This window comes from Corynebacterium sp. UMB10119B, from assembly GCF_030228125.1.
Lineage (GTDB): Bacteria > Actinomycetota > Actinomycetes > Mycobacteriales > Mycobacteriaceae > Corynebacterium > Corynebacterium pseudogenitalium.
The window spans coordinates 1-55,398 of record NZ_JASPBG010000008.1; the positions used below are offsets into that span (position 1 = coordinate 1).

Here is a 55,398-nt window from a genome sequence, read left to right on the forward strand (position 1 = left end):
AGCATAGACAGGCGCTGAGTGCATAACTACGAGACAAAGTCCCTCGTGATGCACTCCAACAAAACATCCGCAGCCCCTTTTCGGGGAATACTACAATCCTGTTACTACAGTTTGCGGCGCTGAGGTTTTCCTAGTCCTTGTTGTCCTCGATTTCCTTCGGGGCCTCGGAAGAGGACGAAGCCGACTTGCCGCCGGAAAGCTCGGCGCGGATCTGGTCGAGGCGGGCGCTGGCGGCGACGTCGCTGCCGGCCGACTCGATTTCGGTCATCCGGTCCGTCATGGAGGACTTAGCCAGCTCCTGCTCGCCGAGCGCCTGGGCGTAGCGGCGTTCGATCTTGTCCCGAACGCCGTCGAGGGTCGGGACGTTGTCGTCGCCGCCGAACTGGTTGAGGGAGTCCATGGTCTTGGTGGTCTGCTCTTGCATTTTCGCCTGGTCAAGCTGGGATTCCAGCTGGGAGACCTGGGCGAGCTGTTCCTGCAGGCGCGCCTCGGATTCCTTCTGCTTCGCTTGGGCTTCCTGTGCGGCTTGCTCGGCGGCGGCGTAGGCCTGCTTGGTTTGCTCGAGTTCCTGCTCGACGGACACCAGCTGGGTGGCGATGACCTCGGCGGCGGCGTCGTCGTTCGTTTGGAGGGCGGTCTTGGTCTTCGCCTCAAGGTCCTGTTGGGATTTGAGCAGGCGGTCCAGTTTCATGCTGAGCTGGTTGCGGTTGCCAATGATGGCGGCTGCGTGCTCAGTGATTTCTTGGTGCTGCTTCTTAGCGGCGGCGACGGCCTGCTGGATTTGCACCTTCGGGTCGGCGTTTTCGTCGATCTTGGTGTCGAAGGACTGCATCAGGTACTTCCAGCCCTTTACGAATGGGTTTGCCATTACTGTCCCTCCTGCGCGTTTTGGGCCTCGACCTGGCGGCGGACCTCGTCCATGTCGAGTGCTTTGACTTGCTCGACAAGGTCGTTGAATGCGGATTCCGGCAGGGCACCGGCTTCGCGGTAGACCATGATTCCGTCGCGGAACACCATGAGCGTCGGGATTGCCTGGATATCCAGGGCGACCGCTACTTGCTGGTATTCCTCGGTGTTGAGCTTCGCGAAGGTCACATCCGGGTGCTTCTCGGAGACCTTTTCGTAAACAGGCGCGAACTGGCGGCAGGGGCCGCACCAGGACGCCCAGCAGTCGACGATGACAATGCCCTCTCCGAGAACGGTTTCCTGGAATGTTTCCTCAGTGAGGTCGGTTGTGGCCATTAGGTAGCTCCTTTTCGTTTTTTGTTAGATTGGCAGCTATCAATGCAACACTAACAAGTGCGGGGCGATTCCCGCAGGAAGGAAGGAAATATTATGGCAACGCAAACATTCCAGGTTGAGGGCATGAGCTGCGGGCATTGCGAGCTCAGCATCCAGGAAGAGGTCGGGGAAATCCCGGGCGTGACCTCGGTGAACGCTGATCACACAACCGGCAAGGTTGTGGTTGAGGGCGCAGAGGTGAGCAGGGAGGACGTCGATAAGGCGGTTGAGGAAGCGGGGTTCAAGCTGCTCTAATGTCGAATGCACAGATAGAACTCGGCGTTTCGGGCATGACGTGTACGTCGTGCTCGTCGCGGGTGCAGCGAAAGCTGAACAAGATGGAGGGGGTCGAGGCGTCGGTGAACTTTTCGACGGAGACCGCCTCCGTCGAGTACGATCCGGCGCTCGCGGACCCTGATGCGTTGATCAAAACGATTCGGAACGCGGGCTACGATGCGTTCACGGTCACTGACGCCGACGAGCCGCTTGACGACGCCCCCTCCGAACCCGAGCGCGACACCCTCCTGTGGACCATCGTGTGGTCCGCTGCGGTATCGCTGCCGGTGATGTTGGTGTCGATGATTCCGGCACTGCAATTCCCGTACTGGCAGTGGGCCGCATTCGCCGCGACGACCCTGGTGTATTTCTCGGCAGGGTCGCTTTTCCACCGCGCGACATTGGTGAACTTGCGTCACGGCAGCATGACCATGGACACACTGATTTCCATGGGCACCACGGCCGCCTACGGGTGGTCTATCTATGCGCTGTTCTTCGGCAACGCGGGCGAACCGGGTATGAGAATGCGCATGAGCCTGGTGCCGAACTCGGCCGGGATGGACGAGGTCTATCTGGAGACGGTGTGCGTCGTCATCACGTTCTTGCTGCTTGGGCGCTGGTTCGAGAACCGCGCGAAGGGGCGTAGCTCCGAGGCGTTGCGCAACCTGCTGCACATGGGGGCGAAGGACGCGACGGTGCTGCGCGACGGCGTGGAGACGCGCGTGCCGATCGCCGACGTGAAGGTCGGCGACACGTTCGTGGTGCGCCCAGGCGAGAAGGTCGCGACGGACGGCACGGTGGTCGAGGGACGCTCGGCGATCGACGCCTCAATGCTCACCGGCGAGTCTGTTCCTGTCGACGTCAAGGAAGGCGACGACGTCACGGGCGCGACCCTGAACACGCACGGCCGACTGCTTGTGCAAGCAACACGCGTTGGTTCGGACACGACGCTCGCGCAGATGGGTCAACTGGTCAAGGACGCGCAGGCAGGCAAAGCGCCGGTAGAGCGGCTGGTAGACAGGATCGCGCAGATCTTCGTCCCGACCGTGATCGCTATCTCGGCGGTATCCCTGGTGGTGCACCTCCTGTTGGACTACAGCGTGGCTGCCGCGTTTACGGCGGCGGTGGCGGTGCTGATCATCGCGTGCCCGTGCGCGCTCGGCCTGGCCACCCCGACCGCCATCCTGGTGGGTACCGGGCGCGGCGCCGAGCTGGGCTTGCTGATCCGCGGCCCGGAGATCCTGGAATCTACCCGCCAGGTGGACACCATCGTGATGGACAAGACCGGGACCGTCACCACCGGCGAAATGACCGTGGTTGACGCGAATGGCAGCAGCGACGCCCTCGCACTCGCCGCCGCGGTGGAGGCACACTCGGAGCACCCGATCGCCCGTGCCATCACCGCTTACGTCCAGGACGCTCGCACCGAGTCCGTCACCGACTTCCGGAACGAGCCCGGCATCGGCGCCAGCGCGACCGTTGACGGCAAGCACGTCCGAGTCGGCAGGCCATCGGGTGACCTGGGCGAGTACCGTGGTGCCTTCGACGCCATGGAGGCGACGGGCGCGACCGTGGTCGCCGTCGAGGTCGACGGCGCGCTTGAAGGGGTTATTGCGGTGCGCGACGCCGTGAAGGAAGACTCCCGGGTGGGCGTCGAAAAGCTGAAGGAGCTGGGGCTCGAGCCGCACCTGCTCACGGGCGACAACCGCGCGACCGCGCTCGCCGTGGCGAAGGAAGTGGGTATCGACGCCGCCAACGTCACCGCCGGCGTACTCCCCGCCGACAAAGTCGAGCTCGTGCGCAGCCTGCAGGACGCGGGCAAGCGCGTAGCGATGATCGGCGACGGCGTGAACGACGCCGCAGCGCTCGCGCAGGCCGACCTTGGCATGGCGATGGGCGCCGGTACCGACGTGGCCATCGAGGCCTCCGACATCACCCTGATGAATAACTCGCTGGTCAGCGCCGCCGACGGCATCCGCCTGTCGCGCGCGACGCTGCGCACCATCAAAGGCAACCTGTTCTGGGCCTTTGCTTACAACGTGGTGCTCATCCCCGTGGCAGCCATCGGGCTGCTCAACCCCCTGCTCGCAGGCATAGCGATGGCATTTTCATCCGTGTTCGTGGTGACGAACTCGCTGCGGCTACGCCGCTTCCGCGCTACGCGCTAAACAGGCCGCGGAGGCGGTGCAGGACACCGCTCGGCTGGGAGGTGGCGGCCAGCTCGTCGATGCTGCGGGGGAGGTTCAGCAGCATCGTCGAATCCTGGTTCTTCGCGACGGTAATACGTTCCTCTAATTGGGCCACCGTGTGGGCGCACGCGGACGGTGCGTCGTGCATCATTCGGACAGACATTGTGACTTTTCCTTCGTTCGTAACTGTGTTAGGCCACAATGCTAGCCAGAAACGCGCAGCGTGTCATGCATGGCGAGCCAACCCTAAGCAAGGGCAGCCTTGGCTGTCCACCCCCGGACGGGTGCAGGATTAGCCGTGCGCCATGTTCACGAAGCGCGAGTAGTGCAGCTGGTGCGCAACCGGAATCGTGTCGATTGGCCCGCCGCGGTGCTTCGCCACGATGATGTCGGCTTCGCCGGCGCGCTCGTCGTCGCGGTCCTGCGAGTCCGGGCGGTAGAGCAGGAAGACCATATCGGCGTCCTGCTCCAGGGAGCCGGATTCGCGGAGGTCAGCGAGCTGCGGTTTCTTGTCCGTGCGGGCCTCGGGGCCACGGTTGAGCTGCGAAATCGCGATCACCGGTACCTCGAGTTCCTTCGCCAACAGCTTCAGGTTACGGGAGAACTCGGAGACCTCCTGCTGGCGCGACTCCACTCGCTTGCCGGAGCTCATCAGCTGCAGGTAGTCCAGCACGATCAGGTCGAGGCCCTGCTGCTGCTTCAACCGGCGCGCCTTCGAGCGGATCTCCATCATGGTGAGGTTGGGGGAGTCGTCGATAAAGAGTGGGGCGTCCTGGATCTCCTCGAGGCGACGGGTGAGCTTCTCCCAGTCCTGCTCCCCCATCTGGCCCGAGCGCATCGAGGACAGCTTGATCTCCGTTTCGGCGGAGAGCATGCGCATGATGATTTCGGACGCGCTCATTTCCAGCGAGAAAATCACTGAGGTCTTGCCCTGCTGGATCGAGCAGGAGCGCATGAAGTCCAGTGCCAGCGTCGACTTACCGACGCCCGGGCGCGCTGCGATGATGATCATCTGCCCTGCGTGCAGGCCGTTGGTGAGCTTGTCCAGGTCGATGAAGCCGGTGGGCACGCCCTGCTCCAGGCCACCGCCCTGCGCGATGGCCGCGAGCTCGTCGACGGTGTCCTGCAGCAGGTCGCCGAGCACCTTGTAGTCCTCGCCGGCATTCTTGCGGGAGATCTGGAAGAGCTCCTGCTGAGCGCGGTCCACGACGGCGTCGATCTCCATGCCGTCTTCGCCCTCGTAGCCGAGCTGCACCACGTGCGTACCTGCGTTAACCAGCTGGCGGAGGATCGACTTCTCCTCGACGATCTCCGCGTAGTAGCGGGCGTTGGCGGCCGTCGGCACCTCGGAGATGAGCGTATGCAGGTAGGGGGCGCCGCCGACACGCTCAAGCTCGTTGTTACGGTCCAGCTGGCCTGCGACGACCACCGCGTCAATGTCGGATCCGTGCGAGTACAGGTCCGTGATGGTCTTGTACACCAGCTGGTTCGCCGGGAAGTAGAAGTCCTCCGGGCGCAACGCGTCCGAAACATCAGTGATGACGTCCTGGTTGAGCAGCATGGCGCCAAGCACGGAACGCTCCGCGCGCTCGTCGTGCGGGGGCTGGCGGTACTCCTTCAGGTCCTTGCGGCCCCGGTTAAAGTTCGACGACCCGCCGTCCCACTGGCGTGGCTCCGGTGGCACCGAGGACTCCGGAGGCTCCGGTGGTGGAACGTAGTCGTCGTCAAAATCGTCGAAGCTCGCGGCACTCGAGTTCTCAGCCATGCAGCACCCTTTACCCTTTCGTGTTGCACAACAGCGTACCGGATACCCCAGACATTCACGTACCGCCAGTTGAGTTATCCACAGGGGCTGTGAATAGTTTTCCATTGCGCCTGGGATCTATCCACAGGGGGTGTGCACAACGTGTGGAGAGTGTGTGGAAAAGGCATCGAAAGGGCACGCTGCAGCGACCTCTTCGCAGTTCACACCACTTTTATTCAAGACGGTACCCATTGGTACCCCCAGTGGAAAACCCGCTACCAGCCGGTTTGACTAGGCGCTTGCAGTGCGCTAAACACACTGCCGCATGGGCGCCACACCACCTAGCTGTGGAGAGTTATCCACAAGCGCAGGTAGGCAAACGAAAACGGGCCCCGCTCCTCACAAGCGGGACCCGTTCTCAAGCTGTTGTCGTTGGACTACCTATCGGTAATCGTCGTTATTTGCTAACGACCTCGAAGTTCACTTTGCCTTCCACGCTGTCGTGGAGGTTCACCTTGACCTGGTATCCACCGGTCTTGGTAACAAGGCCCTTCGGTACATTGATGCGGCGCTTGTCCAGGGATGGACCGCCGGCTGCCTTGACAGCTGCTGCGATGTCGCCAGGCTTGACGGAGCCGAACAGCTTGCCCTTCTCGGAGGTACGCACTGGCACCTTCACGCCGGTGAGCTGGTCGAGCTGATCACGCAGCTCCTTTGCGTGGTCCAAGTCGCGGACCTCGCGCTCCTTCTGTACACGCTGAATATCACGGATCTGCTTCTCTGCACCGCGGGTGGCCGGGATAGCCAGGCCACGTGGGAGCAGGAAGTTACGGCCATAGCCGCCCTTGACCTCGACGATCTCGCCTGCCTCGCCAAGGTTATCAACGGCAGCGGTGAGGATCAGTTTCATGAATCCTAACCTTCCTTGAGTTGAAAATGCTTATGTGTGGGAAATGCTTAGAACGGGGGCTCGTCGTCCATCCCGCCGAATCCACCGGCAGGTGGAGCCGAATTCCACGGATCGTTTTGTGGCTGCGACTGCTGTGCCTGCTGCTGTTGCTGTGCAGGCTGCTGCGGTGCCTGACCAAACCCACCCATGTTCTGAGGCTGCTGCTGTTGCTGCTGTGGGCGACCGTAGCCCGAGTTGCCCTCGCGTGGCGTGCGCTGCACGTTCGCGGTGGCGTACTTCAGGGACGGGCCTACCTCATCAACTTCGACCTCAAACACGGTGCGGTTTTCGCCCTCGCGGGTCTGATAGGAGCGCTGCTTCAGGCGACCGTTGACGATAACGCGCATGCCCTTCGTGAGGGACTCCGCCACGTTCTCCGCCATCTGACGCCAGCAGTTACAGGTCAAAAACAGGGCCTCGCCGTCTTCCCACTGATTCGTGTCGCGGTTGAACTGGCGTGGCGTGGAAGCGATGCGGAAGTTCGCTACCGCTGCACCACTTGGAATAAACCGCAGTTCCGGGTCCGCAACCAGGTTGCCGACGACGGTGATCGGTGTATCGCCTTGTGCCATTGTTTTGACTCCTTCGTTTCCGTGGTTCCGAAAGCCGTTCTTTACTTGTCGGTTCGCAGAACCTTGGTGCGCAGCACTGATTCGCTCAGGCTCAGCACACGATCGAGCTCTTGGACGGTATCTGCTGCGCATTCAAGATTGATGACAGCGTAGATGCCCTCTTCCTTCTTGTTGATTGGGTACGCAAGACGCTGCTTGCCCCACACATCAACGTTTTCTACCTTGCCGTTTTCCTTACGGACGATCTCGAGGAACTTGTCCAGGGACGGGGCAACGGTGCGTTCATCCTGCTGTGGATCGAGGATGATCATTACTTCGTAGTGACGCACGGACCTCATCACCTCCTATGGTCTAGATTTGAATGTTTTCGGCCGCCGCATTGTGCGGTGGCAGGAGGGTCGTTGCGTCAAGCAACCCCACCAGCGTACCCCACCCGTTACGCTGGGCAAAATACTTCTCGACGCCCCATCCGCCCTACTGCGGGTTCGGCGCTGCAACGAAGACCGCGAGGATCACCGGAATGACGGTAATGAAGACAAAAGCGGCTAGCCCGTAGCCGACGGCGCGGGGGATTTCTTGACGGTTCGTCGCTACGAACGCTGCGGCGATGAAACCGAATCCGACTGCGATTGAGGCGATTCCGGTAACGGTTGCGGATCCCATGCTGGCTCCTTCCAATCTTCAGGGGTAGTCAGAAGCGGGTCGTGGCCGTTGTGCGCGGCGGCGACCTTGTCCTCGCGCTTGCCAAACATCTGCTGGATAACCAGCACCATAATGGCGATGATGAGTGCGTCGCGGGAGATGATGACGGTGTCCAGCAGCGCGCCCGGGGCGCCCTTTTGGTCCTCGCCCATCATGTGCCACATCAGCACTGGCCACACCATCATGTCCACGGTCATCCAGGTCAGCAGCAGGCGCCAGTACGGCAGGGCAAGGACAGCGGGAACGATGAACCAGATGGAGTACTGGGGGCTCCACACCTTGTTGAAGAGGAGGAAGAAGCCGACGATGAGCACGAACAGTTCGGCGACGCGCGGCGTGCGCGGCGCCTTCAGGCCAAGCACGAGGACGGCTGCGCAGCCTGCGAGGAAGAGCACCAGCGTAACCGTGTTCAGGATGACGGGGGCTCCTTCGCCACTGTCGAATCCGCTCCACCCGAAGACGCGGTTGATCACTGCGTAGATGGTGGTCCACTCCCAGCCGCGGTCGGTGTTCAGGCGGTTGAACTCGTTCCATGCCTCCGGGTTGTGCAGGTACACCGGCAGGTTCACCGCGACCCAGGTCAGAGCCGTGGTGGCAACCATCTTGAGGAAGGGCACGAAGGTGCGCTTCCTGATCGCCAGCACCAGGTATGCGCCGAGGATGAACAGCGGCCACAGCTTGAACGCGGTACCGGCGCCAATCAGCACGCCTGCCAGCCAGTACTTCTTATTCCGCACGGCGAGCATCGCCGCCACCACGAAAAAGATTGAGGGGATGTCCCAGTTGGTAAACAGGTGCATGATTAGCAACGGGGAACCGACAACGAGCAGCGTGTCCCAGATTCGGTTGCCGGCAAGCTCCGCCACCATGCGCGCCGTAACCACCCAGATGGCGGCCAGGATGAGCACTGTGACGTAGAAGTACCAACCGGACTCCGGCAGGATGCGCGAGACTGCGAAGTAGGTGTTGCGGGAGATGAACGCGCAGAACTGCTGGAACAGGCCGGCGAGCACCGGGTACTCCATGTAGCGAGTCAGGTCGCCCTCAACCCAGGAGAAGTCGTAGACGAAGCCCGGCTGGTCCAGGCCGCGGCCGCCGTACAGCGGCAGGATGTCGTTATAGCAAAAGGAGGTGTACTGGCGGTTGCCGTCCCAGTTGACCTGCATCACGCCGGCGTCGTCAAGCTTGCCCATCGCGCAGTTTGACTTTGAGAGCGCGCCGAGGCCGATGAAGACGTAGGCGAGCGCGAAAATGGTGCGCAGCGGCGTCCAGAACTTAGAGCGTCCAATTTGGGCAAAGCGCCCCATAGGTCCGCCGAGGAACTCAACCCAACCGCGGGCGGCGGGTTCGGTGAGGGCTGGCTGGACGCGATCCTTCGGGTCAGGCCACGTGGTTGCTGTCATCGTTGCTCCGTTATCCAAAGATATCGTTTATAACCTGGTCGATTGCGTCCTGTACCGGGTCCGGCCGCGGCGCGGGCGCCGGTGCTGGCGCCGGAGCCGGAGCCGGTGCGGGGGCTGGTGCCGCCGGCTGGCCAGGTCCGGCCTCGCCTGCAGGGGCGTCGGCGACGCTGCTCGGCGCTGCCGCGTCCGACGGGGTGCCCGTGGTCGAGTTACCGGAGAAGCCACCGTAGTAGCCGCCCAGGTTCACGCCGCCCGAGTAGGGGTTGACGCCCCAGTACACAGGGGATGCCTCAGGGAAGTACTCGAAGTCCTGGCCCTGCAGGAGGGAGTCCAGCACGTTCTTCCAGATCCGGCCTGGAGTGTCGGCGCCGAACATGTTGCCGCCGTAGGAGTTGAAGATCGCCGAGGTGTTGTCGGCGGTACCGACCCACACGGCCACGGCGAGCTGCGGCGTCGAGCCGACGGTCCACGCATCCTTGTTCAGGCCGGTGTTACCAAGCTGGGCGGTACCGGTCTTCGCGGCGGACGGGCGACCGCCTGCCAGCACGGCGTTGGAGTACGGGACGACGGACTGCATCGCCTTGATCACGTTGTCAGCGACCTGCTGGGAAACGCGGCGTTCCGTGTAGCCGGGGTCGAACTCGTAGAGGACCTCGCCGTAGGCGTCGGTGACGCGCTGCACGAAGTGCGTCGGGTGCGCCAGGCCGCGGTTCGTCAGCGTGGAGACGGCGGTGGCCATGTCGAGTACACGGGACTGATACTGGCCCAGCACGATGCCCTCGTAGGGCTGGCCACCGTTTTCACGCAGCGTGACCGGGATGCCCGGGATGGAGCGGGCCACGCCGAGGGCGTGCGCCATGTCCGCGGTGTCCTGCGTGGTGTTGTCCAGGTCATCCTGGATGCGCATGAACGCGGTGTTCGAGGAGGTGCGGGTGGCGTCGAGCATGGAGAGCATGCCGGAGCCGCCGCCGTCCCAGTTGGTCACTACGTGGCCGCCTGGCAGCGTCACAGGGGTGGCCGAGTACATCGCGTTGAGCGGGATGCCCTGCTGTAGGGCCGCGGCCAGCGCGAAGATCTTGAAGGTGGAACCGGTCTGCAGGCCTGCGTTGGCGTAGTCCCAGCCGGAGGGGTCGTCGCCACCGTAGTAGGCGCGTACTGCGCCCGTCTTCGGGTCGATGGCCACGACGCCGGTGCGGGCGTCGTCCTGCAGGAGCGAAAGCTGCTCGCGGGAAATCCGCTCGACCTCTGACTGCGAGTTCGGGTCAATCGTGGTGGTGATCTTCAAACCACGGTTGGTAAGGTCCGACTCGGAGATGCCAATGGTGGCCAGCTCCGTCATCACCTGGTTCTTAATCAGGCCGTTCGGGCCGCTGGCCTCGGTGTAGGCGGAGTAGGTCGCCGGATCGCGGGTCTCCGGGTACTGCAGCCCGGCGCGCTTCGCAGGGTCGAGCTTGTTCGTCTCAACGAGCCCGTCCATCACGTAGTTCCAGCGGGCCTTCGCACCGTCCGGGTTGGTCCACGGGTCAAGCTGGCTCGGCAGCTGGATGGAGGACGCAAGCACGCCGCCCTCCTCCAGCGTCAGCTCGCTGGCCGGCTTGTCGAAGAATGCGTGCGCGGCAGCCTCGATGCCGTATGCGTTGCGCCCGAAGTAGACGGTGTTGAGGTAGGCGTTGAGGATTTCTTCCTTGGTCCAAGAGTGGGTCATCTTGATGGAGTAGACGAGCTCTTTGGCCTTGCGCTCGTAGGAGTGCTCATTGCCGACCAGGGCGTTCTTCACGTACTGCTGCGTAATCGTGGAGCCACCACCGGCTGATGCGTTGCCGGTAAGCTGGCCTATCACGGCGCGGCCGAAGCCGGTGAAGGAGAAGCCGGAGTTGTCCCAGAAGTCGCGGTCCTCGGCGGCGAGGACGGCGTTTTGCACGTCAACTGGCACCTGGTCCAGCGGGATCTGAACGCGGTTGCCCTCCGGCGGCACGATGCGAGCCAGGTCGGTTTTGCCGTCGTTAAAGTAGAGGTTTGAGATCTGCGCCGTTTCGATCTCATGCGGCTCCGGGATGTTCGCCCGCTGGTAGTTCCAGATAAACCACACAGCTGGGATGCTGGCCAGCAACACCACGAGCAGGAGCATGGCTAGGACCCATTGGCCCGTCCGCGACCGGGACTTGGATGGGGTCTTGGTTTTCTCGTCTACGTTAGTCACACATTGTCCCTGTACGATCACCTACAGAATTGCTACAGCACACACTACCCGTACCGGGCGTTTTTACCGCACTGGAGTGGCGGTCCATTCTTGCAACAAGTGGTTCCAGTGGCAGTGGGGGCACACTTCCACCTTGTGCACGGTGATTGGGCCGACCTCACCCACAAGGGTGTCAATCTCGGCCTCGCTGCGTGCGGTGCCGGTGCGCCGCCCAAGCTTTTCGCTGTACACCCAGCGCACTTCTCGCATGTCACGGCCACAAATTGGGCAGTTTCTTTTCGACGCCTCTCCGTGATGTTCTGCAGCTGCGCGGAGGAGGAAGTCGGCGTCGCAAAGCTCTTCTTTGGGAATGTGCCCGGCGTGATAGGCGCGAAGGGCCGCCCGGCGTTGCCATTCGTGCGAAACTTCGTGCTGGTAGGTGAACATCGCCGCCATACTAGCGCAACAACATAGTTTCCTTCGCCTATGTATAGAATGATGCGTTGCACGTTTTGTTCGTCTCTTTTGTACAAGGCAGGTCCTTATGGCTGATCGTCCTGACCCGTTGGAGTTGGCACAGCGTATTCGCCCGGCGATGACGAGTTTGTATGTCGCGTATTTCCGAAATACGGAACGCTCCGACCTCACCGGCCCCCAGCTTTCGATCTTGCGCCGCCTCGAGGTGGAAGGGCCGAGCCGGATCAGCCATATCGCCACGTCAGAGGGCGTGCGAATGCCGACGGCCTCGAACACCATCAACCAGCTGGAGAAGCGCGGCCTAGTGCACCGCACGCGCTCCGCGGAGGACAGGCGCGGCGTGCTCGTCGACCTGACTGACCAGGGCAAACGCGAGCTGAGGCGAGTGGGCAAGGAGCGCACGCAGTACCTCGCGGATATGCTCGCCACGCTTGATGACGCCTCGCTGCAGCAGCTCGACGCCGCCACCGAGGCAATTAATACCCTGGCAGACGTCTACGCGAACCCGGAAAGCTAATACACTAGGTCGGTATGGCGCCACGATCTTTCTCTTCTGAACTAGCCCAGTCCTTTGAGTCTGAGCGCCCACTTCGAGTGCTCGTTGGTTGGGATGCTTCCAACTCGGAGGCGATCGAGTTCGCCGCCTGGCTGGGGCGGAGCCTGCCCGTGACGGTGCGGGTTGCGGCGTCGGTGTCGGGTTCGTGGACGAAGTCGCTGTCGTCGAAGAAGTACGACAAGTGGCTGCAGAAGCAGCGAGACACCATCAGCGAGAAGGCCACGAAGGCGCTGAAGCACGAGTTGCCGCGTTCGCAGTGGGCGGACCCGGTGGCGCAGGTGCTGGAGCGCGGCAGCCTCGCGGAGTGCCTGTTCGAGATGGCGGACGGTTTCGAGGCTGATATTTTGCTGCTCGGCTCGAAGTCGAAGACGTCGAAGGGTCGCTTCCGGCCGACCTCCGACGCGGACGAGATGATGCACTCCTCCCCGCTTCCGCTGGGCCTGGCGCCGAAGGGCGTGCAGCTTTCGAAGAAGGGCATCACCCGCGTCACCTACTCGCTCATCGACTCTGGCGCGGTGCAGCCGAGCTTCTCCGGCCTGGCGTACGCCACCACGCTCGCCTGCCTTCTCGACGTCCCGCTGCGCATCATCGCGTTTTCCCCCAGCGAGGGCGGCGGTTTCGACGACCAGGAAGACCAGATGGAGTGGAACGAGGCCGCGCTCGGCCTGTTGGACCGCGCACGCGACTCGGCGTTTGCTGTCGCGGAACACCTCGGGCCGGAGCACACCGAACGTCTCGACGTCTCCACCTTCGTCGCCACCGGCAAGGGTTGGAAGAAGGCCATCGACTCGGTGAAGTGGAAGAAGGGCGACATTTTGTGCCTGGGCTCGAAGTCCTCGGGCCCGCTCAAGCGCGTGTTCGTTGGCACCCGCGAGGGCGAGTTCATCCGCTTCGCCCCCGTGCCCGTCATCGTGTACCCACGAGGGAAGCACTAACCATGGCTGACGTGTTTGACCACCCCGAAAACGATCTGCATTCCGGCGCGGACCGCTTCTCCCGCGTCCGGCCGGAGCCTGCCAGCTTCGACGAGCTGGCCTTAGAGCCGGACCCGCTGGAGGTCGCGCGGCGCAACAAGGCGTCGACGAAGCAGGCGATCACGCTTGCGGTGGTGACGGTGCTTGGCACGCTGCTGTTCGCGTGGGCACTCGCCGCCGTCGCCCGCGTGCAGGGCGGCCCCCTGTGTGAGGCCGGGGACGCGACGTGGCTGTGCACCGAGTCGTGGCGGACCTGGTGGGCCGTCGTCACCTCGATTCCGCCGGTGGCGGGCCTGCTCACCTGCGCGGTGCTGATGGTGCGCAAGCTCAACCGCTACGAGCGCTGGATCCCCTGGATGGGCGTGTTCTGGCTGCCCATCGTGCCGTTCACCATGTGGTGGCTGACGGTCACGATTGGGATGCTGGCGCTTGATGCGACGCACTAGCGCAATCTGCGCAGTACGGGTTCTCCTCCCGGCAGGCCTCGCAGCTTAAGTACTGGTGGCGGCACTCCGGTTCGTTCGCGCAGTTATAGAACATGTTCGACGGCGCCCCGCAGTGCACGCAGTGGCCCAGCTGCACATAGTCCGGGTCATTCTCCGGGCCGAACTCGGTGTGCATCCGCTTATCGAACACGTACAGCGAGCCCTCCCACAGGCCCGAGTTGCCGTACTTCTCGCCGTAGCGGACGATGCCGCCGTCGATCTGGTAGACCTCCTCGAAGCCGCGGTTCTTCATCAGGCTGGACAGGATCTCGCAGCGGATACCGCCGGTGCAGTAAGAGATGACTGGCTTGTCCTTCATCCAGTCGTACTTGCCGCTCTCCAGCTCCTTGATGAAGTCGTGGGTGGTGTCCACGTCCGGGACCACGGCGTTCTTAAACTTGCCGATCTCGGCCTCGCGGGCGTTGCGGCCGTCGAAAAACACAACATCCGGGTTGTTGGCCACCAGCTCGTTGACTTCCTCCGGCTTCAGGTGTGTGCCGCCCCCGACGACGCCATGCTCGTCCACCTTCAGCTCGCCCGGCGCGCCGAACGCCACGATCTCATCGCGCGCCTTGACCGACAGCTTCGGGAAGTCCTCCGCGCCGCCCTCGGACCACTTGAACTCGATGCCCCGGAAGTACTCCTTCGTCTTCTTCACGTAGGTCTTGCAGGCCTTAATGTCGCCGCCGACGGTGCCGTTGATACCGTCCTTCGAGATCAGGATGCGGCCGGTCAGTCCCAGGCCCTCGCAGAGGTCGCGCTGCCAGAGGCGTACCGCGTCCGGGTCCGCGATGGGCTGGAACTTGTAATACAGGAGGATCTTGCTCGTCATGCCCACGAGTCTAGCGCTTGTGGTAGAGCCCCTTCTTCCAGTACTTCGGCTCCGAGGTCACCAGCACGCCCAGGTTACGGAAGATGCCCTCGTCGACGGAGCCGAGGATGGTGCTGGTGTGCGCGTCGCAGCCACGCAGGTTCTTCAGCTGCTCCAGCGCCGCCGCCGCATCACTACTTGTCGACGCCGACACCGACAACGCAATGAGCACCTCATCAGTATGCAGCCGCGGGTTCACGGACCCGAGGTGGCGCGTCTTCAGCGTCTGGATCGGCTCAATAGAATCCGGGGACAGCAGGTGGACAGAATCGTCGATGCCCGCGAGCACCTTCAGCGCATTGAGCAGCACCGCCGCCGACGGGCCCAACAGGTCCGTAGTCTTGCCGGTCACGATGGTGCCGTCCGGCAGCTCCAGCGCAGCGCCCGGCGAGCCGGTGGCTTGTGCGACCTCCAGGGCCGGAGCGACCACCACGCGGTCCTGCGGGGTCACCTCCGCCTTGCGCATGATGTTCAGGATCCGGTCGGAGACGGTGTGGTCGGTGTCGTCGCGACGCTCGTCCACGAGCGTCTTGTAGTACCGGCGCACGATCTCCTGCTTCGCGGCGTGGCGGCAGGCGGCGTCATCACTGATGCAGTAGCCAGCCATGTTCACGCCCATGTCCGTCGGTGACTGGTACGGCTCCTCCCCCGTCACCTCACGCAGCAACGCCTTGAGCAGCGGGAACACCTCAATGTCGCGGTTATAGCTGGTGACGGTCTCCCCGTAGGCGTCCAAGTGGTACTGGTCGATCACGTTGACGTCATCAAGGTCGGCCGTCGCGGCCTCGTAGGCCAGGTTCACCGGGTGCGACAGCGGCAGGTTCCAGATGGGGAACGTCTCAAACTTGGCGTAGCCAGCGTTAATACCGCGACGGTGCTCGTGGTAGATCTGGCTCAGGCACGTGGCCAGCTTGCCGGAGCCCGGGCCCGGTGCCGTCATCACGATCAGGTCGCGGGACGTCTCCACGTACTCGTTGCGGCCGAAGCCCTCCTCGGATACGATGCGCTGCGTATCATGCGGGTACCCGGCAATCATGTAGTGGCGCGACACCGTCAGGCCCAGACGCTGCAGCCTCTCGATGAACGCCTCCACCAGCGGGTTCTCACCCTCCAGCTGGGTCACCACCACATTCTCGACGAGGAACCCGCGTTCCCTAAACACGTCCACGAGGCGCAGCACGTCCTCCTCGTAGGAAATCCCGAGGTCCGCGCGCATCTTCTGGCGCACCACGTCACCCGCGTTGAACGCAATCACGATCTCGACCTCATCCTTAATGCGGTCCAACATCGCAATCTTGTTATCCGGCGTAAACCCCGGCAGAACGCGGGAGGCATGATTGTCGTCGAAGAGCTTGCCACCCATCTCTAGGTAGAGCTTTCCCCCAATTGCTTTTCGTCGGGCCGAAATGTGCTCCGACTGCATCGCAATGTACTTATCCCGATCAAATCCAACGCTATATGGCATGGAACCTGAAGTATACCGGGCCAGCGCGCGCATCTCTATTTGTGCACGTTGGGGCGGGTTGGTTCCCGTCGACCTCTTACGGTCGACCAACCCTGGTCAGCGCGAAATCAGGTTTTTGGCGTCGAAAAGCCCCAAATTGCCGTGACCTGCATTGGTCGACGCTAAGAGGTCGACCGGAGCGGAAGCGGGTGCGCACTGTACCTTAATCGGTGAGATATAAGGAGTAGCAGAGTCCAATGCCCGAAGGCCACGTCATCCACCGCCTCGCCCGCCACTTGAACGACACGTTTGCGGGGCAGCCCATCGAGATTTCCTCCCCGCAAGGACGTTTCGACGTCTCCCCGCTCGCTGGCGCCACCCTGACGGAGGCCCGCGCGGTGGGCAAGCACCTGTTCCTGGAGTTCTCCACGGCGACGGTGCATGTGCACCTGGGCCTGATTGGTTCCTTCCGTTTCGAACCGGCGGAGGACGTGTGGGGCCAGATCCGGCTGCGGCTGGCCAACGAGGACGTGGCGGCGAACCTGCGCGGCCCGCAGTACTGCCGCTACGTCTCCCCACCGGAGGAGCAGGCGATCCTGGACCGCAGCGGCGAGGATCCCCTCGATCCGGGCGCGGATCCGGAGGCGTTGTGGAAAAGGGTGCGGGCGTCGAGACGCACGATTGGGTCATTGATGATGGACCAGCAGTACTTCGCGGGCGTGGGCAATATCTATCGTGCGGAGCCGCTGTTCCGCCTGGGTATTTCGCCGTTTGTGCCGGGCTGCGCGTTGGACCATGGGGAGTTCCTGCGTCTATGGCAGGACGTGCGCGAGCTGATGGAGTACGGGATGGAGCACGGCCGGATAGATACTGTGCGCCCCGAGCACAGCCCCGAGGCGATGGACAGACCACCCCGGAAGGACGACCACGGCGGTGAGGTCTACGTATACCGCCGCGCCGGCGAGCCCTGCTTTGTGTGCGGCACGCCGATCGAGGTGCGCAAGTACGAGGGCCGCAATTTGTTCTGGTGCCCCTCCTGCCAGGCGGAATAGCGCGTAGAATAGCGGAATGTTTGCTGCACCGTTTGCGTATTCCGCCGCGGAGATTCGGGCCGCGGAAGCTCCCCTCCTTGCCGCCGAGGCGTCTCCTGACGCGTTGATGCAACGCGCCGCGCATGCTGTGGCGCGCGTGGCGCGCGCGATGTCGGGGCCGCGAGAGCGTGTGCTGCTGCTGGTGGGTCCGGGCGGCAACGGTGGGGATGCGCTTTACGCGGGCGCGGAGCTCGTCAGGGAGGGCTGGCACGTCGAGGCTTGGCTGCCGCTGGGCCGGGCGCAGCAGCGTGGGCTGGATGCGTTTGTGGGGGCCGGAGGTGGGGTCGTCGAGAAGCCTGGGGTGTGCGACCTCCTTATCGACGGCCTCTTCGGCCTCGGCGGCGCCGGCGACCTGCCCGACGCCGTCGCCGACATCGAGGCGAGCCAGGTGCTTGCCGTGGACGTGCCGAGCGGCGTGGATGCCGACACCGGCGAGGCCGGCCACAACGCCCTGCAGGCGGACGTGACGGTAACGTTCGGCGGGTGGCGCTACGCGCACGCCCTCTCGACGCGCTGCGGGAATGTACTGTGCGCGGACATTGGCCTACCGCTGCCGGAGAGCCACGTGCGGACGTACCGCGCGGTGCCCAACACGGGCCTGGACCTCGAGGGCATCAGGCCGATGGGCCCGGTGCCGGTGAGCGTCAAGGAGCCCGGCGCCGATGACGACAAATACACAGGCGGTGTGGTCGGCATCCACGCTGGCAGCGGTACGTATCCCGGCGCGGCGCTGCTGTGCACGGCTGGCGCGGTGACGGCGACACCGGCGATGGTGCGGTTTGCGGGCGCGCAGGCGCTCGAGGTGGTGCGGGCGCGACCGGAGGTTGTGGCAACCCGCGAGCTGGAGCAAGCCGGTCAGGTGCAGGCGTGGGTGTGCGGCCCTGGCATCGGGCTTGATGAGGAGGCGGATGCTGCCGTCGATTGGGTGCTGCGACAGGGTGTGCCGGTGGTGCTCGACGCGGATGCGCTCACCCTTGTGGCCCGCACACCGCGCAAGTTGGCGCGGGTTGTGGTGACCCCGCACGACGGTGAATTTTCACGCCTATATACAGGTATGACCAACGATCGCGTCGAGGAGACTGCCGACTGCGCACGGGCGCTCGGCTGCACGGTGGTCCGGAAGGGGCGTGCCACGGCCGTTTCAGACGGCCAGGAATCCATCCTTATCGACGCCGGCTCCTCCTGGGCCGCCACACCCGGCTCCGGCGATGTGCTTGCCGGGATTATTGGGGCTCGTGTGGCGCGCGACGGGATAGACGACGTCCTACTTTTGGCCCAGTCGGTTCAGGTACACGCGGTGGCTGCGTGGCTCGCTTCCCGGACACCGTACGGCCACGCACAGACTTCTGCTAGCGAAATTGCATCCAATGTGCGTAGCGCTACGGCGTGGTGCGCACGTTTTTAGCAAAAGCAGTGTATGTGGGTCTAAATTACACCGCTGTAATTTAATGCCGATGAACTGCATTTTCACCCTCCACACCCCCAGAAAGGGTTAGGTGGGGTATGGTCCCTTTGTTTGGTTTGTGGCTTCCTTAAATGTAGATGTTGAACAATCCCGCAAACACATGTCATGGACCTGCGAGTATGTGAATATTAAGGTTTATTTACGGTTTTTCCTGGATAAATACAGAAACACGCGTCAACGAGCGAATACGTTTCCGCAGCTCCCTCGGCTACACTCAGAAATATGTTCAACAATCGGAGACTCCAAGCAATCGCAATCGCGCTCTCGCTCGGCGCGTGCGCCATGGTCGCCCCTTCCGCTGAAGGCGCAACCGTTGGCGAGAATGTCTCCGGCGTATGCTCCATCCGCCTTAACGCCGAAGAGACAAAGCTTTATGAGCAGTCGAAAGGCAAGGCGGCAAGCTTCGACGTCGACAAGGCGTGGAAGCTCGCATTCGAGCAGGCTTTCCCAGCAGCCAAGATGCACGGCGAGAAGCTGTACAACGATCTGAAGTCGGACTTTGCGTACCAGCAGCAGTTCCAGCCAGATCCTCGCCCGAAGCTCGCTGAGCTCGCTAAGCAGGTCGCTGAGGACTCGGAACTGCCAGAGTCTGTCGCACTCGACTACGTCACCCACAAGTGGAGCGACGCAGTCGTGGCAGGCTTCGAGAACCCGGGTCGCCTCCCAGAGATCCTGGAGTACGACAAGTACTTCGAGAACGGCGAGATCCCAGCCTCGAAGCAGTCGTTCCGCGCACCGGAACCAGTCTTCCCGACCATCGGTGACCGCGACGCCCTGATCCAGGAGAAGAAGGACCAGTTCAAGGGCCTCACCGACGAACAGGCAGCTGCTTGGGTTGACCAGTTCGAGAACCAGGAAGGCGTCGCAGAGACCCGCACCATGGCGGAAGTCGAAGCAGCGCTGAACCAGTCGAAGGACAACTGCCGCGACGGCAAGTCCGGCATCGTGCTCTTCCCAACACAGCACTCCAACCCGGACGCAGTTTCGCAGGGTGCTGAGGGCACGGACCGTAACAAGGAACAGCAGCCAACCACCACGCCTTCCTCTCCGACCACCACGGTTTCCGTTGACGTTCAGGTCAACCCATTGAACGGGAAGACCACCGTGAACGATGAGCCTTCGAAGACAGTCGATACGAGCGATAACTCGGCTGCCCTCATCGGTGGCATTGTTGGCACCATCGTGATTGCAATCCTGGCAGTCCTCGGCCTGACGGCAGCCAAGATGCTGTAATCTCATCTCCATGGAGTCTCGGAGATTTTTCACTGGCGTTGTAGCCCTCGGGCTCAGCGCCAGTTTGTTGTCTCCAGTCGCGGACGCCGCCGTCATCGGCCCCCAAGATCCCGCAACGAAACTCTGCGCGTTCTACCTCTCCCCCGCCGAATACGCCCGCCTCATGAACGCAGCGCGCCTCCACTTCTCCGCGCCCGAAAAAGAGTACGCGCTGGACTATCAAACATTCCGGCAAGCATTTCCGGAGCTGGGGAAGGTCGAAGAGGACGTCTATAAGCGGATTAGGGAAGAGGAAGGGCGAGAGTTTCTCGCTCCCAGCAACTTCGCGCGGCCCGACTCGCTGCAGCACACGTACGCGGTTGAGGCCTTCACAGAGGCGGGGCTGCCCGCGAGTGTCGCCGAGTGGTACCTGTTCAAGTACAGTCCGCAGCGCACCACACCGCAGGCGTCGGCGGATGACGTGCTGACCTACCACTACTACGAACTCATGGGGCAATACCAGGTGCTCGGGCCAGGGCAACGCGCCCTGTTCCGGCCGGTCACCCAAGCCACTGAAACCCCAGACATCGCGCGCGAGCTCCAAACCCGCTTCCCCGGGCTCAGCGACGCCGCCGCAACCGCCTGGGCGCAGCAGTACGCAGACACGTTCTTCTACACCAACCTGCGGCGCGTCAAGGAATACGTCAGCCTACGGGAGCGGGCTGAGCAGCTCTGTGCCGCCGGCGGCGACGCCACCCTGGCGCTCCCGATCCCGCCGAACGCGGTGAATACGGTGGTGCCGCCGATCCCCGAGCCGACCACCAGCACCGCGGTTACGGTGGCGCCGAAGCCCTCGACGCCCGCTGCACAAGCGCCTGCGCCGACCGCAACGGCCACAACGAAGCCAGCCCCAACCACAACCACGCCCGCGCCCACAACCACGACCCCGACCGAGACCGAGGAAGAGAAGGAGCTCACGCCGCTCGCGATCGCCGGGATCGTGCTGGGTGTGCTGGGCGCGGTGCTAGCGGGAGGCACCCTTATCATGCAGGCTCTCAACCTGGGGGCGTTCGCCTAACACGCCCGGTGTAGGTTGTCACGTGTGAGTAAACAGTCGTCGCTTCCTATGCTGCCGTTGTCCGCGATGAGCTTCGCGGCGTTCGTCTACGTCACCTACGAGATGTTCGCGGTCGGCCTGATTCGACCCATGGCGCAGGACCTCGGGGTGACGGAAGGCCAGATCGGCCTCCTCATGAGCGTGTACGCCGGCCTGGTCGCCGTGGTGACCATCCCGCTGATGCACTTCACGCGCAACTGGGACCGCAGGCCCGTCTTCCTGGCCACGCTCGGCTTCCTCGCCGGGGGCGTGATCCTGCAGGGCATCGCGAACAGTTACGCGGTGCTCGTCGCTGCCCGCGTGACCGCGGCGTTTACGCACGGGCTGTTCTGGTCGCTGATCAACCCGATGGCGGCACGGCTGGCGCCGAAGGGAAGGACGGGCAAGGCGGTGGCGACGGTGTCGTTCGGGTCGACGATGTCGGCGGTGATCGGTACGCCGTTGACCACCATGCTCGGCGGGATGATCGGGTGGCGCGGCTCTACCTGGGTGTTGGGCGTCGCGGTGATTTTCTCGGTGGTGGCGTTGGTGGCGTCGCTACCCTCGATGCCGGCGAAGCACCCGGAGCCGGCAACGGGCACAAAGCGGACAAAGTCGGCGATACCGTCGCTGGTCCTCTTCCTGACATTCAACGTGACGGCCGTGTTCACCACCTTCACCTACCTGGCGCTGCTCATGACGACGACAGCCGGGCCGAAGCTGGTCCCGTTCGGGCTGTCCCTCTTCGGCATCTGCGGGGTGATTGGCGTGTTGACGGCGGGCAACACGGTGGACCGGCGCATGATCCGGGTCAACGGGTTCGTCGCCATGCTGTTGGTGGGGTCGGCGGTGCTGGGGCTGCTCGCGCTGGAGACGAAATCGGTGCTGCTCATTATCGCGATGATCATCGTGTTCGGGCTAGCAAACGGGGCGCTGCCACCGTCGGCAACCACGATCTTCCTGCACGCCGGGAAGCGCAACGAAGACCTGGCAAGCTCCATCTACGTGGTGACCTACCAGGTCGGGATCGCGGCCGGATCCGCGCTCGGCGCCGCAGTGGTGGACGCGGGCTTCCTGCCCGGCACGCTGTGCATGACGGCCGGACTGGCGGCCTGCGCGTTCATCACCTTGGCGCTTGGGTCGCGGCCGCGGCTACGCTAGCACCCGCTCGCGCGACACGTGGCCGTCGCGGACGCGGACAACCTCGTCGCTCTCGGAGATGAGGCTGGCGTTGTGGGTGACGAACCCGCAGGCGATATCGTGCTCCTCCACCAAGGTGCGCAGCAGCGCCACGATCTCGTGGGAGCGCTCGGAGTCAAGCGCCGCGGTCGGCTCGTCCGCGAGGATCAGCTTCGGCTCCCCCATCAGCGCGCGGGCGATGCCGACGCGCTGGCGTTGCCCGCCCGAAAGCTGCTGCATACTGCGGTCCCCGAGGCCGTCCAGGCCGACTTCCGCGAGCAGTTCGTTCGCGCGGTCCACGCGGGGCTTCACACCACGGATATGGTCGGTGACCAGCAGCTGATCCCGGACATTCAGCGCCCCGATCAGGTTGGCCTGCTGGAAAATCATCCCGATCTTCTGCAGACGGACTTCGTCGGAGACCGGAGTGGCGTCGACAAGAATGGTGCCACTGTCGGGCTTCAGTAGCCCAGCCGCTGCGGAGAGCAGCGTGGACTTGCCGGAGCCGGACTCGCCGATGATGAATGTGAGGTGGCCGGGGTTGGCGTCGAAACTGATGTTGTCCAGCGCCGTGAGTGTGTCCTCGCCGTCTTGGTACGTGACGGTGACATCCTTCATGTGCAACATTTACGCAATACCTCCCAGTGCGAGCTGCGGCTCAACTTTTGTAATTTGGCGCGTCGCGATGAACGCGCCCACCATCCCGATCGCCCAAATCGCGAGCGGCGGGCCGGCGACCGTGAGCACCGTCAGCGAGAACGGCGCCACCTTCGACGCCGCCAGGCCAATGCCCAGCGCGATCAGCGCGCCGACTGCCGCGCCGATGCCCAGCAGCACCGCCGCCTGGCCCAGTGCATCCTTGCGCAAGTAGCTATTCGACGCCCCAATCGCCTTCAAAATGGCCAGGTCACGGGTGCGCTGCATGGTCCACACCGTCAAGAAGGCCACGATGACCAGCGCCGCGATGGCGTACAGGAAGCCCAGGATCATGTTGAAGGACGCCTGCTCCGACTTGTATGCAGCCAGGCCGTCGAAGGAGTCCTTCATACTCATGCCGCGGTCATCGCTAGCGAGCAGCACCGTGCCGTCGGCGTCGGTGTGCATGGCGGCCTTCCAGTCCTCCGTGTTCACCCACAGGACCGCGGTGTGGGAGAAGTACAAGTCATCCGTGACGGCGTCGACGGTGATCGGGGTGCCGCCGACGGAGAGCTCGTCGCCAGGCGCGACGTGTAGCTCACGCGACGCGACCGCGCCGTCGCCGAGCACCTCGCCGCCTGGCAGCTCCGTGCCCTTCGGCAGACCCAGGATCGAGATGGACTCCTCCTTGCCGTTCTCGCGCAGCAGCAGCGTTTGGCCGGTGCCCAGCGGGACCGTGCCCTCCTCCGCAGTCACGCGCGACGTCATATAGGAAGGCTCATCCATGTCCTGGAAAACGACTGACTTTGCATCCAGTGCCTCCAGGGCCTCCGTGTTCTGCTTGCCCAACCCGTTGGTCAACCCGGTCAGCATCACCACGAGCAACGTGATCAACCCAACCGTGCCAACGATGAGGCCGAAGCGACCCTTGGCTTTCACAATTTCTCTCAATCCGACGAACATGCCCACATTGTGCGTGTGAGCAGGCACATTCCACATCGGGAGCGGGGTTGAACCTCGAATCAACCGTCCGGTTGATCCGCCCTCCATCGGATGTCGGGTGCACCGTCTAAGGTGAGCAACGTGAACACCACCAACCGGATCCTCACCTTCCTGCGCGTCAGCCTGCACGTGCTGGTCGCCGTGCTGCTGTTCGTCGGCATCGCCTCCAGCGGGTGGAACCCGCTGGCCATCTGCATGGCGGTCCCCTTCGCGTTGCTCTACCTGGCCGGGACCGTGGCCTACAACGAAGGCAAGCGCTTCCCCCGCGCTGCTATGTACACCTGGCTCGCCGCCGTCCTCGCGCTGTGGGTGGTCATGGCGCTGCACGCCGCCGAGTTCGTCTGGCTGGAGTTCCCGCTGGTCATCCTGGTCTCCGTGGTGCTGCCCACCTGGTCCGGTATCGCGGTGGCGGCGCTGCTGCTGGCATTCACGCTGTCGGTCACAGCGCCGGGCGCGGGAATCGGCGGGGTAGTCGGACCGCTGCTCGGCACCGTGCTGGCGCTACTGATCTACCACTCCTACCGGGCACTCCGCGCCGAAGCCGACCACTACAAACACCTCGCCTACGAACTCCAGGCCACCCACATGGAACTCGCCGCCGCCGAACACGCCTCCGGCGTCCTCGAGGAACGCGCCCGCCTTTCCCGCGAAGTCCACGACACCATCGCGCAAGGCCTCAGCTCCATCGTGCTGCTCGGCCGCACGCTCGACAAACAAATCACCGAGCCCGGCGCGAAACAGATCCTCGACACCATCCGCGCCACCGCCTCCGACAACCTCGCCGAGGCGCGCCGCTTCGTCGCCGTCAACGCCGGGCCCGCCGAACCCCTGCCACGCAGGCTGGAGGAGCTCGCGCGGGGAGCGGAGGGGCGTCAACAAGCACTCGGGCAGCGGCTCACGGTGGACCTCAACGTCGAAGACGTGCCCGAGCCCGCCGCCGGCGTCATCGAGCGAGTCGTGCGCGAGGGGCTCTCCAACATCGTGCGCCACGCCGGCGCCACCCGCGCCGTGGTCACGGTGGAACAGCTTGGGGACGTCGCCACCGTCGACGTCTTCGACAACGGCCGCGGCATCACCGGGCCCGAAGGCTACGGCCTGCGCGGGCTGCGGGCGCGCGTCGCGGAGGTCGGCGGCACCCTCAGCGTCGAAGGTAACGTACTAGCAGCAAGCATCCCCCTGGGAAAGGACACCCATGAGTGAGATCAACGTCATGCTTCTCGACGACCACCCCGTCGTCCGCGCCGGCCTCCGCGCAGTGCTCGACTCCTTCGGCGACATCACCGTTGTTGGCGAAGGCGCGGACGGGCGCGCCATCGAGCGGATGCCCGACAACGTCGACGTTGTGGTCACCGACATCCAGATGCCGCACGTGGACGGCATCGAAGTCACCCGGCGCCTCGGCGAAGCAGGCGGCCCGCCCGTGCTCATCCTGACCACCTACGACACCGAAGCCGACGTCGTCGCCGCCGTCGAAGCAGGCGCGCTCGGCTACCTGCTCAAAGACGCCCCCGAGGACGAACTCCACGACGCCATCATCGCCGCCGCCCAGCGCAAACGCGTCCTCTCCCAAGAAGTCGCCGGGGTCCTCGCCGAGCGCCTCATGCGCCCCGACGAAGCCCTAAGCGCCCGCGAAATCGAGATCCTGCGCGCCCTGCAGACCGGCGCCTCCAACCGCGCCATCGCCGACCGGCTCTTCATCTCGCAGGCCACGGTGAAAACCCACCTGATCCACATCTATAACAAACTCGGCGTGGACAACCGGACCGCCGCCGTGGACCGGGCAAGGGAGCGCAAGATTATTTAGGTGTTGGTTGGGCGCTAGATTGCTCGGCAGTGCTTGAGCTTGAATCCTTTTCCTTTCATCCTCCCCAGTTTATTATTTGCATCTCGCTGAGCGGCGCCCCTGTCCTTGCCTTTGCCAAAGATGTATTGCCCCGTTGCTTCATTCCGAAGATTTACGACAGCGCACTTCAGCGTGACGACTTTTCCTCGTGGAGGCTTTTTCTGCGCTAGGAAGACTTCTGATGCTGGCTTCGGTGCATAAGCACTAGCACTCGGCGCAACTGAAATTGCTGCCCCCGTTAAAGCTAGACTTACTATCCCGACTACTCATGAACGGAGTGGCTTTCGCATGACCAGTCCTTCTTCCTTGTCAAATGGTGAGCTGCAAGGCTTTTACGAAGACCTTTACGTGTATTGCTCTGAAAAAGATTCTTACGATATTGCAGAGCGTTTCCAGAAGGAACTCAAAGTTTCCTTCTCCGAAATTGACGCTCTTCCCGATTTCACAGTTGGTGAATGCGATGAAGACGAGTATGAACTCGCTGAAGAATTAGAACCTGGTAGCAATCAGGAGAGCTTTCGTCCATACGTGATTACCCAGCACTTCTTCTTGGAAGTCTTAAACCTAAGTGACCAGGTAATTGACCCTATTAGTGATGCTGTTTTCGCAGCCGTTCAACGAGCGACAGAAGATGTCCCATACTTCAGTTTCATGGGTTTTCTCACGGACAATCGCTCTGAGGATAAGTAGAACCGGGTCGAAATCGATAGCTATGGCAGGGCGTGCACCAAATTCCTGCTTTTGCGCTTTGGAAAGCGTGCCTAGGAATTTCCCCAGGTCGCGGCCCCTGCGCAAAGGAATTTGGTGTCATCGTGTTCGGCCCAAACACCAAATTCCAGCATTTGAAAAGCGGCCCCAGGATACCTGCACGCCACAGAAGTGCTAGATGTTTTTAGGCCTGGAATGTGGTGCAGCGCTACCCAAAAGCACTCCCAAAAGGGCCAGGCCGGCGCAGGTGAGGATGCCGGTGGCCATCGAGGCGGTCGGGTTGGACCCGAGCGCCACCAGGGGAGGGACCAGGCCGCCGATGATGAACTGGAAGAAGCCCATCGCGCCAGTGCCGGCGCCGATCCCGATGTCCCGGATCTCCTCCACGGCGAGCGCCGAGGCGTTGGCCATGATGAACCCGGCCATGGCGGACAGCGTGGCGATGAAGGGGAGCATCGTGAGGTTGGGACCGAGCTGGCTGTAAGCGAGCAGGATCAGCCCGGCGAGGATGTCAACAGATAACGCCACAACGAGCAGGGTGCGTGGCTGGTGGGTCTTGACCAGGCGCATGTTGATGGAGTTCGACAGCGGGATGAGCAGGGCGATGCCGCCGAAGATGAGGGAGAAGGCAGTCGGTGTAACGCCGAGCTGCACCTGCAGGACCAGCGGAGATGCCGAGATATAGGAGAACAGGGTGCCAAAACCGAGACCGGCGGCGAACATGTAGCCGAGGAAGACGGGGCGCCGCAGGCACTGGACCATGCGAGGGAAGATGGTGCGCAGTGTGCCGCGAGTCCGCTTGGCGGGTGGGAGGGTTTCGGGGACGAAGCGCCAGGCGATGAGGATCTGGGCGAGGTTGACGGCGGCGATGGTCCAGAAGACGCCTCGCCAGGTGAAGGTGGGGATGATCAGGCCGCCGAGGACTGGGGCGATGGCGGGCATGAAGCCGGAGATCGCCATCAGGCCCGACAGGCCGCGGGCGGCCTCGCGGCCGTGGGCGATGTCGGGGATGACGGCCCTCGTGACGACGACGGCACAGCCCCCGGCCAGGCCTTGCAGGAACCGGACGGCGATCAGGAAGGAGATCGTGGGGGCGACGGCGCAGGCCACCGACGCAGCGAGCGCCACCACCGAGGAGACCAGGATGGCGGGTTTGCGGCCCGTGCCGTCAGAGATGGCGCCGAAGACCAGGTTGCCGAGTGCCATCCCGAGCATGAACCCCGAGATGGTCAGTTGGGCGGAAGAGGGGGACGTCGATAATTGGGTGGCGAGCTCGGGCATGCCGGGCAAGTACATGTCGATGCCAAGCGGGCCCGCGGCGGTGAGCAGGGCGAGCGCGAACAGGAGGCCACCGGAAAGTTTCTGCACGCCGGTAGGATAGCCGCATGCGTGCGACTGTAGAAATCTGTTCGGCTGACGAGATACCAAAGAAAACCCAGGCGCTCACGGAGCGCGAGCCGTCCGGGTGGGTGGCGCTGCGCGCGGTGGACACCACGCCCGGCGGGAAGCTGCGCGTCTACGCGGGGCACCTGGCCGGGCAGGAGGTGCCGGGTCCCAAGGGGAGGCTTGCCGCGGAGCTGCGGGTGGCACCCGGCGCGCAGGTCACGCTCTGGGTCAACGAGGACTACGAGCACCACCTGCTTGCTCAGTCGGAGGGGCTGCGCCTGGAGGGGGTCGCGCTGGAGCGCGGCCAGGCCGGCAAGGTTGGGGCCGGGCACCTGGCGGTGACGGTCCGCAACACGGGGGAGGAAACGGGCCGTGCGCTGCTGTTCGGCGGCGTTGCGTAGTTGGCCAAACAGGCCTGGCGGGCTTAGCGTAGGTGCATGCAGTTGCCTAAGTATGGCCCCGCGTGGGCCGGGTCCCTGATGGGGACGTCGATCGCCTCTACACTGTCCGGGTTGCACGGGTTCCGCTTCGGCCAGATCGCGTTTGCACTGGTAGCGGCCGTGTTGTTGGCGGTGTATTCGCAACGAGCCGCCGCGGCACCAGAACATGGCGGCGTGGGGCATGTACACGATGGGGCTTTTGGCGTGCGGCTCTGCGTGGACGGCGCTGACCGGCAACGACATCTTCCAGCTGATCAGCTGGTGGATTGGCGCGCCGCTGTCGATCGCGGTGTGCCTGTGGCAGCTGTGGGGCTTCTGGAAGGTATCGGAGCACTACACCACCCCGGCGTTCCCGTGGGGTTTGGCGCCGGTCACGCCGATGGTCGCGGCGACGTCGGGCGGGCAGCTCGCCGCAGAGCACGGCATGTTCTACCATCACGCCGGCGTCGTGTGCTTCTTCTTCACGTTCATCCCGGCGATCCCACTGTTCGCCTATTGCTACTGGTCGCTGTGGCGGCGTCGCGAACGCCCGCGCGGCGCGGCGGCCGGCACAGCCTGGATTCCGCTCGGGGTTGTCGGCCAGTCGACGGCCGCCTCCACCTTCCTTTTCGACGCCCACCTCTACGGCATCATCATGTTCACCATCGGCGTGCCGTGCGTGCTTTTCGGCATGTACTGCTTCTACCAGGCGGTGTTCACCTGGGCGCCGTACGGGCCGGGCTGGTGGGGCTCCACATTCCCGGTGGGCACCTTGTGCCTGGGCTCCTGGACCGAGGGCTGGCACGCCCTTTCCTTCGGGCTGCTGCTCCTACTGCTGTTCCACTGGTGCGCGTGCGCACTCCGATTCCGTTCCTGGCAGCGTGAGCGCGTGTGAAAACCAGGACCAGCTATAGCCTGCCGCCAGCAGGGCCAGCGTGGGGCGGCAGCCTCATGGGGACCTCGCTGGTGGCGACGCTGCTGGTCATCAGCGGCCTCGACCCTCTGGCGTGGGTCGTGGCCTGCATCGGGGTAGCCATCCTGGTGGCGCTCGTCGTCGGGTTCATCATCTACCGCACGCCACGCTTCCACCAGGACATGATGGCGCCGTGGGCCATGACGTTCATCGGGATCATGTCGCTCGGCACCGCCTGGACCAACCTCACCGGCAACCTGACGTACATCCTCGTCGGGTTCTGGGTCGGGGCTCCCGCCTGCCTCGCCGTCTACGCCAACCAGCTCCGCGGCTTCCAAGGGCCACCGAACTTCGCGTGGGGGCTCGCGCTTGTCGGCCCCATCATGGCGTCCAACACGGCCGCCACCACCCACGTCAAAGGCGGCGGCGACATCTACTGGATACTCGGCGTGGGCTGCTTGGTGGCGTCGATAAGTGCGGCGTACCCGCTGTTTGCCAGAGTGTATGTGGCGGCGTGGCGTCGAAAAGTAGATCTGAGCGGGCCGAACGCCGCGACCGCCTGGATCCCCCTCGGCGTCGTCGGACAAACTGTCTCCGCCGTGGACCTGCTGTTCGGCAAGGACGCCGAGCTCGTCGTCGGTACCGTGCTCCTCATCATTGCGATCCCCATGATCGCCTTCGCCATGTGGCACTTCTACCCCGCCGTCGCGCACTGGGCCCGCTACTCCCCCGCCTGGTGGGCCTCCACCTTCCCCACCGGCACCATCAGCGTCGGCAGCCACCACCTCGCCGAAGTCTGGAACCTCGAATGGCTCACCATCATCGCCACCGCACTGCCAGCCCTCCTCGTCTTCCACTGGCTCCTCTGCGTCACCCGCTGCACATTCTGGGTAGTTCGCGAGCGCTAAAAGATACAAAACTATAGAGTGAACGACATGAACATCTCACTATTAATCACCGTAGAAAACTCCCGACCCGAGATTTCACGATGCATTAATGTTGACCACTCGATGTACCTGGGGGAACTCGCACTGATTATCGACGCCACCCTCGGCTTCTCGAGCGCAGCAACACACATGTTTTCGGGAACCATCAACGGCGAACAACGCGTCTACACCGCCCAACCAGCCGCCGGCGAATATGACGAAAACGACCTCACCGTCCAAGACATGCCCGAAACCATGAGCTACATCTACGACGCCGGTGCCAACTGGAACATCAACGTCCAAGTACTCGGACCATCCACCATCGCGGGGCCAACCCCCGTCCTCATCTCCGCGCTCGGCCCCGACGTCATCGAACACCTCAAAGGCCCCGCCATGATGACCGACCTCTACAACGAAGCCGTCCGCCTCGCAGCCGGCCAACCCGCCGACATGCACATCACGCCAACCCTGTTCTCCGCGATGCCCGTCATGTCGCCGGGCCACATGGTCGACAGGCTTACCAAGGCAGACCCGGTCAGTATCTCGAACCGCATGTACTACAGCGTCGAAACCATGGTTACCCGCCAAATGATGGACCCCAACGCCGGATCCGAAGAAGACGAACACGTCCGCGAAGCACTCCGCGAATACCTCGCAGGCCGCGACGACCTCAAAGACATCATGGCCATCGACCCCAACCCCGAAAGCAACCCCGCCGTCATGGCCGCCATCGGCGAATTCCTCGAAGACTACTACGGGCCCAACCCAACCTTCGACTCCCCCGTCTACACCGGCATCACCGAAAACCTCTACGACCTCATGGACGGCCTCCTCCCCGACGACCCCATCTGGCGCAGGCACCTCCACAACTTCTTCGTCGAATCGGGCTTCATGCGCGCCGAACAAACCGGGCGCTACACCATCACCAACGAGGGCGTCGAGCTGCTGAGTGGCGGCGACAACCCCTTCGACTTCGCAGAAAACATCGCCCGCGGGTTCTACGCGACCTTCGGCCGCGAAAACTGGAACCAGCTCATGTTCAACCTCATCTCCGACTCCCCCCACCTCCCGGACTCAACCATCTATAAAGAAGGCACCGCGATGCTCGAGGCCTTCGGGTTCGGCGAAGACGCCGGCGACGGGTTCGCCCTCAACGGGGACGGCTACGACATGCTGAAATGCATCGCGATCGACTTTTCTTCGTAGCCCTAGTGCCAAAGGACGCACTTCGTTTTGGTATAGATATTCATAGTGGCTGGTCAGAAAAGGGCTAGTTTTTCCTAGCTGCGCGATTTGGCACTGCACCCCACTGCAAGACACCAAATTCCTGGTTTTCGCACGCAGCCCGGCGCGTTTCCCCAGGTCGCGGATTCCTCGGGCAGGAAAAAGGTGCACAGAATCGGCAGCCAGTGCCAAAGGATGCAGCCAGGCTTGGCATAGATGTTCATAGTGCCTGGTCAGAAAAGGGCTGGTTTTCACTAGCTGCTTGGTTTGGCACTGCACCCCACTGCAAGACACCAAATTCCTGGTTTTCATGCAAAGCCCGGCGCGTTTGCCCAGGTCGCGGATTCCTCGGGTAGGAAAAAGGTACACACACCTAATGTGCAAGGACCAGCCACAGGCCCAACCCGCCCAAGGCCACCAGGGCAACGGCGGTGGCGAAGACGGAGATCGTGTTTGGTTGGGAGCGCTCCTGGGCAAGGTTGTGCGCTTCGGTGCGGTAGAGGCGTCGATATCTGGAGATGAGCACTGTCGCCAGCGTGAGTAGCAGACCGATGGCGCCGAAGACGGGCACGGGGTAGGCGTAGGACCAGCGCAGGAGCACCATCGAGCAGACGAGCATGGCCAGGGCGGTGCGGGTCCAGCTCAGGGCGGTGCGCTCGGGCTGGAGGCCGAGGTCCGGGACGGGGATGGTCACGAGAGCAGGCCTACCAGCACAACGATGGAGGCGACCAGGATGCCGACGCCGAGCAGCGGCGCGATCGCGGGGGCGGGCAGCGGGCGCCCGTGGCGCAGCGCTCGTTCGACGCGGACCCAGCGGATGGCGGCGCCGGCAGCGATAGCCATGCCGATCACGATCACGGTGGCGGCGGCGAAGGTTTGGGTCCCGGGGGTGATGCCGGTGACGTCGAAAGCGCCGAGGGCGATGCCGCCGGCGAGAAATGCGAGCGCGGTGCGGGTCCAGGCGAGGAATGTGCGCTCGTTAGCGAGGGTGAAGCGGGCGTCGGGTTCGTCGCCGTCCGGGAAGACGGTGCGGGTGAAGCTGGGCATGTGGACAAGTGTAGCGCCCAGGGCGCCGCCGGCGGTGTTGATGAGGAGGTCGTCGATATCTGAGTAGCCGGCGGCGAGCGCGTACTGGGCTACTTCGATGCTTAGGGACGCCACCATCGCCACGAGCGTGGCCTTCCAGACCTTGCCGAGCCGGAGGCGGGCCAGGTAGCCGACTGGGAGGAAGAGGACGATGTTGCCGATGAGGTTGAGCCACGGCCCCCACCAGACTCGGTAGTAGATGAAGGAGCCGAAGGGGATGAGGCGCAGGTGGCGGACCTCGTGCGAGGATGCTTCCCACACCCCGGGCAGGCCAACGTACGCCTTGCCGATGGTAAAAAAGAGCACGGCCGCGGCGGTCAGTGCCACGGCCGTGTAGTAGGTGCTGCGCTTAGGCAACGGCTACCTCGTGCGGGACGGGGCCTCCGGAAACCTGGCGGTAGGCGTATACCATCGCCAGGAGTGCTGGGGCGGCCAGCAGCGTGCCCAACACCAGCGAGACAAAAGCGGCCACGCCGGAGGCGGCGCCACTGCCGGAGACGGTGGCCATCAGGATCCCGCAGACGATCATCAGGCCGAGCAGACCACCGTAGTTGCGCCTCGCTGTGGTGAAGCCGGCCTTGAAGGCGTCGCCGAAAGTGCCGTTGTTGTCGGCTGCGTAGAACGACTGGAAGATGAAGAACGGCGAGATAAGCAACATGATCAGCACCGCGATGCCGATCCCAACGAATAGGGTCACGAACGCGGATGGGTCGATAGCGCTGAGATCACCGCTCGAGGCGGTCAGGAGCGCCTCCGGGTCCGCGCCGGCGAAACCAGCGACGAACCCGATCACCATGAGCAGGGCGAAGATCAGAGTCGTGATGATGCCGACGACCACCGACATGCCCAAGGTCTTGCCGTAGGCAGCCGACTTGATGTCCTTCAGGACGAACTGCTTCGGGCCGACCAGGGTCTGCTGCAGCGCGGCGGCCAGGAACAGCGGCGTGACGAAGAATAGGGCCAGCATGCCCAGGGCGCTGACCGTGTCGCTCTGGAAGACGGCCCCGATGTTGTTCAGCAGCGCGTACACAAACGCGAGCACCAGCCAGGTGCCCGGGTTGGAGTAGGCGGTTTTGAAACCGTACTTCAGCGCGGCGCCGACGGACAGCTTCCCGGTGCCCAGCCCGTGGGCGACGCCGTTGGCGGCCGGGTTGCTGATCGGGTGCGGGGTGACGCCGTCGCCGTACTGGGCGGGCGTGATGCCGACGAAGCCGTCGTCGTTAGCAAGCATGGCTGCTGCGGGGCTCGTCGGGACGGCGAGCTGGGCGCCGTGGTAGCGCAACGCGCTCTGCCCGGACGCCTGCGCGGCCGAGTTGACGTCAAACGCACCGAAATCGGCCTGCTCCTCAGAGAACTGCTCCCCGTAGGGCTGTCCCGAGGACTGGCCGTATGGCGACGCGCCGTATTCCGGGTAGGACGGGATGCCGCCCGGGTTCTGCGGATCGTTGTTAGGTGTATTTGGTTCAGTCATGGTGCCCAACAGTACACACAAACGCTCCGCAGCACCTACACGTTTCCTGAACGTTTACTTAACGACCAGGTTCACCATTCGGCCCGGCACCACAATCACCTTGACCACGTTCTTCCCGTCGGTGAGCTCCTTGACCCGCTCGTCAGCTAGGGCGAGGGACTCGGTGTCCTCCTTGGAGGCGTCCGTCGGGACGTTGATCCGGGCCTTCACCTTGCCGTTGATCTGGACGGGTAGTTCGATGGTGGCGTCGACAAGGAATGATTCCTCGAAGGTCGGGAACGGCTCGAACGTGATCGTGTCGGCGTGGCCGAGCTTCGCCCAGAGTTCCTCGGCGATGTGCGGGGCGAGCGGCGCGACCATCTGCACCAGCGGAGTGACCGCCGCGCGCGGGGCGCCCGACGGGTACGTCTTGGTCAGGTAGTTCGTGAACTCAATCAGCTTTGCGACGACCGTGTTGTCCCGCAGGTGCTCGTAATCGTCGCGGACACCGGCGATGGTGCGGTGCAGCTGCTTGTTGTCATCCTCGGTGAGCGCGGCGTCGGTGACGGTGACCTCGCCGGACTCCTCGTCCACAACCAGGCGCCACAGGCGCTGCAGGAAACGGTGCGCGCCGACGACGTCCTTCGTCGCCCACGGGCGCGACGTGTCCAGCGGGCCCATCGACATCTCGTAGACGCGCAGGGTATCCGCACCGTAATCGCGGCAGATGTCATCCGGGGCGACGGCGTTCTTCAGGGACTTGCCCATCTTGCCGTACTCGCGGTTGACCTCCTCGCCGTTGCGGTAGAACTTGCCGTCCTTCTCCTCCACCTCGGCGGCCGGGACGTACACGCCACGCGAATCCGTGTAGGCGTACGCCTGGATGTAGCCCTGGTTAAACAGGCGGCGGTACGGCTCCTTCGAAGAAACAAAGCCCAGGTCATAGAGCACCTTGTGCCAGAAACGGGCGTAGAGCAGGTGCAGCACCGCGTGCTCCACACCGCCGACGTAGAGGTCTACGCCGCCCGGGTCGTTCTCGCCGCGCGGGCCCGTCCAGTAGCGCTCGTTCTCGATGTCGCAGAACGCGTCCTGGTTCGTCGGATCGATGTAGCGCAGCTGGTACCAGGAGGAACCCGCCCACTGCGGCATCACGTTCGTGTCGCGCCAGTACTTCTTCGTGCCCTCACCCAGGTCGAGCTCCACCTCAACCCAGTCCGTGGCCTTCGCCAGCGGCGGCGCCGGCTCAGAATCCGCGTCCTCCGGGTCGAAGGACACCGGGTTGTAGTCCTCCACCTGCGGCAACTCGACCGGCAGCATGTCTTCCGGCAGGCCGTGCGCCTGGCCGTTCTCGTCGTACACGATCGGGAACGGCTCGCCCCAATAGCGCTGGCGGGCAAAGAGCCAGTCGCGAAGCTTGTACTGGATCTTCTCCTCACCAGCACCGTTCGCGGCCAGCCACTCAATCGCCTTCGCGATACCCTCGTCCTTGCCCAGGCCGTTGAGGTCCAGACCCTGCTCATTCGCAGAGTTGATGTGCGGCGCGTCGCCCGTGAACGCGGTTTCTGCGACGTCGCCGTCGAGCACCGGCACGATCGGCAGACCAAAGACAGTCGCGAACTCGTAGTCGCGCTCGTCGTGCGCCGGCACCGCCATAATCGCGCCCGTACCATAACCGGTCAGCACGTAATCCGCGATGAAGATCGGCACCTGCTCGCCGCTCACCGGGTTCGTCGCAAACGAACCCAGGAACACGCCAGTCTTCTCCTTATTCTCCTGACGCTCCAAGTCACTCTTGGCAGCAATCGCCGCCCGATACTTCTCGACGGCCACCTTCGGCGACTCCGCCCCATTCGTCCAACGCTCATCCGTGTCGGCCGGGAAGGCATCGGCGGTGAGGGCGTCGACAAGCGGGTGCTCAGGCGCGAGCACCATATAGGTAGCGCCGAACAACGTATCCGGACGCGTCGTAAAGACCTCGAGCGGGCCCGCCTCCGACGCGAACGCCACCTGCGCACCACGCGAACGACCAATCCAATTACGTTGCATCGCCTTGACCTTCTCCGGCCAATCCAGCAGATCAAGGTCATCGAGCAGGCGATCCGAGTAGTCAGTAATACGCATCATCCACTGACGCAGCCGCTTGCGGAACACCGGGAAGTTCCCGCGCTCCGAACGGCCCTCCGCCGTGACCTCCTCATTCGCCAGCACCGTGCCCAAACCAGGGCACCAGTTCACCATCGAATCGGACAAGTAGACCAAGCGGAACTCATCAATCGCCTTGTGTTTCTCCGCGTGCGTCAAGTCGCGGAAGTTACGACCGTCCTTGGTCAGGCGCGCGCCCGTGAGCAGGTCACGGACCAGCTCCTCAATCGGACGAGCCTTCTGCAGCTCCTCATCAAACCAAGCGTTATAAATCTGCAGGAAAATCCACTGCGTCCACTTATAAAATTCCGGGTCGGTCGTCGCCACCGAACGACGCGGATCATGCCCCAGACCCAACTGGCCCAACTGACGCTTCATATTCTGGATATTCGCCTCAGTCGTCGTACGCGGATGCGTACCCGTCTGAATCGCGTACTGCTCCGCCGGAAGACCAAACGCGTCATAGCCCAACGTGTGCAGCACGTTCTTGCCCAACATGCGGTTATAGCGGGCAAACACGTCCGTCGCGATGTAGCCAAGCGGGTGGCCCACATGCAGCCCTGCCCCCGACGGGTACGGGAACATGTCCTGTACATTCAGTTTGTCCTCGGGCAGTGGGTCGCCCGTGGCGAGGTCGCCGACCGGGTTCGGCGCGTTAAACGTGCCGTTGTCCTTCCAGAACGTCTGCCACTTCTGCTCAATCTGATTTGCCAGGCCAGCGCCGTAACGGTGCGCTGGGGATTCGCTCGCGTTAGTCATGGATACACAGTGTAGTGGGTGGGGCCCGGAGGTGGGGTGTGTGGTGGTGTTGGCGGGTGGGATATGTCCTCTCGATTTTGTTCGAGATTTCGTGAACAGAATTGCATGGGGTCCATACCATTTGCCTGTCGACCGGCGAGACGTTCCGGTCGACCTCTTAGCGTTGACCAATGCAGGTCGGCGTGAGATGGAGGAATTGGCGTCGAAAAGCTTCGAAATCTGCTCGGTCAACGGAAGTTTTGAAAGCCCAGGTGTAGACCGTTCGGGGGTAGAAGCTTGCGGAAAGCGTATGGCTGACTGAATATGATAAGTGATTCTTAACAGTTCACTGTCAACGCAAGGAGCGTCCCCTGTGAAGAAGTTTGCAACCGCAGCCGTAGCTGCAACTATGACCCTCGGCCTGCTCGTCCCGGCGGCTGGAGCCGCAGAAGACAAGGGCAGCAGCCTTGACGACGCCTACTCGGTGACCACCGTTGTCTCCGGCAACAAGTGCACGATCACCTACTCGAGCGGCTTTAAAGAAGTACTAACGCGAACCGAAGCTGCTGCAAAACTGCGGAATACCTCTATGGTTGACAATCAGCTTCAAGCCCGCAAGGACTTTCTGCAAGGTACCAAGGATTCAACACGCTCCGACTTCGAGCGCGGAGAAGGCAAGCTCGCGCTGCAGGCTTGCGCGAATGGCCAGAACTACACCACTGGCTTCGAAAACAGGCTTTCTTCGATGATCGAGCCACACGAGGGCCGCGCGGCAGCGTACTGGCTTTCGGTCATCGTTCCTACACTCCTGGGTATCGCTGCACTTGGTGCAGCCTTCTCGCCTGAGTTCCGCCACATGCTGCCAGCACCGGTGCTGAACTTCCTGACCGAGTACTTCAAGTAAGTACCCCAACCCCATTGGAGCTCCGCCCACCGCGGAGCTTTTGCATACGAAAAGGACGCAATCATGAAAAAGATCACCGCTACCGTCGTCGCTACTGCGATGGCTGCCTCCATGCTCGCGCCGACTGCCGATGCTGCGTCGAACACGATGAGCCACAAGAACTACCAGCCGCACTGCACGCTGAAGTTCGACAGCGCCAACATGACCAAGAACAACGGCACGCACACCCAGAACGAGGTCAGGATTTGGGTTGCACAGCAAGCGGATGCCAAGAAGCTGGCGGAGGCAGACCTGACCAAGCTGCAGCAGTCGTCGCAGGTCAGTGAGGCGTTTGGCTCCTCGATTGCTGAGGACACCGCAGCCATCAATGACGGCATGGCGCTCCAGGCATGCCTGCAGGGCAAGGATTTCAAGGCTGAGCCGATGGATGACGGCACGAAAGCCGGCATCATTATCGGCGTCGTGTTTACGGTGCTGGCCGGTATCGCAGGCCTGGCAAAGCAGGCCGGTTTGATCCGCTAGCTGTTGTCGCGCACCCAGGCCTCGACGGGGGCGAGGCGGGTGAAGTCGACGCGGTCGACGTCCTTGTTATAGGTGTCAATCATCATGCGGTCGTTCGCGGACTTGCGCGGTTTGAGCCGCAAAGCGCCGACGACGCCCGCCATCGTGGCGGCGTGAGCAGCGGATAGTTCGGAATAGTTCATGCGCCCGGGCAGGTAAAAGCGGGTGACGCTGTCCGCGCGGCTGCCCAAAAGTTTCGCGGAAAAGTCCTTATCGACGGCCACTTCGTCCAGGCTCATGCCGACGGTGACGAGGGAGACGGAGTGGGCGTCGAAAAGTGGGTCGGGGAGCTTGCGGATGAAGCTGGCACCGGGGTTGTTCGGGCCGTGGATGGGGGCGAGAACTACGATGGGGCCTTCGGGGTTGAAGTCGGCGTCGGGGATTGGCTCGGCGGTGGTGCTGAGGCGTTTCGCCAGCTCATCGGCGTATTCTTTGGTGGATCCGTAGAACGAGGCGTACAGGATAGTGCAGGCAGTCATACAACTATTGTTGCATGTTGCGGCTAGACTGTGGCGACGATGCGATACGTGTACATGATTGTGGGGCTGGTGGCGCTCGCTCTGGGCGCGGTCGGCGTGTGGGTGCCGATCCTGCCCACGACGCCGTTTCTGCTGCTTGCGCTGGTGTGCTTCACGCGGAGCTCGCCACGGTTGGAGCGCTACCTGCTGCGCCATGACACGTTCGGCCCCTTCATTATTGACTACTACTCAGGACAGCTGACGCGGGCGCAGAAGCTGCGGATTCTGGGGCTGCTGTGGTTGGGGATGGGCGCCTCCATATGGGTGGTGATAGTGGTGGTCGGGCTGTGGCCGGTGGCGGTGCTGCTCGCTGCGATCGGCGCCGCGGTGAGCGCACACATCTGGCGACTACGGCCACGCCCCGAGCGCGCCGCCGAACTACGCCAGCGCGCTGGACTGCCTACCGACCACGCACGTTGAAGCCGATGACGCCGGGGTTGACCAAGGGGGCGTCGCCAAGAAGGGCGTGGATGTTGCCCTCCCTCTCGACGGCACTGGTGACCGCTTTGGGGCGTTGCTTCTTGTCATCTTTGCCGCGGCCCTGCGACATTGGCGCACCCATGAAGCCGCCTCGCTGCCCTTGCTGACCTGCGGTGTTGGCGGCAGAACCTGAGGCACCCGCTGCGCCTGCTGAGGAGCCGAAGCTGCCTGTGGACCCGGCACCCGGCCGACCGGCGAATCCTCCCGCGCCGCCGCCGGCGAGGCCAGCGTTGGAGCCGAATCCTGAGGCTGTGGGTGAGCCTGCCCCTGCGCCTGCTGAGGAGCCGAAACCTGGCGCCTGCTGGTGCAGCGACCCGGCGCGATGGCGGCCACCACCGCCTGCGCCACCCATCGGCATGCCACCGAATGCGCCTTGGCCTGCGCCTACGCCGGAGCCCGCTGCGGAGGCGGCGCTGGTCGTCGCACCGCCGAGCCCACCTGCACCAGAGGCGAGACCGCCATGGAGGCCAGCGCCCGGCGCGACATTCGCTGCTGGAGCGTTCAGCGCACTTGGCGGAGGAAGCGTCGGGGCCTGCGCCGAGGCGACCTGGGTCGGGGTGGCGCCGGACGCGATGGCGTTGAGCATGTCCGGGTTCGGCTTCCCGAACTGCTGCAACACATCCTGCGGGCCACGCGCGTTGGCGAGATCTGTGTAACCGTTGTTCGCAAAGATGCTGGCAAGCCCCGCCGGCATTGGTGCGTCCGCGAACTCGGGAGCGGTCGGGCTCGGCGGGCCGCTGATGGAGAAGTCGGAACCGGTGACGTCGGTGAGGTCCGGCAGCAGCTTGACGAAGGTCGGGTTCGTCGCCGGCAGGTACGAGTTGACGTACATCGGGTAGGAGCTGACGAAGGCCTCCTTCACAGCCTTCACGGCGGCCGGCGAGACGGCCTCAGCAGCTAGGGCCGCAGCCTGAGCTGCCGCCGCCATAAGTTGCGACGACGACGCCAACGCCGCCAATCCCGTGTTATTCCCCGCAAGCGCCGCCGAGTTGGCTGCGTACTCGGAACCCGCCGCCTGAATCAGCTGGAGACGCGCAATCGCCTGGGCGACGAACTCGGTCTCCGCCGAAGATTCGAGGGACGCAATGGCCGGGGCGATGGCCTCCACCATCTCGTAAATACGCTGCGCATTCGACGTCCAATTCGACGCCAACCCCGACGGAATCGCTGTGTTCGTGGTCAGGATGTTGCTCACCAGCGACTCGAAGCTCCCATCCGTCGACGCATACACCGAACTGTTATTGAACGGCTGCGTCTTGTAACTCTTCGCGACAGCCGCCGCCGACGACATCCCCAGATTGGAACCCAGCCCACTCAACCCAGGCGTTCCACTAAGCCCGACCGCGTTCACAATCCCCGCAATCGAATCGTCCGCCATCACCGTATTGTCCAGGCAGACCTTCAACACCTTTGCCGACGACTTCACATTCCCTGTGAACGCGTCCGTCGCAAGTGGAGCGTGCTCCGAGTAGATCGCCCCGTGTTTCTCCCCTGCCTCGCGGAGGCCGGAGACGGCGGAGAAGGTGGAGGCTGGCATTACTGCAAAACCCGCCCCACCCGCAGCAGACTGCACAACAGAGAAAAGTTCATTAACTGCCCCGTTGATGTCATCAACTTCAATAACTATTTTTGTCATAGTTCCCCCAATATCCTTAATTAGTTTTTAATGGACGCTTCGTAGAGTGATTCCAAGTTCTGAATGGCAATTTCGCAATACTCGTCAAGATCGACACTTTCATCCATTGTTTGGAAGAAAGTTCCAATCGCACCCCGCTCTGTGTCAATCTGAGCAACGCATGGTGTCATCGCAGCGTATTCAACCCCATCGTTATATACATAGATTTCTGGAAGCAGTTTTGAGAAATGACCGTTAAGGATTTCTCGGTGCTGACTAACCTGCTCCCGCGCGCTATCAACCATTGCTAGTCCGATTGTCGTAAAATCCTCCGAGTTTGAGAACGTACAAACCGAAGTCCCATGCGGCGAGTCAATCTCCCCGTCCGTGCTCCGCTTGATTTCCCCAGTGAAGCCCGCACGGCGGAATTCGTCCTCGGTGATGTCGTTGCAGGGGTCGAAGTAGTCCTCGGGTGCGAGAGTGAATGGGTCGAAGTCGCCGATGGGGACGGTGCCGGATTCGAAGACAAAGGCTCTTTGACCAGCAGAATCCGAGGGAGGGGCGTTGGAGGGGACGGAGGGGGCGTCGGTAAGGGTGGTGCTGGAGCAGCCAGCGAGAAGTGTGGCGACGAGCAGTGGTGCCAAGGTATAGGTGCGCAATGTGTCCCCCCGTTTTTCAAAGTGTTTCTACACAACCTAGTGCATTTCACGCGATTGTAAAGGGTTTTGTGTACACCATGGTGGACATCCGGTTTTCAAAAACCGCCAGCGGGGCGCCACCCAGCGTCCTAATATAAGGCCCTATGAAACGACTCCGTACTCGTTACTTCGCGCAGGCGAAGGCAGAAGGCCGCAAATTTACGGCGCTGACCAGCTACGACACCATGACCGCCCAGATCTTCGACGAAGCCGGGATCGACTTCCTGCTCGTTGGGGATTCGGCGGCCAACGTGGTGCTCGGCCACACCACTACCCTGCCGATTACGCTCGACGAGATGATCACGTTCGCCGCCGCCGTCGTGCGCTCGACGCAGCGTGCGTTTGTGGTGGTTGATCTGCCGTTCGGCACGTATGAGGAGTCGCCGGCGCAGGCGCTCGCCGCGGCGGTGCGCGTCATGAAGGAGACCGGGGCGCAGGCAGTGAAGCTGGAGGGCGGCGTCGAGATGGCGCCGACGATCAAAACGCTTGTCGACGCCGGCATTCCCGTCTGCGGGCACATCGGGTTCACGCCGCAGTCCGAGCACGCTCTCGGCGGCTACGTTGTCCAGGGTCGTGGTGACGCGGCCCAGCAACTACTTGACGACGCCACCGCCGTCGCAACTGCGGGCGCCTTCGCGGTCGTGCTGGAGATGGTGCCTTCGGAGATCGCGACGCGGGTCACACAGGAGGTTCCGATCCCGACCATCGGCATCGGCGCAGGTAACGGCACTGACGGGCAGGTGCTCGTGTGGCAGGACGCGTTCGGGTTCCGCGCCGGCGGAAAAACGCCGCGGTTTGTACGTCAGTATGCGGACCTGGGCGCGCAGCTGCTGGAGGGCGCGCGGAGGTACCGGGAGGACGTCGAAAAGGGGGACTTCCCTGCTGCTGCCGAATCGTTCGAGGACTAAGGAAGGCCACCATGCGAGTCATTACCACTGTTGAAGAACTGCGCGCGGCGCGCGCCGAAGCAACCGGGACCGTCGGGCTGGTGCCGACGATGGGCGCCCTGCACTCGGGGCACGGCACGCTCATCGAGCGTGCGCGGCGAGAGGTCGATACGCTGATTACCAGCGTGTTCCTCAACCCACTGCAGTTCACCGACCTCGGCGACACCGACGACTACCGCAACTACCCACGCGATATTGAGGCCGACTCAACGTTTTGCGAGAGCCTCGGCGTGGACATCGTGTTCGCGCCCAGCGTCGAGGAAATGTACCCAGGCGGGGTCCCGCAGATCTGGGTCCGCACCGGTGAGATGGGCACCGTCCTGGAAGGCGCGTCGCGGCCTGGGCACTTCGACGGCGTAGCGACCGTCGTGAACAAGCTGTTCAACCTAGCCAAACCGGACGTGGCCTACTTCGGGCAGAAGGACGCGCAGCAGGTCGCGGTGCTGCGCCGAATGGTTCGCGACCTGAACCACGACGTGGAGATCCGCACCCTGCCCATCGCGCGCGCCGCTGACGGACTGGCGCAGTCTTCCCGCAACGTGCGCCTCTCCGAGGCGGGGCGTTCGCAGGCGTTGGCGCTGTCGCGTTCACTGCGGACGCTGCAGGAGCAGGCCGAGGCGGGCGCGTTGGACGTGGATGCCGTGCGCGCGGAGCTCGCGGCTTCGGAGGGCGTGACGCTGGACTACCTGGTGGTCGTTGATCCAGATACGCTGCAGCCGACGTCCGGGCCCGGCCTGGCGCTGGTTGCGGCGACGGTGGACGGCGTGCGGCTCATCGATAACGCGCTGTTGGGGTAGCCCGGGGCTGCTGGTTCGGTGTTTTTCGGCGTTCCGTGTTTTCGGGGGTGGAAGGTGTGCTGAAAAGGTTGCTCGGGATTTTGTGAACAAAATTGCACCTGCGCCACAAGCCGAATACAGCTGCCTAATCGTCCAAGGTTTCCCCAAAAACACCGAAACCTTGGGAGATTAGGCACCTCTATTCAAACAATCGCAGGTCGGAAGCCTAAGTCGAGTTTGCGTTTCCGCTACGGTAGTTAATATGTCAATCGAATATTGGAATGATCAGGCCCCGACTTGGGCACGCAACCTGGAAGAAGGGCCCGACCTTCTCCTCGAGGTGTTGGATGAATTCGACGTGCTCACACCGGATTCCACGGTGCTGGACATCGGCTGTGGGCCGGGGTGGCACCTCGGCAAGATGGCACCGCATATTGCTGAGGGCTACGGGTTCGATATTTCGCCGGCGATGATTGGGGCTACACCGACGTCGAAAAACCTCACCTTTTACACACACGACTGGTCCGCCGGAATCCCCGAACCGCTCACGGGCCGTACGTTTTCCGCGGTGATCGCGAATAGGAGCCCGGGCGTTAACACTATTGATGACGTTGCTGCGCTGATGCGGTTGTCGTCGCGGTGGTGTGTCGTCAATAAGCCAACGTACCGCAGTACGAGTTTACTTGAGCAAGCATTGCGTGACGCGGGTGTCGTGGCGAAACCCTTCGGCGGATCGCTGCACGTCGACTGGTTAATATCCCAAGGTTACCTGCCGCAACTGCGCTACCAGACGCGTGTGCGATCCCGAAAGTACGACGCCCACGATGTCTCTTACGAAGCCGAACGCGCGAGGGCGCAGTATGGGGATGAGGTTGCAGAGAGGATGCTCGCTGCGTTGCCGGGCGAAGGCGTCGATAAGCGTATTGACGTCACTCTCACGATGGCGTACGCGCTCGCAATTTGGCGCGTGGACGAACGCCAACCATAAAATACTGTATCATTCAATTGAATGTATTTTTGAGTAGGGGTCAACCCAAGGAGAGTGCGTTGTTCAAGAAGATATTGCTGTCGGTCGGTGCTGCGGTCACGCTGACGCTCACAGGCTGCTCGAGTCCCGCGGAAGATACAGCCGCGCCGACGACAACCGCCAGCGATGCCACCATCACCGTGACGGACAATATGGGCCGCGAAGTGACCATCCCAGAACAGGTCAATAGCGTCGTCGCGGTCGGGTCGATGGGGCCGCGCATCGCCGCCTACATGGACCTGGTGGACATGCTCGTCGGCTCGGAGCAGACCGACCAATCCGGCCCACGCGCAACGTACGACTACAGCAACGTGTACGCGGACAAGCTTGGGAAACTACCCGTCATCGGTAAAGGCGGCGGCTCCGGCGAAAACAATGCCTTCCCGGAAGAAATTCTCACCGCGAACCCCGACGTCATCCTCGCCGGCTTCAACGCAGAAGCCGCTGACGAACTGCAAAAACAAACCGGCATTCCCGTCGTCAGCATCCGCTACCTCTCTAAGGGATTTATTGACGACGACTTCGCCACCACCCTCGAAATGGTCGGAAAAGTGACCGGCAAGGAAGACCGTGCCAAGGAAATCAACGACTACATCGCCACCGCGAAGAAAGACCTCAAGGACCGCGTCGCGGGCGTCGCTGAAGAAGACAAACAGAAGGTCTACACAGGTGCCGTCACCTTCAACGGCGCACACGGGTTCGCCTACACCTACGTGGACTTCCCAGCATTCGACGCGATCGACGCCCACAACGTCGCTGACGTGCTGAAAGAAACGCAGACGTTCGAGAACGGCCGTAACGGCGCCGAGGTCGACTGGGAAGTCATCCCCGAGTGGGATCCCGACGTCATCTTCCTCGACCCAGGCAACCTTGACCTGGTCCGCGACGAATACAAGCTGCGCCCCGACTACTTCAACGGGCTACGCGCTGTCCAAAACGGCCAGGTGTACACAATGCCGGCAACCAACGCAGCCGGGCCAAACATCACCTACCTGCTGATCAACGCCTACCACGCCGGAAAGGTGCTCTACCCCGAGCAGTTCGCAGACATCGATCTGGAAGAGAAGGCCGAAGAAATCATGCAGGTCATGCTGGGCAAGAGCTTCTTCGACGAAATGGAAGCCGGTGGCCTGTACTACGGAAAGATCGACCTCAGTGACCAAGCCAACGGCTAAGCCACAACGGCCCGCCAGTACTGCCGACTACCATCGGCACACACTGCGCAAATACGCAGTCTTACTGGCGGCGTTCCTGTTGCTATGCCTCTGTTTCCTTGGCTCGCTCAAGGCCGGATCGGCAGAGATGGGGATGGGCGACGTCCTGCGGGCACTCCTGCATCCGAGCGGGGAGCGCGACTCACTCATCGTATGGAACATCCGCCTGCCCCGAGCATGCATCACAGTCACAGTTGGAATGTGCTTAGCCATGTGTGGTGCGATCATGCAAAACGTGCTGCGCAACCCCCTCGCCTCATCCTCAACGCTCGGGGTGTCCCAAGGCGCCGCGTTTGGTGCGGCAGTTGCCATCGTCTACTTCGGCGCGGGCGCCCAGGTCAATAACGTCAGCGGCGACGCCGCCGTCAGCATTAGCAACCCCGCCCTCGTGACGGCATTCGCGTTCCTCGGAGGCATGGGCACCACCCTCGTGATCATGTTCATTTCGCGCGCACTCAACGCTGGCCCCGCAGTACTCGTACTCGCAGGCGTGGCGCTGAGCGCAATGTTTAGCGCCGGCACTTCGCTCGTCCAATACTTCGCCGACGACATCAAAGTCGCCTCAGTCGTCTACTGGACCTTCGGCTCCCTCGGCCGCGCAAGCTGGACACAAATCTTCTTCACCGCAGGCATCGCCGCAGCAGCATTCGCCTACTTCATGTACAACCGCTGGAACTACAACGCCTTCGAGGCCGGTACCGACGCCGCCAAAAGCCTCGGCGTACCCGTCGCAGTGCTCGTACCCATCAGCCTGCTCGTCTGCGCCCTGATCTCCGCAGTCTCTGTCGCCTTCGTGGGCGTCATCAGCTTCATCGGACTCGTCGCCTCACACATCATTCGACGCCTCGTCGGCAACGACATGCGCTTTCTCCTCCCAGGCACCGCCCTCTGCGGCGCCACCCTCCTCCTCCTCGCCGACATCGCCGCCCGCACCATCATTAGCCCAGTCGTGCTCCCCATCGGCGCAGTAACCTCCATCGTCGGCGCGCCCATCTTCCTCTTCCTCCTACTCAAACGGAGAGTCCGCGCATGAAGCCACACAGCGCACCCATGATTACATGCAACAACCTCCACTTCTCGTACGGCACCAACCACGTCCTACGCGGAGTCAGCTTCGAAGTCGCGCGCGGCGAATGCATGGCCGTCCTCGGACGCAACGGAGAAGGCAAGTCCACCCTCGTCAAAAACCTCATCAAACTCCTCACCCCACACACCGGAGAAATCACCCTCAACGGAACCCCCACCACCGCGCTCAACAGGCAAGACATGGCAAAACTTGCCGCCTACGTAGCCCAACACTCCGAAGCCACCCAAATGACCGCCTTCGACTACGTCCTCCTCGGCAGAAAACCACACATCCAATGGGCAGTCGGCGAATCAGACCTCCAAATGTGCGCCGACATGCTGGAACTCGTCGGAATGGCAGACAAACAACTCCATGACATCAGCACCCTCTCCGGAGGTGAGCGTCAAAAAGTCATACTCGCACGCGCGCTCGTCCAAGAACCATCAATCCTCATTCTCGACGAACCAACCAGCAACCTTGACCCCCGCAACCAATACGAAATGCTCGGTCTCGTCCGCCAACTCGCAGTTGAGCGCGACATCGCCGTCATCGCCGTACTTCACGACCTCAACGTAGCACTACGCCACTGCGACCAATTTCTCTTTCTTCACGACGGCACCAGCTACGCCAACATCAGCCGCGACGAAGTCACCGCCGACATCATCTCGCACGTCTACGAAGTCACCGCCGACATCATCGAACACAACGGCCACAAACTCGTCGCAATCGACGTCTAACCAGCGCGCTACCACGGCACCGACGAGCTCTTCATCGAAGGACAGGTACCGAAAGCTGCTCTGATTGTTGCGGCGGCTACAGGTTTCTGGGTGGCAGGTGTGATGAAAAGCTTGCTCGGGAATTTGTGAACAGAATTGCACCTGCCATCGCGCGCGGGCGACAGCCTTGACAAATGACGAGGGGGGGGGGGGGGCTTGAATATACAAGAACCTGATTTTCCCCTGTCACTCAAAGGAGTTTTCACTGTGAAGAAGATTGCAGCCGCGGCCCTCGCCGCAACCATCACCGTCGGAGCGCTCGCGCCGACAGCGGGCGCCCAAATAACTAACCAAGGGTTTGTATTCCCCGTAACGAATACAATGGTCGGTGGCACCTGTCTGATCAAGGGTGTACCAGGCTCCCCAGCCCCATACACGCCAGATCAAGCAGCTGCACAGATCCCGATATTTGCCGAAGACGCATCCAAAACCGACAACGGCCAATCCACAAGTCCCAGAGAGCTCCGCGCCAAGTTTTTCGCCGGAGTTTTGAGTGGCAACGAGGCAGCCATAAATGAATACAGCGTCGGACTGGCAGAATACGTGCGCGCCCTGGAGGCTTGCGCTGCAAAGAAGGACTACAAATCGGACGCAGTCATCACCCAGTCATCGAAGATGACTCCCTCTGAGCGTGCAGCGGCGTTCTGGACTCCGCTGGCCGTGAGCATCGTTGCTCTCCTCGGCACGGTCGCGTTGCCGGCACTCAAGCCGATGCTGCCAGCCAACATCGCTGCAATGCTGCCGTAACACCATCACGGCCCCGAGCAGCACGAGCCGAATGTGAGTACCTAATCTCCTAAGGTTTCTCGGAATCTGAAAAACCTTGGTAGATTAGGCACCTTTATTCTCGTAATTGCTGGTCAGGGCCATGATTTACCACGGCACCGACGAGCCAGCCGGGACCTCCCAGTGCTTCGGGATCACGCTCTTGATCTCGGGCGGGGTCTGCGGCGGCAGCAGGTCCACGACTCGGCGGCCACCGCTCAGCCCCGGAAGCAGCGAGGTATCGACGGCACGCTGCGCATCAACCGTGTTCGCATGCGCATCACCGTACGTGAGCACCGCGACCGCGAACCCGTTGCCGTAACTGACCGTCGCGGTAGAGCTGCGGCGGTCGTCGGCCCAGCCGAACTTCGTGCCCTGGACACCGGGCAGTCTCGAGGTGCCGTAGTTCTGCGGGAAGCCATCCGCGGCGACGGGTGCCGCGTGCGCCATGCCACGCAGCAGTGGCGCGGCCACCGGATCGTGCCTGATGGCCTGCACAAACCTCGCGACGTCCACCGCCGACGTACTCGCCACTCCCCAATTGCCACGCCTTTGAGTAGCGCTCAATTTGAAGTCGCGCGCGATCGCATCAATCGCCTGCGGGTACGCAGCATCCAGCGTGCTCGCAATGCCATCGTTCGAGGTGCGCACCATCTCCCCCACCAGCGCCCGATGCTGCGGCGCCCCATGGTACAGCACCCAATAGCCCAGGTAGAGCTTGCTCAGGCTCAGCGCAGGTCGCGGCTCCCACCCATTTCTCGACGCCTCCACCGCCCCACCCGCATGCACCACAGCGACCGCGGACCTGGGCGAGGCGGCGTCGCCACGCACGGAGATCGCCGAAGCACTCGGCGCTGCCAAGATTGCGAGCACGAACGCCACAAACAGGGCAATGAACTTCTTCACAGGGGCCTCCTGAAAATGCTATTTCCAGGAAGTGTAGCCAGAAGAGTCAGAAAAATGTGAACAGATCTGCATATGCAAATCTGTTCACAAAATCTCTAAGGGCCTTTTGCGGCACCTTCTACCCGTGAGTTAGACGTCGCGGGCGATCAAGTCGTCGAGGGCGACCGGGGACAGCAAGTACGGCGGAACCTCCAGCACCGTGTAGGCGCCGGACTTCCCGTCCTCCGCGAGGCGGGCAGCCGCACGCGCGTACGCGACGGCGACGGCGCCGGTGAAGTCGGGGTTGCTGGAGAGTTCCAGGGTGTACTCGACAAGCTGGTGGTTCTCGCCGACGCCACCAGTGGTGATCACGTGGCCGCCGTGCGGCATGCCGGAATGTTCGCGGACGAAGGTGGCGTCGTCAATAAAGTTGACCTCGACCTCGTAGCCGACGAAGTAGTCCGGCATCGTGCGGATGGTGTGCTCGATGGCGGCGGTGTCGGCGCCATCCTCCGGCACGATGTAAACGACGCGCTTGTGGGCGGACTTGCCGTCGAGACCCTCGGTCTCGCCGCGGCGCGCGCGATCCAACGCATCCGGCGCAGGAATCGTGTACTGCACACCCTTCGCGACGCCCTCAATCCTGCGCACCGCATCCGAATGCCCCTGCGACAAGCCCGGGCCCCAGAACGTGTGCTGCTGCGCGTTCGGCAGAATTGCCTCCGCCATCGCGCGGTTCAACGAGAACATGCCCGGGTCCCAACCAGTGGAAACGATGGACACCGTGTTGTGCTCGCGCGCGACCTCGTCCATCGCCTTGCGGTGACGTGGGATGTCACGGTGGTTATCGTAGGTGTCCACGGTAGGCACGTACTTCGCGAACTCCGGCGCCTGCTCCGGAATATCCGTCGCAGAGCCCAGGCACAGAATCGCGACGTCAATCTCGTCCTTGTACTGGCCAAACTCCGCCACCGGCAACACGCGGGTGTCCGTGTCCAGCTTGCTGCGGCGCGAGAAGATCGCCGACAACTCCATATCCGGCTGCAGCTTCACCAGCTGCTCCACGCTCTTGCCCAAGTTTCCATAGCCGACAATGCCAACACGCATAATGCGCCTCCCTTTCCTCGTGGCCCTTTGGGCTCGTGGCTTCTGGGCTGTTTGCCCATAAATTACGGGCCTACTTTACTCGCACATCGGTTGTGAGGGAATGCGCAAGACGGGTTGGTGGCAGGTTGGTGGCAGGTTGGTGGCTTGCTGGTGGCTTGCTGGTGGCTTGCTGGTGGCTTGGTCACAGGGAGCGAGTGCCAAAGGACGCAATTTCGGTTTTAGAAACGTGTGTTTTCCCAGGTCGTAAATTTTCGGGTGCGTCCTTTGGCACTGGCTCCGCTGGCGATAGTGTTTCTGGCAGTTTGCTGTGCACCAGAACCCGGGTTTTTGGCGGGGCTGGAGGATAAAAGGCCAGGTCGCTGATTGTGCGAGATGGAATTTGGTGCACCCGGCGCCCTCACACCGAAAGATATAGAAAGAGATAGAAAGATATAGAAACAATTCGTTGACCTGCACGAACGTTCAGAACTACACTTTCCCAGCACCCGATACCTTTCCGATATCTTTCAACTCCCAAAATTGGCTCCGAAAAGAATTACCTGGGGAATGTACAATCTGCCACATGGTCACGGAATCAGCTTGGGACGCGCTCCCCTCGTATGTTCGTTTAGCGCTGGAGGCGATTCATGATGGAGCGACGGCGGACTCGCAAGAGTCGCTGATTTTGGAATTCAAGGAAGATCCCACTGCTCGTGAGGGGAAGGGCGGGAGGGCGAAGCTCGTCGAGAAGCTGTTGAATGAGGCTATTTGTATGGCCAACAGCGAGGCGGCGACGGGACACATTGTTGTCGGCGTTGCGGACCGGACTCCTGGCGCGGGCGCATTCACTGGCACTGAGCTGGGCGAGGAGGACATTGCCCGGCGGATCTTCAATGGCACGAAGCCGAACATGAATGTGCAGGTGACAGCGGTGCATGCGTGGGGTGCTCGGCTTGTAGTGATTCACGTGCCGGAAGCTCGTGCGCTGTACACGCGGGGTGATGGTGCGGCGAAAAGGCGGACGGCGGACTCGCAGTTCTCGTGTCAGCCGATGACGGAGGAGCTACGCCGAGCGATTGATGCCGCGCGGCGAGATCCTGACTATTCGAACGACCCAGCCGATATCACTGTCGATGACCTGCAACTTCCCGTCATCGAGGAGGCTCGGCGGATGCTGCGGGAGCATCGCCGCTCGCGGGGCTCAGACGCGGCAGTCCCGCAGACCACCACTGGCCTGCTTCGAGAGCTCGGGCTCATGCGTGACGACGGTCAACTCAAGCGCGCCGCCGAAATCCTCCTCGCCCAACCAAACCCGACAGACGTGGTGGTCCGCCACCTGTGGCGCAGCATCCCAGGGCAAGAACCGCAGGCCACGCTCATTTCAGACCCTCTGCTGCTGGCGTTGCCACGCCTGCGACGTCTGATTGCAGAAAATGGTGACCGCGAGATTGAGCGCGTGCAGTTTGAGGATGGTGAGGAAGTCGCCATCAGTAGGTTCCCGTCGCAAGCAGTCGATGAGGCCGTCTCTAATGCGTTCATTCACCGCGACTGGCGCCTGCCCGGCCCAGTAGTGGTCGAGCAAACGAACCGCACGCTCAAGATCACTTCTCCGGGACCTCTCCCACCAGGCGTAACGGTTGACACATTATTATCGACGCCCTCAGTGCCACGAAACAACCGGCTCATGGCGGCGATGCGGACCCTTGGCCTCGCCGAGGAAAGCTCGCGCGGTTTCGACCGCATGTGGGCCACCATGATCCGCACCGGCCGCAGCGCCCCGGAGGTAACCGCGACCGAGGCAAACGTGCAGGTGGTGCTAGCAGCGCAGCAGCCAGATACCAACTTCATCAAGGGCTTGCGGAAGCTCTCGGAGCGTTTCGGCGAGGAGGTCGTCGATAGTGTTGCGGCGCTGATTGTGCTCTGGCACCTCAACTCCGCGCCGCTCATTACAGCAACAACGGCTGCACAGAAAACCCAGCTCACTACCCTCGAGGTACATGAGCTTATGGACGACCTCGTCGCCCGCGGCCTTCTCGACCCCGTCACCGACGCCGACGAGTGGACCCTCAGCGGTGAAGCCCGGAAACTCCTCAACCTGGGACAACCCGGCGACCTGGCCACCGTGAGCGTCCAGGAATGGATCGAGGCCAAACTCCACGACGGTGCCGCACTCCAATCCGCCGACATCGCCGACCAGACCGGCGTCAGCGTCGCCGAAGCAGGCCGGATCCTTCGACACTTACGCAGCCTCGGGCGCGCGAAGATCGACCCGGATGGTCCTCCGCGCGGCCGCGGCACCCGTTGGATTCGGGCGTAGAAAGAGATAGAAAGATATCGAAACAATTCTCTGACCTGCACGAACGGCCAGAATTGCCACTTCTCGGCGCGTGATATCTTTCCGATATCTTTCAGAGCCTTAAAATGGTCCTAAAAAGAATTACCTGGGGTTTTACCTACCGGGGTGGAGGAGCGATTCTGAAACGTCCAGGTCGCAAACAGTCCACAATGGAATTTGCTGCACGGCACCAACCGTGCCCACTATCTTAAAACCGAATCAATAGCCGTTGCGAAATTCGGACAGCCCGAGCGCTCTAGCATTACGGCAGTTATCGGCCGGTCCGCCGCTTTGACGCCCTTTACCTTCTCCCAATAAGCCTCGTTTTCCTGCGCTACCCTCTTACAAAGCCCTGGGAACGCCTCAAAAATGTGGCAAAAGAAATCATCCGGAGTCAGCACGTCAAACAGAAACTGCTGTGAGTCGACATAGTCAACGAGTCCCCTGTCGCTGGTGACGACGCACTGGACGTTGCCAGCCACGGCAGCGCTGAGAACGTGATGATCATGAATGTCCGCGTACCCATAATTACCAACAACAAAACCGGAGATTTCCCATTCCGCCAACGCACCGCGAATTCGCTTGAAGCGTTTTGAAATAGCACCCTCGGGAGCGTGTGGGTTATTTCTGCGCAAATGATACTGAGCTTCGGCGATAATATCCTCGGTCCACACTGGAAAGAATGGTGGCTCGACATCTTTATCAGAGCCCAGGAAGAGAAGGAAGCACCAGTCGGTGAGAGTGCGCGAGTACCAGACGTTAGCGCCAAAAAGGACTGGAATACTCACAGGCCTTCGATCTCATTATCCAGCTCTCGAATCGCATCGAACTCGTGACGTGCGCGCGCACGGCACCGCTGCAAGTATGCGACGACGTCTTCCCTGCGAAGCCGCGTGTGTGACCCGGCTTTGAAGTAATCGATTTCGCCTTCTCGAATCCGTTTCATCAGAGTCGGCCGAGAGATCCCGAGATACTCAGCGGCCTCAGTGGTGGTGAGTATCTCGGAGGGGCGGGAAAGCGCGACGCTCTCTCCGCGCGCGACCCTGGCCAAGATGGACTCGATAAATGAGGCTAATGCAGGTGGAAACGTACCGCGCACGGCATCATGAAACGTTTCGGGGTTAGCCACGACCTGGCTGGCCTGCTGCTCGACAGCTTGAGTGACCTCAATTGCCGGATTAGTTTTCGTTGTCACAGCGCTTCACCTCCAGAGGGTTTACACTTATAACTGTAACATCCACACCATAAACGTGCAACCCGCCGTACTACGCCACCATTTGCCAGACCGTGACACAAATAATCACGATGCCCAGACCGAACACGAAGATCGCCTCCGGCTGGTTCGCGTAGTGGCGGAAGGCCGTCGCGTGGCGGAACAGGAGCATCGGCACGATGTAGACCAGCAAAGTAATGAAGATGCCGCCCACGACCGAGATCAAATCAAGGATTGACGGGTTGAAGATGGCGACAGCGACCGTCGATACGAAGACGAAGATGTAGATGCCCGCGCGGACCGCACGCGGATTCCACTTCTCCGTCGCATTCGGCGCCACCGCACGCAACAGGTACTGCGTGCCCTCCTCCGTGCCAAGCATGTGCCCAAAGTACGACGACGCAATCGCACACAGCGCGACCACCGGAGTCACCACCGCCATGAACGGGGCATTCGTCGTGTTGGCGAAGTAGGAGAGGACCGGAATGTTCTCCTCGCGCACGGCGGACATGCCATCCGCGCCGAGGGCGAGCGTGCAGGACCAGACGAAGAACATCGTGAAGCTGACCAGGAGGGTGCAGGTGATCAACTCAATCTTGGACACCTCCTTCTCCGTACCGGCCACATCACCGTCATGCGACTTCTGCACATCCAACGCCGACTGCGACACCGCCGCCATATGCGAAAAGGAAAACACCAGCACAGGCAGCACAAACAGCATCGCCTTCCACAGCGGCACGTCCGACTTGTACGCCATGAAACTCTCCAGATCCCAGTACGGGATCAAGTACAGAGAGACGGCAGCGAGCGCCACGATCAGCGGATACACCAGCAGATTCGCGAACCACAGCGTCGCCTTCTTGCCGAGGGCGTACGCGCCCGTCATCACGCCGACGCAAATCGTGGCCAGCAGCCAACGGTCCACGTGCGGGCCGCCCATCTGGTTCACGATGAAACTGTCCATCGTGTTCGTCACCGAAACGCCGTAAATCAGCACAATCGGGTAGATCGCCAGCCAGTACATCAGCGCCGTTGCCAGGCCGCGCTTCCGGCCGGCCAGGGACGTGATGACCTGCAGCACGTCCAGGCCCTTCACCGGCGACGCCGACACAATCCTCGAATACATCCGATGCGAGAAAAACACCATTGGCCCAACCAGGATCGTCGCAAGGAGGAGGGGCCAGAAGCCGAAGGAGCCGGCGTCGATAGGCAGGAAGAGGATTCCGGCGCCGACCGCGGTACCGAACAGCGTAATCGCCCACGACCAGGTACTACCGTCCGGAGACGGGGCTCGCCGCGTGCGGCGGATCTCGCGCTTGTCCGCCGGTGTGAGGTTCTCCAGCTCGAACTCGTCAGCGGCAACCTCCTGGTGCTCGCTGCTGAAAGGTACGGGGTCCGTGGCGCGCTCGCTCATGAAATCCTCTCTCGCTCGACAATAATGTGACCCCACACACCTTAGCCGATGAATGAAATTGAGCTAACTTATCGACGGCCAGCTGCGCGCGGGGTGGACGCTTGGGGTGGAAGGTTTGGGGTGGAAGGTTTGGGGCGGAAGGTGTCGAAAACTCTCCTTAGCGATTTTGTGAACAGAATTGCGCCTGGCTAGCGCAGCGCCTCCGGAACGTGCTGCACCGCCACCACATCCAAACCAAGCACAGCCAACACAGCCTCAACCTTATCCAGCCGGACAGAACGTTTTCCCTGCTCAAACTCTCGAATGAACCGTTCCGACACCATCGACAGGTCGGCCACGTCCGCCTGCGTCAGGCGCATGGCGCGGCGTTGCTCGCGAGCCTGCTCGCCGAGACTGCGGGGCGTGGGGGACATGGGGCCTTTCAGTGTTGCGGTTCTGTAGGGCTTGGAACTGGATGGAGTTTCGGCACGATCGTGCCGTTTTGAAGTATATTGTGCGGA

General features: G+C 62.5%; 58 protein-coding genes. 29 read left to right on the top strand and 29 right to left on the bottom strand.

Annotated elements, in window-relative coordinates; translation table 11 throughout:
• Window positions 1-130: 130 nt before the first annotated feature.
• Both QP802_RS07195 and trxA read right to left on the bottom strand, forming a co-directional pair.
• Window positions 131-868, bottom strand: coding sequence for a PspA/IM30 family protein (locus QP802_RS07195; RefSeq protein ID WP_256001171.1), 738 nt, complete (start codon window positions 866-868; stop codon window positions 131-133).
• Complete coding sequence (gene trxA, locus QP802_RS07200) at window positions 868-1,242, bottom strand: thioredoxin (RefSeq protein WP_070975350.1); 375 nt, start codon at window positions 1,240-1,242, stop codon at window positions 868-870. Before trxA ends, QP802_RS07195 begins: the two co-directional genes overlap by 1 nt.
• 93 nt (window positions 1,243-1,335) lie before the next feature.
• Between trxA and QP802_RS07205 the strand changes: the two genes are divergently transcribed.
• Both QP802_RS07205 and QP802_RS07210 read left to right on the top strand, forming a co-directional pair.
• Window positions 1,336-1,536 (top strand): heavy-metal-associated domain-containing protein, encoded by a 201-nt coding sequence (locus QP802_RS07205; protein WP_071565750.1) that lies wholly within the window; start codon window positions 1,336-1,338, stop codon window positions 1,534-1,536.
• Window positions 1,536-3,725, top strand: coding sequence for a heavy metal translocating P-type ATPase (locus tag QP802_RS07210; protein WP_284818065.1), 2,190 nt, complete (start codon window positions 1,536-1,538; stop codon window positions 3,723-3,725). Before QP802_RS07205 ends, QP802_RS07210 begins: the two co-directional genes overlap by 1 nt.
• Here the strand turns inward: QP802_RS07210 and QP802_RS07215 are convergent.
• The 9 genes from QP802_RS07215 to QP802_RS07255 all read right to left on the bottom strand — a co-directional run bounded on the left by QP802_RS07215 (window position 3,715) and on the right by QP802_RS07255 (window position 11,742).
• Window positions 3,715-3,909 (bottom strand): hypothetical protein, encoded by a 195-nt coding sequence (locus QP802_RS07215; RefSeq protein WP_070361729.1) that lies wholly within the window; start codon window positions 3,907-3,909, stop codon window positions 3,715-3,717. The two genes, QP802_RS07210 and QP802_RS07215, sit on opposite strands and share 11 nt — an antisense overlap.
• A gap of 129 nt (window positions 3,910-4,038) precedes the next feature.
• Window positions 4,039-5,511: a replicative DNA helicase gene (gene dnaB / locus QP802_RS07220; protein WP_071573828.1), complete on the bottom strand. Its 1,473-nt coding sequence runs from the start codon at window positions 5,509-5,511 to the stop codon at window positions 4,039-4,041.
• Between the two features lie 436 nt (window positions 5,512-5,947).
• Entirely contained in the window at window positions 5,948-6,400 is a 453-nt protein-coding gene (gene rplI / locus QP802_RS07225; RefSeq protein ID WP_070361727.1) for a 50S ribosomal protein L9, read from the bottom strand.
• Between the two features lie 47 nt (window positions 6,401-6,447).
• On the bottom strand, window positions 6,448-7,011 hold the full coding sequence (locus tag QP802_RS07230) for a single-stranded DNA-binding protein (protein WP_284818067.1): 564 nt from the start codon (window positions 7,009-7,011) through the stop codon (window positions 6,448-6,450).
• A 41-nt stretch (window positions 7,012-7,052) separates the two neighbouring features.
• Window positions 7,053-7,349: a 30S ribosomal protein S6 gene (rpsF, locus tag QP802_RS07235; protein WP_070361725.1), complete on the bottom strand. Its 297-nt coding sequence runs from the start codon at window positions 7,347-7,349 to the stop codon at window positions 7,053-7,055.
• A 136-nt stretch (window positions 7,350-7,485) separates the two neighbouring features.
• Window positions 7,486-7,674: a hypothetical protein gene (locus tag QP802_RS07240; protein ID WP_083329391.1), complete on the bottom strand. Its 189-nt coding sequence runs from the start codon at window positions 7,672-7,674 to the stop codon at window positions 7,486-7,488.
• On the bottom strand, window positions 7,602-9,116 hold the full coding sequence (locus QP802_RS07245; protein ID WP_256001173.1) for a glycosyltransferase family 87 protein: 1,515 nt from the start codon (window positions 9,114-9,116) through the stop codon (window positions 7,602-7,604). Before QP802_RS07245 ends, QP802_RS07240 begins: the two co-directional genes overlap by 73 nt.
• A 10-nt stretch (window positions 9,117-9,126) precedes the next feature.
• Entirely contained in the window at window positions 9,127-11,244 is a 2,118-nt protein-coding gene (locus tag QP802_RS07250) for a transglycosylase domain-containing protein (protein ID WP_284818182.1), read from the bottom strand.
• Between the two features lie 135 nt (window positions 11,245-11,379).
• The gene (locus QP802_RS07255) at window positions 11,380-11,742 is read right to left on the bottom strand and encodes a DUF5318 family protein (protein WP_070478730.1); all 363 of its coding nucleotides are present in this window, start codon (window positions 11,740-11,742) and stop codon (window positions 11,380-11,382) included.
• A gap of 97 nt (window positions 11,743-11,839) precedes the next feature.
• On the opposite strand from QP802_RS07255, the gene QP802_RS07260 reads away from it, so the two are divergent.
• The 3 genes from QP802_RS07260 to QP802_RS07270 are packed head-to-tail and all read left to right on the top strand — an operon-like array spanning window position 11,840 to window position 13,748.
• Entirely contained in the window at window positions 11,840-12,289 is a 450-nt protein-coding gene (locus tag QP802_RS07260; RefSeq protein ID WP_070361721.1) for a MarR family winged helix-turn-helix transcriptional regulator, read from the top strand.
• Window positions 12,290-12,303: 14 nt separating this feature from the next.
• Complete coding sequence (locus QP802_RS07265; RefSeq protein WP_071573823.1) at window positions 12,304-13,263, top strand: universal stress protein; 960 nt, start codon at window positions 12,304-12,306, stop codon at window positions 13,261-13,263.
• A 2-nt stretch (window positions 13,264-13,265) separates the two neighbouring features.
• The gene (locus tag QP802_RS07270) at window positions 13,266-13,748 is read left to right on the top strand and encodes a hypothetical protein (protein WP_070478589.1); all 483 of its coding nucleotides are present in this window, start codon (window positions 13,266-13,268) and stop codon (window positions 13,746-13,748) included.
• Here the strand turns inward: QP802_RS07270 and trhO are convergent.
• Together trhO and QP802_RS07280 are read right to left on the bottom strand one after the other, a co-directional pair.
• On the bottom strand, window positions 13,711-14,619 hold the full coding sequence (gene trhO, locus QP802_RS07275) for an oxygen-dependent tRNA uridine(34) hydroxylase TrhO (RefSeq protein ID WP_070478587.1): 909 nt from the start codon (window positions 14,617-14,619) through the stop codon (window positions 13,711-13,713). The genes QP802_RS07270 and trhO overlap by 38 nt on opposite strands.
• 10 nt (window positions 14,620-14,629) lie before the next feature.
• Window positions 14,630-16,123, bottom strand: coding sequence for a DUF1846 domain-containing protein (locus tag QP802_RS07280; protein ID WP_256060309.1), 1,494 nt, complete (start codon window positions 16,121-16,123; stop codon window positions 14,630-14,632).
• A 236-nt stretch (window positions 16,124-16,359) separates the two neighbouring features.
• Here QP802_RS07280 and QP802_RS07285 point away from each other — a divergent pair, with 236 nt between their 5' ends.
• The 5 genes from QP802_RS07285 (at window position 16,360) to QP802_RS07305 (ending at window position 22,127) form a co-directional block, all read left to right on the top strand.
• A complete protein-coding gene (locus tag QP802_RS07285; protein ID WP_284818072.1) occupies window positions 16,360-17,154 on the top strand; it encodes an Fpg/Nei family DNA glycosylase in 795 nt (264 codons plus the stop codon).
• A gap of 16 nt (window positions 17,155-17,170) precedes the next feature.
• On the top strand, window positions 17,171-18,598 hold the full coding sequence (locus QP802_RS07290) for a bifunctional ADP-dependent NAD(P)H-hydrate dehydratase/NAD(P)H-hydrate epimerase (protein ID WP_284818073.1): 1,428 nt from the start codon (window positions 17,171-17,173) through the stop codon (window positions 18,596-18,598).
• A 282-nt stretch (window positions 18,599-18,880) separates the two neighbouring features.
• Window positions 18,881-19,891 (top strand): hypothetical protein, encoded by a 1,011-nt coding sequence (locus tag QP802_RS07295; protein WP_256022166.1) that lies wholly within the window; start codon window positions 18,881-18,883, stop codon window positions 19,889-19,891.
• Window positions 19,892-19,901: 10 nt separating this feature from the next.
• A complete protein-coding gene (locus QP802_RS07300; protein WP_256005706.1) occupies window positions 19,902-20,948 on the top strand; it encodes a hypothetical protein in 1,047 nt (348 codons plus the stop codon).
• A 66-nt stretch (window positions 20,949-21,014) separates the two neighbouring features.
• Window positions 21,015-22,127 (top strand): MFS transporter, encoded by a 1,113-nt coding sequence (locus QP802_RS07305; RefSeq protein ID WP_284818183.1) that lies wholly within the window; start codon window positions 21,015-21,017, stop codon window positions 22,125-22,127.
• Here the strand turns inward: QP802_RS07305 and QP802_RS07310 are convergent.
• Together QP802_RS07310 and QP802_RS07315 are read right to left on the bottom strand one after the other, a co-directional pair.
• On the bottom strand, window positions 22,119-22,772 hold the full coding sequence (locus QP802_RS07310; protein ID WP_284818078.1) for an ABC transporter ATP-binding protein: 654 nt from the start codon (window positions 22,770-22,772) through the stop codon (window positions 22,119-22,121). The two genes, QP802_RS07305 and QP802_RS07310, sit on opposite strands and share 9 nt — an antisense overlap.
• Window positions 22,773-23,744 (bottom strand): ABC transporter permease, encoded by a 972-nt coding sequence (locus QP802_RS07315; protein WP_284818080.1) that lies wholly within the window; start codon window positions 23,742-23,744, stop codon window positions 22,773-22,775.
• A gap of 90 nt (window positions 23,745-23,834) precedes the next feature.
• On the opposite strand from QP802_RS07315, the gene QP802_RS07320 reads away from it, so the two are divergent.
• The 4 genes from QP802_RS07320 (at window position 23,835) to QP802_RS07335 (ending at window position 26,316) form a co-directional block, all read left to right on the top strand.
• Window positions 23,835-24,983: a sensor histidine kinase gene (locus QP802_RS07320; RefSeq protein WP_071573815.1), complete on the top strand. Its 1,149-nt coding sequence runs from the start codon at window positions 23,835-23,837 to the stop codon at window positions 24,981-24,983.
• Entirely contained in the window at window positions 24,976-25,587 is a 612-nt protein-coding gene (locus tag QP802_RS07325) for a response regulator (RefSeq protein ID WP_252931375.1), read from the top strand. Before QP802_RS07320 ends, QP802_RS07325 begins: the two co-directional genes overlap by 8 nt.
• Before the next feature lie 29 nt (window positions 25,588-25,616).
• On the top strand, window positions 25,617-25,796 hold the full coding sequence (locus QP802_RS07330; protein ID WP_256008662.1) for a hypothetical protein: 180 nt from the start codon (window positions 25,617-25,619) through the stop codon (window positions 25,794-25,796).
• 118 nt (window positions 25,797-25,914) lie between these two features.
• Window positions 25,915-26,316 (top strand): hypothetical protein, encoded by a 402-nt coding sequence (locus QP802_RS07335; RefSeq protein WP_256008663.1) that lies wholly within the window; start codon window positions 25,915-25,917, stop codon window positions 26,314-26,316.
• A gap of 192 nt (window positions 26,317-26,508) precedes the next feature.
• On the opposite strand, the gene QP802_RS07340 is transcribed toward QP802_RS07335, so the two are convergent.
• Complete coding sequence (locus QP802_RS07340) at window positions 26,509-27,702, bottom strand: multidrug effflux MFS transporter (RefSeq protein ID WP_284818085.1); 1,194 nt, start codon at window positions 27,700-27,702, stop codon at window positions 26,509-26,511.
• A gap of 17 nt (window positions 27,703-27,719) precedes the next feature.
• Here QP802_RS07340 and QP802_RS07345 point away from each other — a divergent pair, with 17 nt between their 5' ends.
• The 4 genes from QP802_RS07345 (at window position 27,720) to QP802_RS07360 (ending at window position 31,184) form a co-directional block, all read left to right on the top strand.
• Window positions 27,720-28,121 (top strand): hypothetical protein, encoded by a 402-nt coding sequence (locus QP802_RS07345; RefSeq protein WP_284818086.1) that lies wholly within the window; start codon window positions 27,720-27,722, stop codon window positions 28,119-28,121.
• Window positions 28,122-28,341: 220 nt separating this feature from the next.
• Window positions 28,342-29,034 (top strand): SLAC1 family transporter, encoded by a 693-nt coding sequence (locus QP802_RS07350; RefSeq protein ID WP_284818088.1) that lies wholly within the window; start codon window positions 28,342-28,344, stop codon window positions 29,032-29,034.
• A complete protein-coding gene (locus QP802_RS07355; RefSeq protein ID WP_284818089.1) occupies window positions 29,031-29,960 on the top strand; it encodes an SLAC1 family transporter in 930 nt (309 codons plus the stop codon). Before QP802_RS07350 ends, QP802_RS07355 begins: the two co-directional genes overlap by 4 nt.
• A gap of 27 nt (window positions 29,961-29,987) precedes the next feature.
• On the top strand, window positions 29,988-31,184 hold the full coding sequence (locus tag QP802_RS07360; protein ID WP_284818091.1) for an IS1096 element passenger TnpR family protein: 1,197 nt from the start codon (window positions 29,988-29,990) through the stop codon (window positions 31,182-31,184).
• A 391-nt stretch (window positions 31,185-31,575) separates the two neighbouring features.
• On the opposite strand, the gene QP802_RS07365 is transcribed toward QP802_RS07360, so the two are convergent.
• Genes QP802_RS07365 through leuS form a run of 4 tightly spaced genes read right to left on the bottom strand, consistent with a single transcriptional unit; the run spans window position 31,576 to window position 36,639 of the window.
• Entirely contained in the window at window positions 31,576-31,896 is a 321-nt protein-coding gene (locus tag QP802_RS07365; RefSeq protein WP_284818093.1) for a DUF202 domain-containing protein, read from the bottom strand.
• A complete protein-coding gene (locus tag QP802_RS11195; RefSeq protein WP_407933409.1) occupies window positions 31,893-32,615 on the bottom strand; it encodes a VanZ family protein in 723 nt (240 codons plus the stop codon). Before QP802_RS11195 ends, QP802_RS07365 begins: the two co-directional genes overlap by 4 nt.
• 22 nt (window positions 32,616-32,637) lie before the next feature.
• Window positions 32,638-33,759, bottom strand: a complete 1,122-nt coding sequence (locus QP802_RS07380) for a DUF7847 domain-containing protein (RefSeq protein ID WP_284818095.1) — start codon at window positions 33,757-33,759, stop codon at window positions 32,638-32,640.
• 54 nt (window positions 33,760-33,813) lie between these two features.
• Window positions 33,814-36,639: a leucine--tRNA ligase gene (gene leuS / locus QP802_RS07385; protein WP_284818096.1), complete on the bottom strand. Its 2,826-nt coding sequence runs from the start codon at window positions 36,637-36,639 to the stop codon at window positions 33,814-33,816.
• A 352-nt stretch (window positions 36,640-36,991) separates the two neighbouring features.
• Between leuS and QP802_RS07390 the strand changes: the two genes are divergently transcribed.
• Both QP802_RS07390 and QP802_RS07395 read left to right on the top strand, forming a co-directional pair.
• On the top strand, window positions 36,992-37,522 hold the full coding sequence (locus QP802_RS07390) for a hypothetical protein (RefSeq protein ID WP_256042028.1): 531 nt from the start codon (window positions 36,992-36,994) through the stop codon (window positions 37,520-37,522).
• A 63-nt stretch (window positions 37,523-37,585) separates the two neighbouring features.
• Window positions 37,586-38,044: a hypothetical protein gene (locus QP802_RS07395; RefSeq protein WP_070478557.1), complete on the top strand. Its 459-nt coding sequence runs from the start codon at window positions 37,586-37,588 to the stop codon at window positions 38,042-38,044.
• Here the strand turns inward: QP802_RS07395 and QP802_RS07400 are convergent.
• Window positions 38,041-38,562: a flavodoxin domain-containing protein gene (locus tag QP802_RS07400; RefSeq protein WP_256060293.1), complete on the bottom strand. Its 522-nt coding sequence runs from the start codon at window positions 38,560-38,562 to the stop codon at window positions 38,041-38,043. The two genes, QP802_RS07395 and QP802_RS07400, sit on opposite strands and share 4 nt — an antisense overlap.
• Before the next feature lie 39 nt (window positions 38,563-38,601).
• Here QP802_RS07400 and QP802_RS07405 point away from each other — a divergent pair, with 39 nt between their 5' ends.
• The gene (locus QP802_RS07405) at window positions 38,602-39,021 is read left to right on the top strand and encodes a YbaN family protein (RefSeq protein WP_256021917.1); all 420 of its coding nucleotides are present in this window, start codon (window positions 38,602-38,604) and stop codon (window positions 39,019-39,021) included.
• Here QP802_RS07405 and QP802_RS07410 read toward each other — a convergent pair.
• Together QP802_RS07410 and QP802_RS07415 are read right to left on the bottom strand one after the other, a co-directional pair.
• Window positions 39,002-40,717: a hypothetical protein gene (locus QP802_RS07410; RefSeq protein ID WP_284818100.1), complete on the bottom strand. Its 1,716-nt coding sequence runs from the start codon at window positions 40,715-40,717 to the stop codon at window positions 39,002-39,004. The genes QP802_RS07405 and QP802_RS07410 overlap by 20 nt on opposite strands.
• A 20-nt stretch (window positions 40,718-40,737) precedes the next feature.
• Window positions 40,738-41,355, bottom strand: coding sequence for a DUF3558 family protein (locus tag QP802_RS07415; RefSeq protein WP_284818101.1), 618 nt, complete (start codon window positions 41,353-41,355; stop codon window positions 40,738-40,740).
• Window positions 41,356-41,498: 143 nt separating this feature from the next.
• Here QP802_RS07415 and panB point away from each other — a divergent pair, with 143 nt between their 5' ends.
• The 7 genes from panB (at window position 41,499) to QP802_RS07450 (ending at window position 47,947) form a co-directional block, all read left to right on the top strand.
• A complete protein-coding gene (panB, locus tag QP802_RS07420; protein ID WP_284818102.1) occupies window positions 41,499-42,302 on the top strand; it encodes a 3-methyl-2-oxobutanoate hydroxymethyltransferase in 804 nt (267 codons plus the stop codon).
• An 11-nt stretch (window positions 42,303-42,313) separates the two neighbouring features.
• Window positions 42,314-43,138: a pantoate--beta-alanine ligase gene (gene panC / locus QP802_RS07425; protein WP_284818104.1), complete on the top strand. Its 825-nt coding sequence runs from the start codon at window positions 42,314-42,316 to the stop codon at window positions 43,136-43,138.
• A gap of 241 nt (window positions 43,139-43,379) precedes the next feature.
• Entirely contained in the window at window positions 43,380-44,105 is a 726-nt protein-coding gene (locus QP802_RS07430) for a class I SAM-dependent methyltransferase (protein WP_284818107.1), read from the top strand.
• Window positions 44,106-44,164: 59 nt separating this feature from the next.
• A complete protein-coding gene (locus QP802_RS07435) occupies window positions 44,165-45,319 on the top strand; it encodes an ABC transporter substrate-binding protein (RefSeq protein WP_070478541.1) in 1,155 nt (384 codons plus the stop codon).
• Window positions 45,300-46,391: a FecCD family ABC transporter permease gene (locus QP802_RS07440; RefSeq protein ID WP_284818109.1), complete on the top strand. Its 1,092-nt coding sequence runs from the start codon at window positions 45,300-45,302 to the stop codon at window positions 46,389-46,391. The genes QP802_RS07435 and QP802_RS07440 overlap by 20 nt, the downstream gene beginning before the upstream one ends.
• Complete coding sequence (locus QP802_RS07445; RefSeq protein ID WP_083290901.1) at window positions 46,388-47,161, top strand: ABC transporter ATP-binding protein; 774 nt, start codon at window positions 46,388-46,390, stop codon at window positions 47,159-47,161. The genes QP802_RS07440 and QP802_RS07445 overlap by 4 nt, the downstream gene beginning before the upstream one ends.
• 246 nt (window positions 47,162-47,407) lie before the next feature.
• Window positions 47,408-47,947, top strand: a complete 540-nt coding sequence (locus QP802_RS07450; protein WP_070478721.1) for a hypothetical protein — start codon at window positions 47,408-47,410, stop codon at window positions 47,945-47,947.
• Between the two features lie 126 nt (window positions 47,948-48,073).
• On the opposite strand, the gene QP802_RS07455 is transcribed toward QP802_RS07450, so the two are convergent.
• Together QP802_RS07455 and QP802_RS07460 are read right to left on the bottom strand one after the other, a co-directional pair.
• Window positions 48,074-48,871 carry a hypothetical protein gene (locus QP802_RS07455; RefSeq protein ID WP_284818113.1) on the bottom strand — a complete coding sequence of 266 codons (798 nt, stop codon included), beginning with the start codon at window positions 48,869-48,871 and terminating at the stop codon, window positions 48,074-48,076.
• Between the two features lie 129 nt (window positions 48,872-49,000).
• On the bottom strand, window positions 49,001-49,957 hold the full coding sequence (locus tag QP802_RS07460) for a diaminopimelate dehydrogenase (protein ID WP_070478719.1): 957 nt from the start codon (window positions 49,955-49,957) through the stop codon (window positions 49,001-49,003).
• Window positions 49,958-50,519: 562 nt separating this feature from the next.
• Between QP802_RS07460 and QP802_RS07465 the strand changes: the two genes are divergently transcribed.
• Window positions 50,520-52,253, top strand: coding sequence for an ATP-binding protein (locus QP802_RS07465; protein ID WP_284818115.1), 1,734 nt, complete (start codon window positions 50,520-50,522; stop codon window positions 52,251-52,253).
• A gap of 221 nt (window positions 52,254-52,474) precedes the next feature.
• Here QP802_RS07465 and QP802_RS07470 read toward each other — a convergent pair whose 3' ends face one another.
• From QP802_RS07470 to QP802_RS07485, 4 genes are all read right to left on the bottom strand, one after another.
• Entirely contained in the window at window positions 52,475-53,059 is a 585-nt protein-coding gene (locus QP802_RS07470; RefSeq protein ID WP_284818117.1) for a PIN domain-containing protein, read from the bottom strand.
• Entirely contained in the window at window positions 53,056-53,466 is a 411-nt protein-coding gene (locus tag QP802_RS07475; RefSeq protein ID WP_070361684.1) for a helix-turn-helix domain-containing protein, read from the bottom strand. The genes QP802_RS07470 and QP802_RS07475 overlap by 4 nt, the downstream gene beginning before the upstream one ends.
• 70 nt (window positions 53,467-53,536) lie before the next feature.
• Window positions 53,537-54,898, bottom strand: a complete 1,362-nt coding sequence (locus QP802_RS07480; protein ID WP_284818119.1) for an amino acid permease — start codon at window positions 54,896-54,898, stop codon at window positions 53,537-53,539.
• Window positions 54,899-55,086: 188 nt separating this feature from the next.
• Window positions 55,087-55,311, bottom strand: coding sequence for a helix-turn-helix domain-containing protein (locus QP802_RS07485; RefSeq protein ID WP_070361682.1), 225 nt, complete (start codon window positions 55,309-55,311; stop codon window positions 55,087-55,089).
• Window positions 55,312-55,398: the final 87 nt, after the last annotated feature.

Coding starts and splice junctions, on each gene's coding strand:
- QP802_RS07195 (WP_256001171.1), bottom strand. CDS start 868: ATGGCAAACCCATTCGTAAAGGGCTGGAAGTACCTGATGCAGTCCTTC.
- trxA (WP_070975350.1), bottom strand. CDS start 1,242: ATGGCCACAACCGACCTCACTGAGGAAACATTCCAGGAAACCGTTCTC.
- QP802_RS07205 (WP_071565750.1), top strand. CDS start 1,336: ATGGCAACGCAAACATTCCAGGTTGAGGGCATGAGCTGCGGGCATTGC.
- QP802_RS07210 (WP_284818065.1), top strand. CDS start 1,536: ATGTCGAATGCACAGATAGAACTCGGCGTTTCGGGCATGACGTGTACG.
- QP802_RS07215 (WP_070361729.1), bottom strand. CDS start 3,909: ATGTCTGTCCGAATGATGCACGACGCACCGTCCGCGTGCGCCCACACG.
- dnaB (WP_071573828.1), bottom strand. CDS start 5,511: ATGGCTGAGAACTCGAGTGCCGCGAGCTTCGACGATTTTGACGACGAC.
- rplI (WP_070361727.1), bottom strand. CDS start 6,400: ATGAAACTGATCCTCACCGCTGCCGTTGATAACCTTGGCGAGGCAGGC.
- QP802_RS07230 (WP_284818067.1), bottom strand. CDS start 7,011: ATGGCACAAGGCGATACACCGATCACCGTCGTCGGCAACCTGGTTGCG.
- rpsF (WP_070361725.1), bottom strand. CDS start 7,349: ATGAGGTCCGTGCGTCACTACGAAGTAATGATCATCCTCGATCCACAG.
- QP802_RS07240 (WP_083329391.1), bottom strand. CDS start 7,674: ATGGGATCCGCAACCGTTACCGGAATCGCCTCAATCGCAGTCGGATTC.
- QP802_RS07245 (WP_256001173.1), bottom strand. CDS start 9,116: ATGACAGCAACCACGTGGCCTGACCCGAAGGATCGCGTCCAGCCAGCC.
- QP802_RS07250 (WP_284818182.1), bottom strand. CDS start 11,244: ATGCTCCTGCTCGTGGTGTTGCTGGCCAGCATCCCAGCTGTGTGGTTT.
- QP802_RS07255 (WP_070478730.1), bottom strand. CDS start 11,742: ATGTTCACCTACCAGCACGAAGTTTCGCACGAATGGCAACGCCGGGCG.
- QP802_RS07260 (WP_070361721.1), top strand. CDS start 11,840: ATGGCTGATCGTCCTGACCCGTTGGAGTTGGCACAGCGTATTCGCCCG.
- QP802_RS07265 (WP_071573823.1), top strand. CDS start 12,304: ATGGCGCCACGATCTTTCTCTTCTGAACTAGCCCAGTCCTTTGAGTCT.
- QP802_RS07270 (WP_070478589.1), top strand. CDS start 13,266: ATGGCTGACGTGTTTGACCACCCCGAAAACGATCTGCATTCCGGCGCG.
- trhO (WP_070478587.1), bottom strand. CDS start 14,619: ATGACGAGCAAGATCCTCCTGTATTACAAGTTCCAGCCCATCGCGGAC.
- QP802_RS07280 (WP_256060309.1), bottom strand. CDS start 16,123: ATGCCATATAGCGTTGGATTTGATCGGGATAAGTACATTGCGATGCAG.
- QP802_RS07285 (WP_284818072.1), top strand. CDS start 16,360: ATGCCCGAAGGCCACGTCATCCACCGCCTCGCCCGCCACTTGAACGAC.
- QP802_RS07290 (WP_284818073.1), top strand. CDS start 17,171: ATGTTTGCTGCACCGTTTGCGTATTCCGCCGCGGAGATTCGGGCCGCG.
- QP802_RS07295 (WP_256022166.1), top strand. CDS start 18,881: ATGTTCAACAATCGGAGACTCCAAGCAATCGCAATCGCGCTCTCGCTC.
- QP802_RS07300 (WP_256005706.1), top strand. CDS start 19,902: ATGGAGTCTCGGAGATTTTTCACTGGCGTTGTAGCCCTCGGGCTCAGC.
- QP802_RS07305 (WP_284818183.1), top strand. CDS start 21,015: ATGAGCTTCGCGGCGTTCGTCTACGTCACCTACGAGATGTTCGCGGTC.
- QP802_RS07310 (WP_284818078.1), bottom strand. CDS start 22,772: ATGTTGCACATGAAGGATGTCACCGTCACGTACCAAGACGGCGAGGAC.
- QP802_RS07315 (WP_284818080.1), bottom strand. CDS start 23,744: ATGTTCGTCGGATTGAGAGAAATTGTGAAAGCCAAGGGTCGCTTCGGC.
- QP802_RS07320 (WP_071573815.1), top strand. CDS start 23,835: ATGTCGGGTGCACCGTCTAAGGTGAGCAACGTGAACACCACCAACCGG.
- QP802_RS07325 (WP_252931375.1), top strand. CDS start 24,976: ATGAGTGAGATCAACGTCATGCTTCTCGACGACCACCCCGTCGTCCGC.
- QP802_RS07335 (WP_256008663.1), top strand. CDS start 25,915: ATGACCAGTCCTTCTTCCTTGTCAAATGGTGAGCTGCAAGGCTTTTAC.
- QP802_RS07345 (WP_284818086.1), top strand. CDS start 27,720: ATGCGTGCGACTGTAGAAATCTGTTCGGCTGACGAGATACCAAAGAAA.
- QP802_RS07350 (WP_284818088.1), top strand. CDS start 28,342: ATGTACACGATGGGGCTTTTGGCGTGCGGCTCTGCGTGGACGGCGCTG.
- QP802_RS07360 (WP_284818091.1), top strand. CDS start 29,988: ATGAACATCTCACTATTAATCACCGTAGAAAACTCCCGACCCGAGATT.
- QP802_RS07380 (WP_284818095.1), bottom strand. CDS start 33,759: ATGACTGAACCAAATACACCTAACAACGATCCGCAGAACCCGGGCGGC.
- leuS (WP_284818096.1), bottom strand. CDS start 36,639: ATGACTAACGCGAGCGAATCCCCAGCGCACCGTTACGGCGCTGGCCTG.
- QP802_RS07395 (WP_070478557.1), top strand. CDS start 37,586: ATGAAAAAGATCACCGCTACCGTCGTCGCTACTGCGATGGCTGCCTCC.
- QP802_RS07400 (WP_256060293.1), bottom strand. CDS start 38,562: ATGACTGCCTGCACTATCCTGTACGCCTCGTTCTACGGATCCACCAAA.
- QP802_RS07405 (WP_256021917.1), top strand. CDS start 38,602: ATGCGATACGTGTACATGATTGTGGGGCTGGTGGCGCTCGCTCTGGGC.
- QP802_RS07410 (WP_284818100.1), bottom strand. CDS start 40,717: ATGACAAAAATAGTTATTGAAGTTGATGACATCAACGGGGCAGTTAAT.
- panB (WP_284818102.1), top strand. CDS start 41,499: ATGAAACGACTCCGTACTCGTTACTTCGCGCAGGCGAAGGCAGAAGGC.
- panC (WP_284818104.1), top strand. CDS start 42,314: ATGCGAGTCATTACCACTGTTGAAGAACTGCGCGCGGCGCGCGCCGAA.
- QP802_RS07430 (WP_284818107.1), top strand. CDS start 43,380: ATGTCAATCGAATATTGGAATGATCAGGCCCCGACTTGGGCACGCAAC.
- QP802_RS07445 (WP_083290901.1), top strand. CDS start 46,388: ATGAAGCCACACAGCGCACCCATGATTACATGCAACAACCTCCACTTC.
- QP802_RS07460 (WP_070478719.1), bottom strand. CDS start 49,957: ATGCGTGTTGGCATTGTCGGCTATGGAAACTTGGGCAAGAGCGTGGAG.
- QP802_RS07465 (WP_284818115.1), top strand. CDS start 50,520: ATGGTCACGGAATCAGCTTGGGACGCGCTCCCCTCGTATGTTCGTTTA.
- QP802_RS07480 (WP_284818119.1), bottom strand. CDS start 54,898: ATGAGCGAGCGCGCCACGGACCCCGTACCTTTCAGCAGCGAGCACCAG.
- QP802_RS07485 (WP_070361682.1), bottom strand. CDS start 55,311: ATGTCCCCCACGCCCCGCAGTCTCGGCGAGCAGGCTCGCGAGCAACGC.